Raw genomic sequence first — 57,671 nt, forward strand, 5'->3', positions numbered from 1 at the left:
AGAGAGGAATTGTATACATGGTTATTTTTTTATGGTGCGGACTCCGGAATTAGGGGGCCTAGCCGTTTTCTCCATTTACTTCAATGACTTTCCACCAATCGCTTGAATTTACCTACGTAAATTACAGTTAAATCGTCATTACCAATGAGCGTGCATTGGTTTTCTATTCTGCAATATCTATACTAAGCTTATATTTCAGCAGTCAAATCAAACCTTAATCGATTTTTGCTCTGCGATAGTGGAGTTATAAATTCTATGCTATCAAAAAAACAGCCGCTGCCGGACGATCTCCGACAGCAGCCGCTGTAATATACCCAAGCGATCTCGATCTGAACCTATAAGCTGCCTATACACAGCCTAGCAGAAATATCAAGTAATCCCGGTCATTACTTGGCATCATCACACGCCTACAGCCAGGATTCAATATCCTCCTCATCGATTTCGTCATCGATCGGCACTTCCGCGATTTCTCCGCTCGCAGCCGGATCGACATCAACCTGAGGCGGAACCGCCGATGCATCGGCCGGTTCGTAAGCGATCTCCTCCGGAGTCTGCTTGCCCTCTGACGATTCCCCTGGGAGCGATTCCCCTGAGGGCGATTCTCCGGAAGGCGCCCCGTCGTGCTCCGCTTCGACCGGCATCGCCTCCTCTACCGCCTGCCCGACAGGCGGATACACCGTCTCCGCCGCCGCGGCTGTCTCCATGCTGGCACCGGGATGGAGAGCCCCCATGGAAACGGCCATCGCAGAGGGCGCCGGAATAACGCCTAACGCCCTCTCGGCGGGAATATAATTTTGCAGATTGCGGACCCCGTTCTCTCTGATCTCGTTCTCTATCAAATAACGGATTGAATCCATCAGATTCGTCTGGCTGTTTATCCAGTCGATAATCGCGGGCGCCTCGTTCTTCTTCGTCTTCAAGCTGATATTGTCGCCGGGCTTCTTCAGCTTCTTCATAGATGATCACCCCTTTGGAGCGCCATACATCATGCAGTGCAGAGCCTCCGCATGGGATTAGACGGCTTTTTTCGCTTTACTCTTTAAGGCATCGTAGATTTTGCCGCGGACGAATGCATCCAGTCCCTGAGCATTCATGGTCACGGCATACTGTGCGGGAATATACAGAAGCTGAATTTCCCGCTCGTCACACAGCTCCTTCAGCATGGGATAGAGAATGGAGCGCATAAGAATGCTGCCTCCGCCATAGACACAGATGATATCTATTTCGTTCCTCGCCTTCGTAAGCTGCTTGCGGATATTCTGGATAATGTGGCGGGATTGCCCTTCCAGCGGTCTCTTCAGCGTCTTCATCGCGCGGGCATGATACTTGTGTCTCGGATTTTTGATCACATCGCTGAAGAATTGGCGGGGACTGTCCGGAAGATGGATTAGCCGGTTGAACTCGTCCAACGCCTCTTCGATGGCATAACCCGCTCCATGGTTGCTTCCATGAATAAATTGACGCAGAAATTTATTGCCTTCTGTTATCGGGTACTCGGTCGATCCGTCTCCGATATCGATATGGAGAATTCTCTTATCCTTGAAATAAGAGCCGTTGAACTTCTTGTCCAATCCGTAGGTTTCAACAAATTCTTTGAAAATGTCGCCTTCACGCCAGTTGCCTTCCGTATCCTTCTGAAGCGCGAACGTTACCGGAGTCGCTTCCGGAATAGCTTTCGCATAGACGAAGACAAGCTTGACCGCCACCCGCTGCTTGCCCAGATGAACCGTGACATGATGCGGACCGTTCGTAAACCTTTTCTCAAACTTGGAGGAGCTTTCGTCCGTATGCTGCGTAATCGGCAGCGCCGTCGCCATGTCTACCTGCACTTCCAGATTTTCGACGATCTTCTTCTCTTCCTCGTAAGCCCTCTGTACGGCTACGGCAGCAATCTGTCCCAGAGTATTCACCAGCGGAAGATCGACATCGCTCTTGCGGTCGAGTCCTACCTGCATATTCTCGATCAATTCGCCGCTCTCCAGAGCGAATTTGCCTATGTAATACATTCCCGGACGGGCGGATGGGGAATCGATCGTTACGATCAGTTGATCCTGAAGATTCTTGATAAAGCTTTCCGGAGCCTGCTCCTCACTCCACGGCAGCCGATCTACGGTGCAGTTTACGTTGGGCTGCTGAATCAGTTTCCCGTCGACGATAATATCATGCTCGCTGTTCCCGTTGTCATTTCCTACGAAAAAATGAAATTGCATGTTTGCTGCTCCTCCTCTTCTCTTCTTACCGATCCGCCTTTCGGGCGAATCGCAGTTTTATGAATGTATAGAGTGCTTCCACCAACACTGTCCCTCGGGGACCCGTTAACTGTTCATTTCGACATTACGACCATTAACATAATCATCTGAACTCTGGTGACTGGACAAAGCGGCGTACCATAAATATTCGATTTCCGTATCGAATTTCCTGCCGTCATCCTCATTTCAGTCAATTTGTACTATTTGGTAATACCGAAAGAGGCGTTTTTCAGTCACCATTATACAGCAGCGGTCAGAATGTTGCATCTTTCGCGTCCGTTCGCCTTGCGGCGCCCCTCGAACTTGCGAATTCTGTCTCCCAAACTGGACATTTTCGGGGCGGGAGCCTACAATTCTTGTAGTATACGATAACGAAGGGGGAGCTGCACGATGACCACCATACCGTCAAGACGAACGGAGATTCTCCGTCTTGCCGCGGAAACCGCCTTAACACTGCCCGTTCTGCCATCCGGATTCTGGTTTCATAAAGATATTCGCGACAACCTGTTCTACGCTCTGCATCTGCATCTGGCTGCCTGCAGGGAGGACATCCCTCTTGCCGCAGACCGCCAAACGGCCAAAGATACAGCGGAAAATATGCTGCTTCGGGTATTAAGGCTGCAGCAGCGCGATCCGGAAGCCGAGCGGTACGGACATTGGCCGCTGAATTTAGGGAACGATCCCCAGTCAGCCCCGGCGCATCCCTTGCCGGCGGAGCTTGTCGGAAACATATTAAGCCTGTATTATGTGAAGTTTCAGGCCTATCTAAGCGATGCCTTGAAGGATGAGCTGAAGACCAGCCTGACCCATCTTCACCGCAGCAAAATATACGACGTTCCTCAGCAGGCCTTCCATCACCATGAAGCCAAGCTGTTTAACATGAAAGTTACGCTGGGAGCCGGCCTCGGAGATTCCGAATTAGCAGAAGACGGACATCGGAATCTGCAGGCTATTCTCCATAGGCTGACCAGCCGGGGATTTCAGGAGTACGGCTGTCTGCCCTGGTTCTGGCATTGGGTCCAGGCTTTCACATGCACATGGGAAATCACCGAGGATCCGCAAATCCGGCAAACGGCCGCCCGCGTCCTGGAATGGCTGTGGACCTACCGGGCCAAATGCTACCTGCAAGGGGCATGGATCGGTCCCCGCTCCCGTTCCTTGGCTAACGATGCTCCGGCGGACCGAAATTATATTGCCGATTACATACAATTCGGCGATTTCTCCCTGCCATCCGCCATCTATCGTCTCGAAGGCTTCGCCTTGTTCGATTATGAGGTGCCCGCGGAGATTGCAGCGGCGGCCCGCAGCGGGGAGACGTCGGAATGGAACTTCACCGTTCCTCCGCATCCCCATACGGCCAACGATCAGCCTCTGCATCAGTCCATCTATCGGACAGAGCAGTTCGCTGTCGGCGGCGTCTACGAAAGAGTCGAGGAATTCGACAACGAACAGATCCGCTGGGCCGTTTCTTTGCCGATCCGCAAGGATGCCTCCGCCAATCAGCTCTACTTCTTCCATCCCGGCAAGCATTATAAGCCGGGCGATCTGCGGCATGCGAGCGATTTCGGCGAAATCCTGCTTCACCGCCAGACTGCAGCCGCACTATACCCGGTTCCGGCCGGAGAAGACGGAACGATCGTCGGCGCCCTGCCTTTAGGCGAGTGGACCACCCGCGGCAACGATTGGTTCGGATCGGTGGACGATGTTTACTTCGCCGTTTTCCTGGCCCGTCCCGCTACTGCCACGATCGGTTCGGACAAGCTTGCCCTGACGTGCTCCGGGTCCGACAACGGCGTTGTTGTGGAAGTCGCAAGCCGGGAAGAAGCCGCGGCCCAGGAGATCACTACCCTGGAGCAATGGGCGGAACGGCTCGCCGCCCGGCGCCCGCAGTTTGCCGGCCGCGGGGAGCAGGGCTGCTCGGTCTCTTACCGCACCTTCCAGGGAACAGAGCTTCTGCTGAATGTTCCGGCCGGTGGCGGTACCCCGGAGCGCAAAATCAACAGCAGCGATTTGTCCTTCGATCGGTTCGAGCCGATCGCACGAATGGCAGTCACTTGCTCTTCCTAGGAAATAACCCATTAAAGCTGGAGAAGGTCAGCATTTATGCTCCCCTCTCCAGCTTTTCGTTTAACGAGCGTTGTGGATAAATACAAGTGCGGCAATCTTCCCTTTACTGTTCGTACAGATCGCTTAAATTGAACAGTCAGCACAGCGCATCGGTTTCACCGAACCTTCAAAAAATATTGACATGTATGGTACATGTCCTATAATAAAGGTGAAAGTTCTTCATAATTTTTACAAACGAAGGGGGCACCCACCCCCTTTTTCTCCCCTACATAGTGAAGCGCTTTCAAATACAGAGAGAAAAGGAGGCGTTCTTTGTCCTAATCGGGCTGCAGACCCTTTTGGCAATACACATAAAAGGAGGTATGAACATGAAACTGTTTTTTCTTCGAAAGCCGGTAATCCTTATCTTGGCCGCCCTGATCATCGGGACTATACCAACACACGGATTCGCAGCGGAAGACAATCCTCCCGCCGGGGATACTTTGACCTATTCCTTCAAGCAGCTCGGGCTTCCCGGACAAACGACGCAGCCGGGATGGAATGTGGTCGGAGATGCCAACGCCGCCCCCAAGCTGGTCCCCCAAATCTATGGAGTACAGATGCAATCTTCACTGAATTATCCGACCCGTTCCTTCGAATTCGAAGTTCCGGAGGACGGAAACTACTGGATCCGCTTTAGCGGTTATTGGAGCCCCAATGGGGGAACCGCCGACCTTGCGGTGGACGGAGATTCAATCGGCCGATACAGCTTCTACAGTGTAACCGGCGGCTATGGACCGCTCGTCTCCATGGACACCATACCCCTCACTTCCGGCAAGCATGTGTTTACCCTGAAGGTAACGGACAAGGGCAATGGCCTGGGGAACGGAAACGGCTATTACCTATACCCCTGCGAGTTGATTCTGCTGAATACCGACCGGGTGACGAGCAGCAAGACCCGCAGCACCGTCTATACGCCCGAGAAAATGGCTGCCGCCCGTCAGAACGTTGAACGATTCGCTTGGGCGAAAAGTGCAAGAGACGCGGCCGTCAGCCGTGCCGAAGAATACTTGAAGCTCGGTTACGAGCGATTATGGGAGCTGGTCCCTCCCCAATCACTGCCCAGAAGCTACAATACGAATCAATTCGAGGGCAACTTGAGTCCGGTAACGGGAGGGGCTCTGAAAGAGCTGGGCAACTATCCCTGGGTCGGCGACCCGGTGAATGAACCGTGGAAAATTACCGATCCGACAAGCGGTTACAAGTTCCCCACGAACGATTTCGGGGCCTACTACAGAAGCGGGCTGGACGAGCATGGCATCTTTGATCCGAAGAAAGCCGACCGCAGTCTCCTGGTTAACACGCTATATCCCGAGAAAGGCCCGGATTGGGGAGTAGACGACGGATTCGGGTGGGTAGATCCGGAAACCGGAAAGCGCTATACGTTCATTGCTTATTATACCCATTGGTTTTTATGGATGGGCGGCAACGGCACGGCAGTTATTCCAAATGCCTTGAATTCATTCCGGGACGCTTATATTTATACCGGAGATATGAAGTATGCCCGGGCCGGCATCATTCTGCTGGACCGGATTGCGGACATCTATCCGAGTATGGATCTGTCCGCTCACGACAGTAACATCTATTTGAACTCGCATGGCGGGGTTGTGGCCGGCAAAGCTACCGGCTCCATCTGGGAAACCGCGGTGATCAAAGATTATGTTAACGCTTATGATGCTTTCTTCAGCGCGATCGATGATCCCGAGACGATCTCTTTCTTGAGAGCCAAAGGGGAACAATACCGGCTTCCGCTCAAGACGAGCGCCGTCGGCATAAGGAGAAATATCGAGGACGGCATTCTAAGACAGGTTTACCCGGCTGTCCAGAGATCGCAAATTCGCGGCAACAACGGTTACCATCAGAGCGCACTGGCGCTGGCGGCAGTCGTTCATGACACACTTCCGGAAACGAAAGAATGGCTGGATTTCACCTTCCAGGCCGGAGGCTTGGTCAATAGAATTCCGTACACAGTAACCGGCGGCAACATTCTGGTGAGCATGGTTAACGATGTCGACCGCGACGGCCACGGCAACGAAGCCGCACCCGGCTATAATGCATCATGGATCAATCCTTACATGCTCGTCGCGGATATTTTGCGCGGATATGACAAATATCCGGCTGCGGATTTATATCAGAACGTCAAATTTCAGAAAATGTTCTCTTCCATGATCCCTCTCACCATGATCGAAAGATACACGCCACAAATCGGGGATTCGGGAACGACGGGCAATCCGGGCTTGAATCTGAGCCGGATTCTGGCGCTTAAAGCCTTCGAAGTATACGGCGATCCCATCTTCGCACAAGTGGTCTATTTTCTTAATAATAATCGGACGGAAGGAATCCATGGCGATATTTTCTCGGCCGACCCCGAGAAGATTGCCGCAGATATTGAAGCGGTCATCGCTCAGCACGGACCTCTGAATTTGGACAGCGTCAACTTGACCGGGTACGGATTTACGGCTCTCCGGGACGGCATCAAGGCCAAATTCGACTTCGGCGTGCCGTATTCGTTCCCGCTCATGCCGGTTTCGGAAACCAACAAAGATTACAAGCTGTTTGAAGCTACCAACGTGCTGCAGTTTGAAGCTACCGCTCCGGGGGACTATATCACCTTTGACTTTGAAGTAACCGAAGACGATGAATATGAACTTAGCCTTAAGCCGCTTCATGGAGCCACCTATGGAAAATATGCCGTTAAAATCGATGGAAGCCGGGTTGCAGAATTCGACTTCTTCGGTTCCGGAAGCGAGCATGAAGCGATAGCCAAAATTCCTCTGACGGCCGGAACGCACACGATCACTTTTGAATGCATCGGCAAGAACGAAGCGGCTACGGGGTACAAGGCCGGGCTGATCGAAATGTCATTGCTGAACGCCGAAGAACAAGCCCGCCGGGACGATACCTACAAGGATACTTCCCGGGACATATGGATGTACTACGGCCGGAATGGCGGACACGGCCATAGGGATACGCTCAACCTGGGACTTCATGCGTTCGGACTGGACCTGCTGCCGGAACTGGGTTACCCGGAGCAAGCGAACGCTACCGACAAGCACCGTCATGAATGGATGAATAATACGATCAGCCACAACACGGTCATGGTCGACAGATCCAAGCAGAACGTCCAATGGGTATCTCAACCCAAGCATTATGACGATGCGGATAGGGTCCAGTTAATAGATGTGGAAGCTCCCAAAGTTTATCCGCAAACCGAGCTGTACAGACGGACAACCGCGATGATTCGCGTGGATGATGAGAACTCTTATGCGATCGATTTCTTCCGCGTCAAGGGCGGCAGCGAGCATCACTTCAGCTTCCACGCGGCAGAAGGTCCGGTATCGACCGAGGGGTTGAACTTGACCGCTCAACCGTCCGGCACTTATGCGGGACCCGATGTACCGTTCGGCGAAAGACCCGCCGACGACAGCGTTCCCGGGACACAGTATATGGGACCTGGCTTTCACTGGCTTAAAAATGTGGAGCGGGACAACAACCCTTCCGCTCAATTCAGTCTCGATTGGGATGTCACAGATACATGGAAGGTACTCCAAACGGAGGAAGACATCCATCTCCGCCTGACGATGCTCGGCGAGATCGACGATGTCGCACTTGCGGACGGCGTGCCGCCCCGGAATAAACCGGGCAACCCCAAATCGCTGAAATATATGATCGCCCACCGGAGCGGCGAACAGTTGAGCAGCCTATTCACATCGGTTATCGAGCCTTATAAGGACAACCGGTTTATCCGATCCATATCCCCGGTTTCCGTCCATGCCGACGGCGTCCCCGCAGATGATCCGAACGGTATCGAAGTTAAAGCCGTTAAAGTGGAACTGGCGAACGGCCGTACCGATTACATCGTCAGCGCTCTGGATTCGGGCACAAGGTACACAATAGACGGCAAGCTGGAGTTCCAGGGCTTCTTCGGAGTATACTCCGAACAGGACGGCCGGCATATATACTCTTATGTGAACGACGGAACCGCCTTCCATCCCATCGGTAAGACCGATTTGACCACGGATGTCGGCGCTGTCTCCGGAACGGTCACCGACTTTACCAAAGAGATGTCGCTGCAGAACAGCATCACCGTACAGCTTGATAGAGCGGATGCCCGGGCGGAGGAATGGGTGGGACGGACTATTTTCATCGAAAATGACGGAACCCGCAATGCCGCTTATACCATTAAAGGAGTGATCCCGCTCGGCGGCCCGTCTTACCGGTTGGACATCGGAGATGCGACGACTATCCGCTCCTTCGTCGACAATAGCGATTTCAGCAAAGGGTACGTATATGATCTTGAAGCCGGAGCCTCCTTCCGGATTCCGCTGTCGGCTTCCTGGGAGCTTCCGTCGGCTACGGTCGATTCCATGATACGGCTGACGGATGAGTATATTGCCGAGGAAGCGGTAAGAGGGCCGCTTGCGAATCAACTGCGGAACAGCCTTCGGCAAGCGCAGCATCATCAGCTTAAGGGAGATACCGTGCAAGCGGCCAAGCATATGGAAAATTTCTTGAAACATATAAACAACGAGCCTATGCAGGAACACATAACTCCCCAAGCTAAGAGTGCGCTGGTACGAGACGCCCAAGAGGTAATCGCCTCGCTCCTGCCGTCTTGAACCACTACTCGACACAAAGAACCCGAGACTGTTCTCGGGTTCTTTACTAATTATGTGTGAATTAAGGATTGCACAGGAATTCTCTAGGCCTCTCCCTGTCGAATAGCTTCCTTGGCTTCAGAGCAGCGGAGACAGAAGACGTGCCGCCGATTCCATAAATCGGACGAGCCATTTTTTCGAGAACTTTTCTTTAACGATTCGGGTTGAATCTTGAAGATCGGCTTGAAAATCAGAGACGAGCGTACGCGTGCTTTCCGTTTGATAAATAAACGCATTGACTTCAAAGTTCAGATGGAAGCTCCGCATATCCATGTTGGCCGTGCCGATCGAAGCCATTTCCCCGTCGATGATCAAGATTTTGGAATGCATGAACCCTTTCTCGTACTCGTAAATTTGCACTCCGGCCTCCAACAGCTCCGGGAAGTAGGAATGTGAAGCAAGATAAGGAATCCACTTGTCCGGCTTCTTCGGGAACAGAATCTTGACGTCGATCTTGGACAAGGCCGCCACCTGCAAAGCCGTATAGATGTCGTCATCCGGTATAAAATAAGGGGTGGCAATCCAAATCGACCGCTTCGCAGATGTAATCATCGCGAAGAACAGGCTCTTCATCGTCTTCCACTCACTATCCGGCCCGCTGGCAATCATCTGAACTGCGCCGTCCCCCGGCCTCTCCGTCAGCGTAGGCGATAGATACTCGGGGTTCATATGCGCTTCTCCCGTCATGTAGAGCCAATCCTGGAGAAAGATGATCTGCAGCGTGCGCACCGCTTCCCCCCGGACGAGCATATGAGTATCCCGCCAAAATCCGTACGTCGCGCTGCGGCTTAAATATTCATCCCCGACGTTTAAACCGCCGGTAAACCCGACCTCTCCATCGATGACTACGATTTTACGATGATTTCGGAAGTTCACCTTGTTCGACAGCAGCGGGAAGTAAACCGGAGAGAAGGCGACAACCTGTACCCCGGCCCGTCTCATTTCGTCCAGAAAAGACTCCGGCAGCTTCAAGCTTCCCACTGCGTCATACAGAAAGCGCACCTCCACCCCGGCCTTCGCTTTCTCGATCAGAATCTGCTGGATTTGCGTTCCGATTTCATCGTCCCTATAAATATAGTATTCCATATGTATATGATGGACAGCCTTGTTCAGCTCTCTTAAAATGGCGGAAAAGGTCGCTTCTCCGTTAGTCAGAATCTCCGTCCGGGTAGAGAAAGAGATAGGGCTCTTCGCCATCGTCTGGGACAAGCGAAACAGCCTCTGCAGACTCTCCGGAAATTCGGACAGCTTATGATGATTGGCCAGTGCGCGGTTTTCTATGAACGCATAGGCTTGTGCGTCTCGCAGCGCCTTTTGGTTATAGTTCTTACGTTTCCTATAGTTCTGACCGAACAATAAATAGAAAAGAAACCCTACAATAGGGACCAGCGCCAGCACCAGTATCCATGCTACCGTACTGGACGGGTGTCTGTTCTCCATAAAAATAACGAGTCCGACGAATAGAACCGCGAGTGACATCGTCACGCTGAAAAAAGTGGCGAAAAATTGACTGAACCGCAGCAGGGCGCTGCCAAAATATAAATTCAAATAATAAAGCAGAACCAAAACAATAATCATCAGAATAATGATTTGAATAGAACGCTTCATTCGCTTCCCCCGTCTTCCGGTGCACCAGTAATATATGCTTCTTAATTATAACCCAACTTGTCGAGAAATAACGTAATTTGGCAAAAATACCGGGGCTTTCGGACAAGTCGGGAAGGCTGCGGTCTTATATGCCTTAACCGAAACAAAGCCTGTCTCCTTTCCATTTAAGAGGAGGAGCCTCCTTTCAATGCTTGGAGCACGATTCTCTCCAGCCAGCGCCACGGCAGCAGCATTCGCCCGGCACGAAGCAGCAGCGAGCCTCTGCCTATCGGGTAGCGAAGCCTCGGGCGGCGCTTGCGGGCTGCCTTGACGACCGCTCTGGCGACCTGCTCGGGACCCGGTGCCGTCTCGGCTGTCCGGCGGGAGAAGCGCAGCACGGCTTCCATCCATGGCCTGTATGGCGATTCGGGCCGAATGTTGATGGCCTCGAATCCTTTGTTCCAAATGGCCGTCCGGTAAGCACCCGGCTCGATCAGCACGACATGGACGCCATACGGGAGCATCTCCAGCCTTAACGCTTCGCTGAGCCCTTCCAAGGCGAACTTGGATGCGGCATACGGTGCGTATCCCGGCAATCCGAACCGTCCGCTTATGCTGCTCATGTTTATGATCTTTCCCCGGCCCCGTTCGCGCATTGAGGGAAGGACCGCTTTCGTTAACGAGAGGGCTCCGAAGAAATTCGTTTCGAACTGGCTGCGCCATTCCTCCAGCGGAACCTCCTCGGCGTATCCCCCACATGCGTATCCGGCATTATTGACCAGCAAATCTATACGCCCGTACTGGCGAACCGTCTCTCCAACGACCGCTTCGGCCTGGATGGCATCCGTTACGTCCAGAGTGCGGATATGAATGGCTGAGGATACCTCTTCCCCCTCTTCCTCCGCCTTCCGCAGCAGCTCGCTTCCCCTGGACGGGTCTCTCATCGTGGCGATCACCGTGTACCCTTCCTTAGCCAGCAGGATACAGGTATGCAATCCGAAGCCGCTGGAGCTTCCCGTCACTATCGCCACCGGACGCTCGTCCGCACCCTTCCTGTTCATCCCGACACCGCCTTTCTCCCATGCTTTCCTAAAATCCGGTCGTTAGCCGCCCCTACAATTTCCGCTTCTGCATCATGGGGATGCCTACTCGCCGGGTAATCTCCGCCAGCACCGTCCACCGCCGTCTGCGGTAAGCCGGCAAATGCTTGTCATATACGGCCGTGTACTCTATCTGCGGAAGCGCGCCCCGGCATCGCTTGAAGCCCGCCGCTCCCGAGCTCTCGTTGAGCAGCAGCCCCTGCCGCTCGGCCTCGCGGACTAGCACAACGGACAGCATCCGGTAGAGACCGGTATCTGCCGGCAGGCTTGTATCATAACCGAAAATGGGTGTGGTCATGATTCCATTCCGGCGATAATAGCCGAGCACGGCATCGATCCGGCCTTCGTTGCGCAGAACCATCAACCGCAGAGTGCCCTCGCGAAGCGCCGTTTCAAAAAAACGTTCGCTGAATTGGGGATTGCACAGCGAATATTTTTGCAAATACAAGGCATTGTACAATTCCAGCATGCGCGGCACATCATCCGATGTGAGCCCTTCCGGGCCGACCACTTCATATCCGCTCTGCGCAAGCAGCTTTCCGTCCCTCTTCATCAGCCAGCGGGCTTTGGAAGGAAGCGTCTCCGGCTGCACGGTATTGAGCAGGTAGACTTGGCGGCTGCCGACCATCTTGTAGCCCTCGCGAAGCAGCGCCTCATACCAATCCGGGTCGGTGGCCGGATTGACCGACCGGAAGACCAAGGCGTGCTCGGGGAAGGCTTCGCGCAAACAGGCGGTCAGTTCGCTTACTGCGCCCTCCTGCCATTTCGGATACAAATTGGTGGACAGCAGCCAATTGTTGATATGGACCGCCTGGTTGATCCGGCCCTGCCGCAGCCAGTATCCCATAGAGCGGATAACGCCCCGGAGCACCGTCTCCAATCCCGGATTCCGGAGCAATGCCAGCTCCTGCAAAGTATACGTTACATAATGGGTGTAGGGAGAGCAGACGTAGGAATTGTCGTACTCCGCCTCGTTAACCGTTACCGGCAGCAGCATTTTGTTCACCTTGGCCAGGAGACATCGGGTACTCACATTACCAATAAAATTCCCGCTCCCGAAGCGAAGCATCGGCAGCCAATAGCTGCGGGTGTATCGCGCATCCTCCGTATCCGGCCATTCCATCCGGTCTGCGTCGGCCATGTCATACAGCTTGACAGACATCAGAGAGCGAACCTCCTCTCCACCCGCCTCAGCTTTCGTTCGCGAGGTCCCTGAACGTACTCGCTGTAACGAATATTGGGAGCATGGCAATGCAGCCTGCTGCAGAGCTCCGTCAGCGCCCGGGTTACCTGCTCCCGGCAGACGGCTTCCAGCTCCGGCCGCACCTTCAGCGAACATTCTACGAGCCGTTCGGAATGCTGGATGATGAGGTATTCCTCGATCTCGGGCGAAGCGGACAGGACCGCCCTGCGGATGAAATCCGGAAATACCGGCTTCCTGCGGCCGTTGGCAACCGAGTGCAGATAGAACAGATCATCGCTCCGGCCCTCTATCTGCTCCAGGGCGAGCAGCTTGGAGCCGCACGGGCAGGGCTCCTTCCTTTCGGTCAGAATATCGTTGAGCCGGTAGCGGATAATCGGCTGCGTTCTTCTGCGGAAATCGGTCAGAATCGGCACGAATTTCCGCTCCGCCCCTTCCAGGTATTCCTTCTCGACAACCAGCAGATCCTCGTTCAGATGAAGAGTTCCGTGAGAGCAGGTAAAGCCGAGGAATCCTTCCGTACACTGGTAAATCTGATGCACCTGACGGCCAAAGCACTCTCCGATATACCGCTCGTCTAACGGGTCCAGCACTTCCGCTACGGAGACGATCTTGTCCGGGCGAATATGCAGAGCCCCCGTCTTCACCGCTTCGGCCAGCAGCCTCAGAACCGAGGCGGGAGCGACAAGCAGGGTCGGACGGTAAGTGTTCAATTGGGACACGTGCTTCTCAATCGGCTCCAACAGATCGAAGTATTGAAACTCAATCCTTCCCTTGCGGACCGAGGCGTACAAGTTGCTGTTCGCCCGAAGGAAGAACGCCACCCGATGCTTCTGCAGCAGGCCTCCGGGCAGCACCTTGGCCATAATGGTTCCGGCCCAGGCCATCTGCTCCTGCCGGCTGACCAGAAACACTCCACGATGCCCTGACGTTCCCGAGGACAGACCGACCGTGATTCCGCGAACCGTCGGGGAGAAATCGCGGCATTTTTCCGCCTCCCAGGCAGCCTCCAGCGCTTCCTCCAGGCCGATTCCTTCCGTGTTCAAACGGTCAAAATGCGCCATCATTTCCCGCTTATCTATAACCGGGAACTCCCGCCACTGCTCCAGAGGCAGTCCCCCCGCCGCTTCCCGGTAGTACGGCGACCTCGCCAGCACGTACCGGAGATGCCTCCTCACCTGCCATTCCTGCCACAGGAGCAGCTCTCTGCGGCTGCCCCAGCTCCGTCCGTATTTGGTCGACATATAGTTTCCGAGAAGCGTTAACGGCTCCTTAATCCGACTAAAGTTGTTCATCCGTTCGCTTCCTCCACCATTTCACAAATTCATGCAAACCTTCCTCCAAGGAAACTCTCGGACGATAGCCCAGCTTCTGCTGCGCAGCCCCTATATCCAGCGTCTGACTCGTTCCCAGCACTCCCGCCGAATACCGGGTAATCAGAGGCTCCCTGCCTCCGGCAAAAACCTTCGCAGACCATTCCAATATTCCGGCCAACCGGTAGATCGTACGTAAGGATATAGGCTTCGCCCGCAGCGGCTCATCCAGAAGCGAGAAAACCTTGTTCAGCAAATCCAGCAGCCGGACCGGCTCTCCATTGGTAATATTAAATTTCCGGCCGAGGGCCGAAGGGCCGGCTTCCGCACAGAGCAGCAGAGCATCCACCACATTCTCAACATAAGTGACATCCATCAGTGCCTGGCCGCCATTAATAAGCGGAACTTTGCCGCGTTCATTGGCTCTGAGAAGACGGGGAAGAATGGCCCGGTCCCCCGGTCCGAACACCGCGCGGGGACGGATCGTGACAACCTCCAGCCCGGCTTCGTAAGCCCGGTCCGCTTCCTGCTCCGCCAGCAGCTTGGTGGCCGCGTACGCGTTGACCGGCTTGGCCGGCAGAGCATCGTCCTCTTTAATTCCGAGCCGGTCCGTGTAATCGAAATAGATGCTTGGCGTAGATACATGTACCAGTCTCTTTACCTTATGCTCCAAGGAGCCTTGGGCTATATTTCGCGTTCCAATCACATTGCTGTTGTAAAAATGCTCGTACTTCCCCCAGGGAGAGGACAGAGCTCCGCAGTGAAATACGATATCCTGCCCGTCGCAAGCCTTCCTGATCGCTGCCTCATCCGCCAAATCTGCGGGGACAAAAAGAATTCCGCCAGCAGCAAGGCTCCTGCCCTCCTGTAAGTTACGTCCTACGGCCGTTACCTGCCAGCCCATGGCTTCCAGCCGTCTCGCCAGCTTGCCTCCGATGAAACCGGTCGCTCCGGTAACTAATGCTCTCATCGTTCCCCATTCCACTCCATATCTATGGTAGTCGCTTCCGCAATCGATATTCCGTGCTTCCTGCTTTTCCGCCAGAAATGCAGCAGCATTGGCCATTGGGCGGCCAAAGGCGCCGGATCGTCCCAGCGAAAGACCGCATCCCGTCCCCGAAATACTGCTCTCATCCAGTCCCGGGCACGGGGCAGGCTGCTTATCCCCTTCCATGCATACAGCAGCATCGCTCCTTTCAGCACCGTTGGCCGATTTCCCGACGGGGTGAGAATGGAGTCGGACGCAGTATCGAGGAAGGCCCGATCCAATCTGTCCTCCGCCCGGAACAGATGAATACCGCTGGTTGCCCGCGGGTTACATTCCAGCGGGTAGAGGGTCCCCTCCTCCGTCTCGATAAAATCGAAGGCGATCTGCCCCGTGAACCGGATCGCCGAAACCATACGGGCCACCCATTCCTGCAGCCCGGAATGCTCCTCCCGTTCGAAGCAGACGCAGGCCCCTTGCCCCGCTGTAAAATTGGACGCATAGGCGGCATGTGCGGTCAGCCTTCCATCATGGGCAATCCCGTAGGTGCAGTAAGGCTTACCCTCTATGAACTGCTGACCTACCCATGGATATCTGCGTGAGGCCGGAATATCCCCGGCGGCTTCGCCCCCTCTGACGATACGGACCTTGGAGGCAAACCGCGAATAGACGGGCTTCAATACATAACGCCGCAGTGGATCGCCTTCTTCCAGGAAGGCCTGAACCTCCCCCTCCGAGGTCAGAAGACGTGTTTCGGGTACCCGAAAGCCGAGCCGCTTCGCCGTGTCTATAAATTCCCATTTATTATGAAGAAGGCTCAGCTTGGAAGCTTCGTCGACCAGAACCTGACATAGAGGAAGCAGCCTCTCGCGGAACCGCGAGACCGCGAACACCTCCTCGCAGGTCGGAATGAGCATATGCACCCGTTCGCGTTGAATAACATCTGCCAAAGCTTCTATATATTGCTGCGGGCCATCATTGACTTCCGGAAGCACATAGTTTCCGGCCACCCGCCTCGACGCCCCGCACAGCGTTCGGGCGATGCTGTCCGCCGTGATGACCCTATGACCGGCAGCCGACCATAATCTGGCCAGCTCCAATGCGGCCGGAGCGCGGCCACCGGTAATCAGAACCGTCAGCGGGCCTTCCCCCTCTTCTTGTGCCGGTCTAGTAGACAAGAACCATTCCTCCCAAAGACAGCCCGGCGGACGTCCCCAGCAGCAGCACGCGATCCCCGCGCTTCATTCTTCCTTGCACGGCGGCTTCATGCAGCCCCATTGGAATCGAGGCCGCAATTGTGTTGCCGTGGTTCGGCGTTATATAAACGAGCTGCTCCTGTGAAATCCCCAATCGGCTCGTTATAAGCCTCATCGCCATGGCACTCCCCTGATGCGGAATGACATGCTGAATGTCGGCCATGCTCAGGCCTGCCGGGCGGAGCAGCTTGTCAACGAAAGACGGCAGCAGCTTCGCGGCCATCTTGAAGATGGCTTTGCCATCCATATGAAAGAGGAAATCTTCCTCCCTGCCCGGCCCATGCTCCCGCGGATGAATCCGGGTGCCGCCTCCGCGGATTTCCGAATACCGGGCTCCCTTGCTGTATGTCTCCATCCTTGAACATATAATTCTCGATTCCTCTTCTTCCGCCGACCGTCCAATGACAACGGCGGCGGCTCCATCCCCGAACAAAGCTCCGCTCTCCTTATGGTTCCAGTTCAAGCCTACAGAAGCTATCTCGGTAGACACCAGCAGCACCCGCTCATATCTTCCCGCTTCCACCAGATACGAAAGAAGATCGAACCCGGTCAGGAAGCTCAGACAGGTAGAATTGACATCGAAGCTGGGAATCCCGCTGTACTCCCCGCCCATAGCCTTCTGAATCAAAGAGCCAGTGGACGGAATAGGCTGCTCCGCAGTTCCGCTGGTACAGACCAGACAATCTATATCGGATAGCTTTAGGCCGGCATCCTTCAGAGCTTCCTCAGCGGCTGCGGCCCCCATCGCAGAGGCGGTCTCCCCGTCTGCAAAATGACGGACACGCACATCCGTCTTACGCAGCGTCCATCCATCCGGAGTCCCCAATCGCCGGTCCATTTCGTCGGAATAAATCCGCCTTGCGGGCAAATATTTCCCCGTGCCCAAAATTTTTACATTTCTGATTTGCATAGTTAAGACTCCCTCATCCCATTAGCGCCTGAATATCCATTCAGGAGAACTTTTTAGCTGTCTAAAAATATGAAATTTTTGTTAACGACATTTTTCCCTAATTCGACATTTCTTGTAACCAATATAAGTTCGATTATACCGATGTCACAAGTATTATATCATTTTATGTAAAGATGCCGGAAAAACTAAGCCTTTTGAACCAAAAAAGTAATACCTAATAATACTAAGGATTACTTAGAAACACCAAGAAAATAGCCGTTTTTCTTTAGTGATAAGTTTTATTTATGGACCAAAAAAAAGCATTTAATTTCCTTTTATCAGACATTTCCTCTATAATAAACAATTATCAAGTTTGCTGGTCGTCATTTTGTTCAAATTTCATTCTAAGAAAGGTTGTTGATACCCATGCATGCACAAGTTGTCGGACAGATAGAGAGCCTTAATCCTTTTGAAATTGTACAGAGACAAATCGACTCTGCGGCAGCCGTCCTGGATCTGCCCAGCCACGTAGTCGAAATTCTCAAGAAGCCCAAACGCGTATTGGCGGTCTCCTTCTCGGTAAGAATGGACGACGGATCGGTAAGAGTGTTCGAAGGGTACCGCTCTCAGCATAATGACGCGATCGGACCGACCAAAGGCGGCATTCGCTTCCACCCGGACGTGACGATGGACGAAGTGAAGGCCCTCTCCATGTGGATGTCTTTCAAATGTGGAGTGGTCGGGCTTCCATACGGCGGCGGCAAAGGCGGAGTTATCTGCGATCCCCATGAATTAAGCAAAGGCGAGCTGGAGAGAGTTAGCCGAGGCTTTATGGAAGCTATTGCGGATATTGTTGGACCGGAGAAAGATATTCCTGCACCGGACGTGTATACTACCCCACAAATTATGGGCTGGATGATGGATACTTACAGCCGGATCAAGGGCTACAACTCTCCCGGAGTGATTACCGGCAAGCCTCTCATCATTGGAGGGTCCAAAGGACGGAATGAAGCTACCGCCAGAGGCTGTGTCTACACAATTATCGAAGCTCTTAAAGAGCTGGGCCGGACTCCGGAACAGACAACGGTCGCCATTCAAGGCTTCGGAAACGCCGGACGGATTGCCGCCGACCTGCTGACCGAGATGGGCTGCAAAATTGTTGCCGTAAGTGACTCCAAGGGCGGAATTTACAATCCTGAAGGACTGGATCTGAAAGAGGCTGAACGGCTGAAGGATACGGCTTCTCTTCTCGACTATGGTGCCGAGTACCATATCTCTAATGAAGATTTGCTTGCTCTGGATGTAGATATTCTTATTCCTGCGGCTTTGGAAAATGTAATTACAACGGCCAATGCCGACCGAATCCGTGCGAAAATTATCGCAGAAGCCGCTAACGGTCCGACGACCCCGGGCGCGGACAGAATTCTGAACGAAAAAGGAATCATCGTCATACCGGACATTCTGGCCAACGCCGGAGGAGTTACAGTTTCCTACTTCGAATGGGTTCAGAACCTGATGAATCATTACTGGACGGAAGAAGAAGTCAACAGCAAGCTTCAGGAGAAAATGGTTCACTCCTATCACGCAGTGCGTAATTTGGCCAAGGAGTATAATACCGACTTACGTACGGGAGCCTTCATGATTTCCTTGCTCCGCATCAAAGAAGCTATGGAAGCCAGAGGCTGGGTATAATCCCGAAATATTCGCCAACTATATATAAACGGGGCTGTCCCAAAAGCGTTCGCATAAAACGGGAACATCCAAAAATGAAGCAAAAAGGACCTCAAATCCCACTCTGAGTGGGGACGGGGTCCTTTTTTTGCAGCCAAACTCTAGGTGGGGCTTGAAAAATTATAGATCGACTTATGGTGACAACCCCGTTTCCTGTTTATCGGATGTGGATGATGGTACTCCATAGTTGCGGTTATGGGTTCTAACTGGATTTTGTACAGTTAGATTCAAGGCGGCGGCGCAAAGTGACTGAACTAGCTGGAAAAACTACATTTAAAATCAAGTTTTTTGCAGATATCGCCCATTTTGCCCAAACTACCTGTAGGATTTCCAGTTAGTTGCCGTTTGCAGCGGAAAAGGAAGCAAATTAGCTGTATAAAATCCATTTAGCCCCCCATGCCGCTGACCGCGGCACCATCAGATTGTGAAAATGGGTGGATTTTCAAGGTAGTTAGACGCCTATGCACCTGGAACTAATTTCCATGCAAAACTTATACTATCTTACATTTTGAAACCAGCGGATTCAAAGGCAGCCCCCCAAGCCCCTAACGGATCGCCTGGCGCATCTTCCCCTGCTCCTCCTTCATTTGTTGGTAAATATCTTGTCTTAAGCGGATAAAATCAGGGTCCGTTAGCAGGGACTCCTGCCGTGGGCGGGAGAAAGGAACGTCTATTTTCCTAAGCACCTTGGCGGGCCTGCTGGAAAAGAGGTAGACGGTGTCCGACAGCAGCAGCGCTTCTTCTATATTATGTGTTATGAACAGCACCGACCGTTGATGGACCTCCCAAATATCCAACAGCCAGCTCTGCATTTCCGTTCTCGTTAATGCATCCAACGCGCTGAACGGTTCATCCAGACAGATCAGCTCCTGCGGACTGAGCAGGGCCCGGAGGAAAGCCACACGCTGCTGCATCCCCCCGGACAATACATGGGGATAAGCTTTCTCGTAGCCGCCTAATCCGACTCTGGAGAGCCAGACTCTCGCTTCTTCCAGAGCCTCCCGTTTGGGCAAGCCGGCAACCTCTCTGGCGAGAATGACATTGTCCTCGATCGTCCGCCAAGGGAACAGCGCAGGCTGCTGAGGCATATAGCTTATATGTCCTTGCTGCCCGGTTACATCTTTCCCTTCCATGTTCACCCGTCCCCCCGTAGGCCGGATCAGGCCGCCGATGATGTGAAACAGGGTGCTTTTTCCACAGCCGGAGGGCCCTATAATGGAGACGAACTCCCCCTTGCGCACGGTTAAAGAGACCTCGTCCAGCACCGGAGCGGGTTTTCCTTTCGTGTTGAAAATTTGAGTAATATGGTGCAGCTCCAGTTGATTTTCCAATGCCTTGTCCTCCATTCCGTTCAAAATATGCAGAACCTCTCAAGAATCCCTTCAGCCAACCCCTCAAGGATAAACGGCAGTCGCCGTCCTTGTAGAACTGAATAAGAATTCAAAACTTATACCTGTAATTTAAAAAAAGCCCCCTTCACCGGGAGCGCGCATGCCAAAACAAAAAGCGAATCTGCTGCTTTCCTACGCTGGCATTACCCAGATCAGGTTCTGAAAGGGTCAGTATCTTTAAGGGATACAATCTCAGCCGGCCGGATTCCAGCACCCCTGGCATCTAATATCATGTTATTTATAATTTTTCCGATAGTGTCTGACGAGCTTAAGCCGCTGCCTTTGTTGGCGCAGCCCCGAAACTCAAGCGGTACTTAACCGGATGGATTCCTTGAGATTCTGCTTCGCCCAAGCTCATTCACTCTGATGACATTATAGACCCTGGTGCCGGAATTGTCCATTAGCGCCCCTTTTCTCCATGATGCTGAACAAGTAGCTCTTTTTTTCTCGGAATAGGTTTATCGATTGGCGAAATCATAGTAATATATTGGGGTAGTCCATTTTGTTTTGTAAGCCGCCTTGCGGCACGATTATACCCTGTTACAAAAAGGAGGAAGCAAGGAGACGTGACTTCCCGGGAGAAGAGATTCGGATCATTCCCTCTCTAATACTCGTATCACGTGTATCTTTGCGAAGATTATGAAAAAAGCACTAACCATTGCAGGTTCCGACAGCAGCGGAGGCGCCGGAATACAAGCCGACCTCAAGACTTTCCAGGAGCTCGGAGTCTATGGCATGACCGCTCTAACTACCATAGTCGCACAAGATCCGCATAATAATTGGTTTCATAACGTCTTCCCGATTTCCGCCGATGTTCTGGAAGCCCAATTGGAAACGATCATTTGCGGAATCGGAGTAGACGCTGCCAAAACCGGTATGCTCGGCTCCATCGAGATTATCGAGATGGCGGCCAGCAAAATCGAGAAATATCAGTTGACCAACGTCGTCGTGGACCCGGTTATGGTCTGCAAGGGGGCGGATGAGGCTCTTCATCCGGAGACGAACAACAGCCTGCGTGACGTGCTCGTTCCGAAAGCGCTGGTCGTGACGCCGAACCTGTTCGAGGCTTCCCAACTAAGCGGCTACGGCCCGATCAAATCGGTGGAGCAGATGAAAGAAGCAGCGGTGAAGATTCATTCGCTCGGAGCCAAATACGTCCTGATCAAAGGCGGCGGCAAGCTCGTCAGCGAAACCCGTGCGATCGATCTGCTGTACGATGGGGAGACCTTCGAGATTCTGGAATCGGAGAAGATCAGCACCACCTATACCCATGGCGCAGGCTGTACCTACTCATCCGCCATTACTGCTGAATTGGCCAAGGGCAAGAGCGTCCGGGAAGCCATTCACACGGCCAAGAAGTTCATTACGGCGGCCATTCGCCATTCCTTCGCCCTGAACAGCTATGTCGGCCCCACGAACCATGGCGCTTACCGCAATTACGAGGGCGGCAGCATTTAATACAGTCATATGAAGCCCGCGGCCTGTTAAAGGAAGCGGGCTCTGCTTTAGCTTCAAAAACGGAAAATTAGTATCACCTCATCCTTCTTGATGGTTTCTGATTTCCAAATAATGTGATAAAGTTTAGATGAAAACACTTAACTTCGTTCCATATCAAAGGAGGAAGAAAAAGATGGCTGAATTGGATACTACTTTACAGATGCTCAAAGATTTAACCGATGCGAATGGAGTGCCCGGCAACGAGGACGAGCCCCGTGCGGTTATGAAGAAGTACATAGAGCCCTACTCCGATGAAGTGACTGTAGATCGGCTGGGCAGCTTGATCGCCGTTAAGAAAGGGAAAACCGAAGGGCCGAAAATTATGATCGCCGGTCATCTCGATGAAATCGGATTTATGGTAACGCATATCGATGACAAGGGCTTCCTCCAGTTTCAGACGCTGGGCGGCTGGTGGGAGCAGGTTATGCTCGCCCAAAGAGTTACCGTGGTCACCCGTTCCGGAGAGAAAATTCCGGGAGTCATCGGCTCGAAGCCTCCGCACATTCTCTCGCCCGACGCCCGCAAGAAGCCGGTAGAGAAGCGAGATATGTTCATCGATATCGGCGCGTCCAGCAAGGAAGAAGCAATGGAGTTCGGGGTCCGGCCGGGGGATTCCATCTTCCCGGTATGTGAATTTACGGTGATGAAGAACGACAAGCTGCTGATGGCCAAGGCATGGGATAACCGGATCGGATGTGCCATAGCGATCGATGTGCTTCGCCAGCTGAAAGATGTCGATCACCCGAATACCGTATACGGCGTCGGTACCGTACAGGAAGAAGTCGGCCTGCGGGGAGCGAAGACGGCTACGAATCTGATTCAGCCGGATATCGGATTCTCTGTAGATGTCGGTATTGCCGGCGATACTCCGGGAATCAACGACAAGGAGGCACTGGCCAAGATGGGCAAGGGCCCGCAGGTGCTGGTTTATGACGGCTCCATGATCTCCCACCGCAGGCTGCGCCATCTGGTCACGGATACGGCCGACGAAGCGGGAATCCCTTACCAGTTTGACTTCGTCGCCGGAGGTGGAACGGATGCGGGAGCCATCCATCTGACCGCCGGAGGCGTTCCTGCTCTTGCCATCTGCATTGCGACACGCTATATTCACACGCATGCAGCCATTCTGCACCGTGACGATTATGAAAATGCGGTCAAGCTTCTTGTAGAAGTCATCAAGAAGCTGGATCAGAAGACAGTGAAAGAAATCATCTACGGATGACGTACAAAAAGCTCCTAACGGAGCCTCTTCGAAGACGAATAACCCGGTTTTAAAGGTAGCTTTTTATGCCAATTAGAAAGTTGTTCCATTTTAATGCTTTAATGAACTTAAACTTTCTAATGTGGTTAAAAAACCGCCCAGGAACTCCGATCAGGAGATTCCGGGGCGGTTCTGTTTTTAGCTTCTCCCTTTCAAACCGCCCTTTAATTTCGGACTAACCGTTCAGGAAGAGCAGCAAGACTAGCAGAAGTAAATGGATCATTATAAATCCGGCCAGAATTGGCTTGGATATGCCCGGGCTTCGCGGCCCTTCGGCAGCGGTTGCCTTGGACTTTTTCGTACTATGCGGACTTTCAGGCGAACGAAGTGGAAGCACATGGCGACCGGCGACCACATAATCGGCCTTCCTGCTTCGGGCCGCGCTCTCCGCAGGCTCCTCCTCCAGCAATCTCCGCATAGCAAGCTTGGCTTTAAACGAATAGGAAGAAGACAAGTCCATAGCGGCAGCCAAATAATGCTTCAGCGCCTTGGAGTAACTCCCTTCTTCCTCACACTTCGCCCCAACCCGATAATGAGCTTCCGCACAGGAAGGGTTCACATACCGAAGCACCTTCTCATAATAAGAAGGGTCCCCCCGGTTCAAGTACAGATTATGCTTCACGTGAACGAGCTGTTTCTTAAGATAAGAGGGAAATCTCCCCGCCCCCCGATAGCTGGAGTCCGCCGTCCCCGGCTTGCCGCTCCTCATACATGCCGTCTCCTTCCTGCTTACACGCTATAGTTTGTCCAATACGAATCTTTCTTCTTAACCTATAGCTATGTGAGCAGGAGACGATCTATGACTTTATAAGTTTGTGCAGGTATGACGAATGCTATTCAATTAGTGCTCTTGAGCAGGCTCAGGCTCAGCGACTCTTCTGGGAAGAAGGAAGGAAGCCAGGAAGCCAGCGATAGCAATCACGAACAACGCGACAAATACATGGTGAACCCCAAAAACAAGCACCTCGCGCAAGCTCTGCCGAACCGCTTCCGAAATATCCCCTGCCTGCTGGGGATTGATCAAGTTATTCAGACTATCCAGGTCCACCGCTTCCCCTTGCACACGTTTCTCATTAATGGCCGTCATCAGCCTGGCGTTGAAATAAGTCCCCAGCAGTGCAGCGCCGACCGTCTGGCCGAGGCTGCGGAAGAATACGTTGGAGGATGTCGCTACTCCGCGCATCGACCAATCCACCGCGGACTGTACACTGACCGTGCTCATTGTCAAAATCAGACCGAACCCCATTCCTTGTATGGCGGTTATGAGGTACAGCTGAAATTGCGGACTATCCATCTGCAGTAAGGAGAGCCATAGCGTAATGATGAGAATCAGACTGTATCCGGCCAGGGAAGTGAAACGAACCCCTCTCTTAACCAACAGCTTTCCGCACAGGAAGGAACCGAACGTCCAAACCAGGGACATCGGGGTCAGCACAAACCCAGAACGGGTGGCGCTATATCCCAATACTCCCTGCACCCACATCGGGAGATATACCGTCACCCCAATCAGAATGGCACTGACCAGGAAAGCTACGATATTGGCTAACGTTATTACACGGACACGGAACAGCTTGAGCGGAATCATCGGGTCCTTCACTCTTGACTCTATGTATATGAATAAGAGCATTAATACAATAAAAGCCGCAAAAAGAACAAGAACCGTCGGCGAAGTCCATTGATGATCTTCCCCGCCTCTCTGCAAGGCGTAGAGGAGAGCGAACATGGATGCCGCGAAGACCGCCGCTCCCCAATAGTCGATATTCTTTGTAGTCTTCTCGAATTTTTCCTTGAAAGACAGCGCCAGGATCAGCATCGCGGCTAATCCGAACGGAAGGTTGAAGAAGAATATCCAGTGCCACGAAATCTGATCGACGAAAAATCCGCCCACTAACGGTCCGAGCAGCCCGGACACTCCCCACATCATGCCCAACAATCCGATCATCTTGGACCTCTGCTCGACCGGAAAAATATCTCCAATGATAATGGAGGCGATCGGTATGACGGCGCCGGCTCCTATTCCCTGCACAGCGCGAAATACAATAAGCTGTCCCATCGTCTGCGAAATGCCGCACAAGGCGGAGCCTAACAGGAAGATAAGAGTACCGGCAAAGAAGATCCGCTTGCGGCCAAACAAGTCAGACAGCTTGCCAAAGACAGGAACGGTTATAGCCGATAACAACAGATAAATGGAGAAAACCCAATTCATTAATTGTATTCCCTGCAGATCGCTTACAATCTTGGGCATGGCCGTACTGACGACCGTTCCTTCAATGGCGGTCAGGAAAGTTAAAATCATAAGCGAAGCCATGACTAATCGTGTATTTGTTTGCATCCTTTTCCCCCGATCCTATTACCAATGTCTCTTAGTATATCAAATCCTTCCTTATTTGTATGAAGTGTCTATTAATTTTTCTTCTATATGGAACTATATTCCTAGGCGTCCCTTACTGTTTTCCGCTATAATTTATAAGGATAAAATAAGGTTCATTCATATAGTTAGAACCAATGAAGGATGGAGATTATGAAACCGCAGCGTGCCAGACTAACTTTTAGCACCACCGATGTCCTGAAATTTGCCATTCCCTCTGTCATCGGTATTTTATTATTTATGACCCCGCTCATGTGGAAAGGCCAAGTCACCATTCCCATCGCCATACTGGCCAAAGAACTGCAGGCCCTTCTGACGAATTGGCTCCCGCAGTTAACATTCTTCTTGATCGCGGTCAGCTTTATAGGAAGTGTCATCGTCAAACTCCACAAGCCGGCTTGGCTTGCGCGCAGTTCCTTTTGGACCAGCTTGTTTGACGTGCCTCCCTTCTGGTTAATCATAAGAGGACTAGGGGTATTGTTCGCCCTGGCCACTTTATTTCATATCGGTCCGGAATGGATTCAATCCGAAGATACCGGTCAAGTCCTGCTGTTTGATCTGCTGCCGTTATTGTTCGTCGTATTTTTGTTAGCCGGGATGCTGCTGCCGCTGCTGGTCAATTTCGGCCTGCTGGAGTTCATCGGGGCATTGATGATTAAGGTGATGAGACCCCTCTTTACTCTGCCCGGGCGTTCTTCCATAGACTGCCTGACCTCCTGGCTGGGAGACGGAACGATCGGCGTCCTGCTTACGAGCAAACAGTACGAGACCGGTTACTATACTAAACGCGAGGCTGCTGTCATCGGAACGACCTTCTCGGCCGTTTCCATCACCTTCTGCTTCGTTGTGCTTGCCCAGGTGAAACTGGAGCACCTGTTTATCCCATTTTATATTACCGTCAGTCTTGCCGGATTAGTGGCCGCCATTATCATGCCGCGGATTCCCCCGCTTTCCAGGAAACGGGATACTTACTACGATTCCGACCGGCCGGCGGAGAAGGAAGCCATCCCCGAGAATTACACGCCATGGCGGTGGGGGTTATCGCAGGCTGTCCGTAAAGCCAAGGAGAATACGGGCATGAGAGGCTTTGCAAGCGAAGGTCTCAAAAATATTATGGACCTATGGATCGGGGTCGTTCCCGTAGTTATGGCTATTGGAACGCTGGCCTTGATTTTGGCGGAATATACCCCTATTTTCAAATGGCTCGGACTTCCGTTCCTGCCTCTGCTTGAGCTTATGCAAGTTCCTGAAGCCCAGGCCGCCTCCCAGACCATGATCGTCGGATTTGCCGATATGTTCCTGCCGACGGTGCTGGCCGGCCCGATCGAGAGCGAGCTAACCCGCTTCGTTATCGCAGCGATTTCGGTTACGCAGCTCATCTATATGTCCGAGGTGGGAGGATTGCTGCTCGGTTCGAAAATCCCGATTTCACTGAAGGATTTATTTATTATTTTCATAAAGCGGACCCTGATTACGCTTCCGGTTGTCGTTCTGGCGGCCCATCTCATTTTTTAAAATGTGCATGCTGTTCCAATGACGGCCTATGTTTCTGAAGCCCTTGGAAGCGGAAGAATTTTTTTCAAATACTAGCCATATGTTTTTCCGATCTGCTAAAATAATTCCGTCCTGCTTTCCTTTATACAAATGGTTTACGAATTTTTGAAGAAAGCTGCGAACGGCGTTAATCATTGACCGGTATTCTAAGGGTAGTCGGTTAACACCATGAACGAAAGGAGCACGGCTCGAATGAATGACGATCCTAACATTCTGATCCTGACCGCCGGTTATGGTGACGGCCATATTCAGGTAGCCAACGCTTTGCGGAATGAATTCCACACCCAAGGTGTCCGCAGCGTTCATGTGCTCGATTTGCTGGATGAGGCCCACCCCCGGTTAAACTCGTTGATCCGATATATTTATTTGAAGAGCGGACCCTCACAACGGGCAGGCTTCGACTATTACGGCTGGAGCTACTATTCTACCCGAAATCTAAATTATGATAAGTGGCTGGCCAAACCGCTGCTTGCTCTCGGAAGGCAGAAATTCAAGCAGGTCATACGCAGCCTGCTTCCGGATGCGGTGATCAGCACTTTTCCCTACGTTCCGGTCTCGCCTCTGTGCAGAAAATCGGGGATAGCGATCCCGACCTTTACCGTCCTGACCGATTTCGCCCTGCACAACCGTTGGATGATCTCGAAATCGGACCGCTTCTATGTTGCCACCAAGGACCTGAAGGAAGCTATGATTCAGAGGAAGATCCAGCCCCGGCAAATTATGGTCAGCGGAATTCCGATCCGGGAATCGTTCTATGCCTCGGTCGATACCTGCAAGCTATATGAACAGTATGGTTTAGACCCGGGCAAGCCGGTTGTACTTGTTATGGCCGGCGCCTACGGGGTCCTGCAGAACATGAAATCGATCTTGGAGCACCTGACTGCATTGGACAACGTCCAGTTTGCGGTCGTTTGCGGCAAGAACGGCAAGCTCAAGGAGGAACTGCAAGCCCGGTTCGCGCACCAGCCGCAGGTTAAGCTTCTCGGTTACGTGGAAACGATCCACGAGTTAATGAGGCTGGCCTCCTGCATCATTACCAAAGCCGGAGGAATTACTCTATCGGAAGCTATCAAAATGAATGTCCCTATCTGTATCTTTAAGCCGTTTCCGGGCCAGGAGAAGGAAAATGCCCGTTACTTGAACGACAGAGGGGCCGCCCTCGTGGCCAGATCGGCTGAAGAGCTGCAGGAGCAGATCCGGAAGCTATTGTCCGATCCGGTCGCCTATAGAAGAGTGAAATCCGCCATCTCCAGAATCAATTCGCAGCAGCAGCCTAATGCGGCGCGGTCGATTGCCCTGGATGTACTGGAAACCGTAAATCGGTTGGGAACGCACCATCGAAATCACATGCCGACGCATGAACGTATCCCGGTTCCGATGGACCGCTTGTCTTTTTGATCTTTTTGGACATTTTTCGACCATTCCTACCACAGTCCTATCAAAAGCTATTTCATCATTTGATATACTAGTCCATGAGTCTATCATACTGAAGCAGGTGAACCTGAATGTGGGAAGAGTTTAAGAAGTTTGCTTTAAAAGGAAATGTTATGGATCTGGCGGTGGGGGTTATTATCGGGGCGGCCTTCGGCAAAATTGTGACTTCCCTGGTAAATGATATCATTATGCCGATCATCGGTTTGCTCATGGGCGGAGTAGATCTGTCCAGCCTGCAATACCCGCTCGGGGACGCTTCCCTGAATTACGGCGTTTTCCTGCAGACGATCATTGATTTCTTCATCGTGGCTTTCTCCATCTTTCTTTTCATTAAAGCTTTCAACAAATTAAAGCGCAAGGAAGCCAAGGAAGAGAAACCGGAGCCGCCTGCTCCGTCCAAAGAGGAGCTTCTGCTGACCGAAATCCGCGATCTGCTTAAGCAGCAGAAGAACGGATAAGCATCGGTCGTTCGTTGACCGAGGGAAACGGCCATATTGAACGTTACCCGTATATGGCCGTTCCCTGCAATTCCCCTTTGTCCATCCCTTCAGGCTTCTTTACATTGCACCGATTTCCATGCTAAAATGTAACTCGTTGGGTTACAAAAGGAGGAGGGGGCATGTTCTCTAACAGCCAGTTTGCCGTCGCTGTTCATATGCTGGTCTTTATTGCCCGGGGTCAATTTGACCAAGTCACCTCGGAGGAAATGGCGGAAAGCGTCAATACGAATCCGGTTGTTATACGCCGCATCCTGTGCAGGCTGGCCAGGGGTAATCTGGTGATCTCCCAGCCGGGTGCTCTCGGCGGAACCAAGCTGTCCCGTCCGGCGGATCAAATAACCCTTCTGGATGTTTATTATGTGATCGAAGGGTGCGAAGCCTACTGTCTGCACAAGAGCCAGCCCAGCGAAACCTGCGTTGTAGGCCGTAATATGCTTCCGGTGCTTGAAGGGATTATGCAGGAAGCGGAGGCCGCTGTTAAGGAAAAGCTGTCCCGATACACGATTGAAGATGTGCTGAGGCAGGTCCTTAAGCTTTAGCCCTGCTCTTGCCCGATTCGTAACCAATTCGGTGACGGATAGTTGAGTGTTAGCGGAACACCTGCAACCCTAATTGTAACCAATACAGTTTCTTATTCTATTTCTTATACTTACAAGGAGGCTTTCACCAAGATGTCTACCGTATTATTCGTTAAAGCCAATAACCGGCCGGCTGAGCAAGCAGTCAGCGTTAAGCTTTATGATTCCTTCCTGCAATCCTATCGTCAATCTCATCCTGAAGATGAAATCATCGAACTGGATTTGTTCGCGGAGAACCTGCCTTATTACGATGCCACAATGATCAATGCGATGTTTAAATCGAGAAGCGGCATGGAATTGAGCCCGGAAGAGAAGAAGGCAGCCGATTTGGTGCAGAAGTATTTGGACCAGTTCCTGCGGGCCGACAAGGTCGTCTTCGCTTTCCCGTTGTGGAACAAGACGGTTCCCGCCCCTCTGCATACCTATATCGATTACTTAAACCAGGCGGGACAGACGTTCCGTTACACGCCGGAAGGGCCTGTAGGCCTGGTCACTGGCCGGAAAGCCGCAATTCTGAACGCCAGAGGCGGAATCTATTCTGAAGGACCTGCCGCCGCACACGAAATGGCTGTCAATTTCGTAACAATGAACCTGCAGCAGTTCGGGTTTACTGACTTCACTACAGTTATCGTCGAAGGGCATAACCAGTTCCCGGACAAAGCGGCCGACCTTATTCAGAAGGGGATTGAACAGTCCGCTCAAGCGGCTCAATCGTTCTAGACCAACAACAGGAGCAAAAACCCGGAGGACCGTTCAGCGGTGCACTCCGGGTTTTTCTATGTACGATGATGATGATTCTGACCGACAACCCTAGTGTTACTTACGGTGCCAAGGGGTGCCCAGATACTGCAGCGCCCAACGGTCCACTCCGTACCAGCCGGCCACTTTCCATGCCAGCACCAGCCAGGTCGCCAGTATAAAAAACAACGGATTGGTGCTGACCGTACCGGCAAACAAGAAGGCGGCGTTCATCAGCCCGCCGAAAAAGGCGGCAATTCCGGTCAGCAATCCGACAATAAGTCCCAAGCCTACAAGCACCTCTCCATAAGCTACCATAAAGGAGAATACTTTCGCATTCGGCAGCACAAAATCCTGCAGGAAGGAAGCATACCATCCGGTTACGTCTTTTCCTTCCTCCGCCTTGGCCAACGCCCCTCGGACAAAGCCCTCGATTGCCGTACCGGCTTTCTGCCCCGTCCAGACCTCGCTGGTCACCTTGCCCCATCCGGCTTTAATCCATTGATATCCGAGATACAAGCGAATGACCAGCCAAATTATCGCTGATCTTGTACTGCTGAACAAAAAGTGAGAGACGGGGTTATCCGGGATAACAATTTCATTCCCCACTCTGATTGGACTTAATTCTTTACCGGGTTGACTCATTCTCCTTCTCCTCCTGACTAAATTCTGAACTCATGCGCTTCTGGCGCGCCATCTGCATACCAGCACGCATGCAGAATATCCCCCTCTTCCCCGCCTGTGAATTGCCTTCCGGGCGCCCTGTCATGCGGCGCTGCAAGACAGACGGTTCAACGGAGGATTATAAACGAAACAGTTTCTCACTTCATCCGAATACTTGCCCCCTTCTATCCAAGGCTTTAGGACATCAGACCTACTTCAACCTTTTTTATATTACTAAAGGATTATCGGCAGAATGATCCTGAAATTTGAGAAATTTATGAGCATCTTTCACAAATTATCGGGCTTCCATGAAAATTGCTTCGTTATAAGCAGTGTAAACCTACTCCAGATGCCTCTTAACCATGTGCATCTGCTCGGCTTCGCCGCTGGCCAGGAGCCTGTCCCCGACTTGAATCTGCGTATTGCCATGAGGAATAATGAACGATTCGCCCCGGTAAATTCTTAAGACCAGCACCCGCTTGAGGAAAGACAAGTCCCGCAGGAAGGAATTATGGTAAGCCGGATTATTCATGCGGATTTCCTGCAAGGAATCATCCTGCTGGGTGATCAGCTTCACCGCGCTCGGATGCTCAATCAGCGCCTTCAGCAAAATTCGCGAGGCATACAGAGTGGAGAAGACCGCCATTCCCTGGCGCTGCGCCATCTCCTGCTTCTCCGGATCCTCTACCCTGACAATAATCCGTTCCAGCCCCAGACTGCCGGCATGCTCCGCCAAGCGGATATTCGCGTCATCATCCATGCTTCCGAATACGATGATATCGGTGTCATACACTCCCCGTTCCTCCAGCTCCCGGCTATCCAGGGTCACTTCCTCCACCTTCAAGCTCTGTCCGGCCGTTTCCGGGTTCCAATTACTCCGTTCTTCCTCCGAGCCGGTCTGCGAGGTATATAGACGGATATCATAGCCTTCCTTGATCAAATCCCGGGTTACCGGCATCGTTACGTGATTAATTCCGACAATGGAGACCCGTGTCCGCTTATCTGCTTCGTTGGGATACACTTTATTGAACAGGACGGGGAATAGCAGACAGGTCAGGATGGCTACGAGAATAAGGGCCCCATGGAGATGCTCGTCAATGATTCCCATCTCGAGCGCGATCGTCGAAGCGGCGATGACCAGGCTGAGAGTGGATGACATCAGCAGCCCCGAACCGAGTACTTTGCGCCACGGATACCAAATGTTCAGCAGCAGGGACGGGATCATTTTGGAAATAAAGATGGCGAAGATCAGAAGCGGAATGAGCAGGAGAATACTCGGATCCGCGAATAAGGACCACAGGTCCAGATTAACTCCGACCATTACGAAGAAGATCGGAATCAGAAAGCCGTACCCGAATGTGTCCAACTGGTGGGCAAACTCCCGGTTGGGCATCAGCAGCGAAACGATGACTCCTGCCAGGAAGGCGCCCAGAATATTTTCTACACCCAGCGTTTCGGACATGACCACGAACAGCAAAATCAGCGCAAACACAGCGCGTGTGCCCAACTGAACCGTTCCTTTGCCCAATATGGCAAACCAGCCTTTGTTCGTGAACCGCCGGAAGAAGAAATAAAATACGAAGACAAGCAGGAAGAACAGAAGCAGAAGCAGCATTTTCGTCACATCGTGAGCCAGTGCGCTCAAATAAACGGCAAGCAGGATCATCGTCACGAAGTCGGAAATGACCGTCACGAGCAGAACCGTTTGGCCCAGGCCCGTATCCATCATTTTCTTCTCCTTCAGCACCGGCATGACAACACCAAGAGAAATTGTAGCGATAATGAGCGTCATCAAATAAGGCTCCGTAACAAAGCCCAGCAGCATAAGTCCGTAAGACAAGCCGTAAGACAGCAGTAGAATAAGAACAAAGATCAGAATGGAGATGACCAGCGGATTGGGCTCCTTGCCGCGGCCTCCCGTCTTGCGAAAAGAAGAGAAATCGATTTCGACTCCGCTAAGAAACATTAAATAGATAAAACCTAAGAGCGACAACAAACTGAGCCATTGATCCTCGGTTACGAGATCGAATCCGCTTTTGCCGATGACAAGGCCCGCCACAATCTCCGCAACCACAACGGGCAGCGCCCGCAGCTTCAACTGATGCAGCAGGATGGGAACGAGAAAAGCGATGGCCACAACGATCATTAAAGATGTGAGCGAGGTTGAATTCTCCATAGACTACGACTCCCGTAATAAAATAAAATTGAAGCTTTATCCTAATTTACCCAAAAGCTTACTATATCATTTTGCGGCGTGACCATTAAGGTTTCGATTCAATACCCGCAATACCGCCATTAAACTACCGACCAACAGGAAAATGCAAATACAAAGAATATAGGAATAGCCGTTAAAAAACAAGTTGTAGGTATATTCATTAAACCATCCTTTGTTAAAGATAACGGATGCGGGATTGGAAGGTAATCCGCCCAGATGATCATTTACGTAATGAATTCCACGGGCGCGAAGCCTCAACCATAAGAAGGTTATCGAAACCAGCAATAAGATGATAAAGCCGCAGGTCATTGGCAGCCTATGTCGAGTTTGAAGAAAGCGATAGCTATGATAAGCAACGACAACAGCCAGTGTCAGTAAGGGAACGAAAAGAAGCATGAGAAAAAGAAGGGCCGGATTCCCGTTCGATAATCGGCTCGATGCGGACAAGGTCATACGGGACATAATGGAAAACCCGGCATACCCTATCGCCAGCAATATAAGAAACCCGGTCCAGCGCAAAATGGCATTTTTCGATATCCAGATTAATAGCACAGGCAAGCCGGTAACCAGGCAGGAGATCAAAAAGAGGCTTATGATTAATAATAGTAGAATAACCCACACCTTCTCCCTGTTAATATAAGGTATAAATCTTAGTTTTCATTTTCAGCCCGTATAAGAGACAGTTCCGGATCATCGTAAGCCTTGTTACGCTAAAGAATGGATTCGGGCTCCTCTTATGAAACATAACATTCTACAGCCTCTTCTGCTACCCCTGGACATCCATTTTTTTCTTAACATCCGGGCGGAGTATCTTAAAATTAGTTTCAAACCGATTGAGAGGCTTAGCCAACAAACCACGAAAGAAAAAAAGCGAGGCTAGTGGGTAAATTCCCACTAACACTCGCTGTATTCTCCCTGGCCGTTTGCGTGGGGAAGCCCCCAAGGCTTACATTTGACAAGCACGACGCAGAAAGGATTAGCCGGATTCAGGCTCGCTAACGAACTTATGGAGACTGTCGATTAATGCTGTTCAACCAAAGATCATGCGAAAATCCTGCACGGTTTGGTTTTAACGGACCCCAGAGACCTTATTCGCTCCAAAAGGGCCTTTCGGTCATTTTAACGGAATCGGATGACCTTATTCCAAAGAATGCAGGCGAAAGTATGAGGATTTCAATGAAATAAGGGCGTCTAGGTCCGTTAGTCTAAAATAACGGCTTATTTTGACGAAATAGGGTCTTTCAGATCCGTTACGTTTTCACTGTTGGATTTTTCACTAGTGCAACATCCTGTTAAACGCCTTTCCAACAATGAATCGACAGCCTCTTATGGACCGCTATTCCGTCAAAAACGGTACTTTTCAAAATTTAACGAAACTCAAAAACGTTATTAGGGTGAAATACTGCTCCATAACCTTCTATTTTGGCGAATAGCGATCGGTAGTTTCGTTAGAAAACGGGGAAAGCTCTTTTGGGGCAAATAGCGTTTCTATGTTTCGTTAGAAATGGAACGGCCATGGGGCTGAACAGCGATTTCGATGTTCCGTTGGTAAGGGGAGCTTCATCTCCCCCCAATAACGTTGCTATGTTTCGCAAGAAAGGCGGCTTCCGTCCTGTACCATCCTGCCACCTTGGGCTTTTCAAGGCTTTTCAAGGCTTTTCAAGGCTTTTCAAGGCTTTTCAAGGCTTTTCAAGGCTTTTCAAGGCTTTTCAGGGCTTTTCAAGGCCTATCCAGACTCTCCATCTCCGTACAAGCCAGAATAAACGCGCCGACCCCGTGCAGGTCATTGTCCTGTACCGGACGGGTCACATAGTTGGCATAGTCGCCTGCGGAGGTTCCTATGCAAATATCGGGAATGATCACATGACCCTGATCGTTAAACCGCAGCCTGTTCAGCAGCCCTTCATAGCCGGTCCATGCCGACTGCAGCTGCTCCCTGCCTGCGCAGCCGTGCTTGATCGCTTTGGCGATCGTATAGACGAACAGACTGGTGCCTGACGTCTCCAGCCAATTATCGGGAAGCTGCCCTTTGTCCACCACCTGGAACCAGAGCCCGCTTTCCCGGTCCTGATATCGGGTTATGGCGCTTACGAAGGAGCTTAAAGCCGCTTCAAGCTCTGCACGCCCCGGATGGGACGCGGGAACGAGATCCAGGAAGTCGGCCAGCGCCATCCCGTACCAGCCCAGAGACCGGCTCCAGAACTCCGGAGAACATCCGGTTACGGGGTCGGCCCAGGGAAAGCTTCTCTTCTCGTCCCAGGCATGGTACAGCAGCCCGCTCCTTTCATCTTTCATATACTTACGCATCAGCTTCTCCTGATGAAGCGTCAAATCGATTAGCGTATCATCCCCGTATTGCGCGGCATATTTTAACGCAAACACGCCGCCCATATAGAGCCCGTCCAGCCACATCTGGTAAGGATACTTATCCTTGTGCCAGATCCCTCCTTCGGAGGTCCGGTTGAGCGTCGTGAACAATTGCCTGAGCTTGTCGGCGGCTATCCGGTATCTGGCTTCGCCGTACCGCTCATCCAGCGTGAAGAGCAGCAAGCCCGGCATGATGGCGTCCAATTCATCTCTCGCGAAGTAGAAATTGCCTTCCTCATCGATCAGTCGATCCACATATTCCTTAGGATAGGTCAAATAGATTTCCTCTCCGGTTTGCCGCCACACCTGGAGCATTCCGTACAGGAACACACCCTGGTGGTAATGCCAGCGATTCTCCGGAGGAAGCCGTTCCGGGCGATAAGCCGCCATCAAGGCGTCACAGGCCGCCCCGGCCCACTGAATGGGAGAATAATCCGTACGCGTTACGTTTGGATCAAGCTTGTTCATAGTAAAACTACACTCCTCTATTGTCTGCTTAGATGCACGTTCTAGCCTTTAATCGATCCCAACAGCGCCCCCTTGGCAAAATGCTTCTGCAGAAACGGATAAACGAGAAGCACCGGCAGGGTGGCGACGACGATTACGGCCATCTTGACCGTTTGCTCCGGAGGGGCGATGAAGCCGTCATCGAAGCCGGATGTATCCGCGGATATTCCGCTGGCGAGAATGACGATTTGCCGCAGAATGATTTGTACAGGCCATTTCGCGGCATCATTCAGGTAGAGAATCGCCGTCATGTAGGTGTTCCAATAAGTGACCGCGTAGAACAGCGAAATGGTCGCGATAGCCGGCATGGATAAGGGAATCACGATGCGGAACAGAATCCCCCAGTCGCTGCAGCCGTCTATCCTCGCGGATTCCTCCAGACCATCCGGCAGGTTCTGGAAGAAATTCCGCATGATGATCAGGTTAAACGCGTTGATGGCACTCGGTATGATCAGGGCCAAATAAGAATCGATCAGCCCCATTCCTTTGACAATCAGGAAAGTGGGAATCATCCCGCCGTTAAACAGCATCGTGAAGACGACCAGGAACATGATCAGATTGCGCCCGTCCAGATTCCGTCTGGCCAGTCCGTAGGCCATCAGGGATGTCAGGAACATGCTTAACAGCGTCCCGAACAAGGTGACGCCGACAGATACTCCCAAAGCCTTGACTAGCACGTTCGTCGAGAAGATGTAGCGGTAAGCATCAAGCGAGAATACGGTCGGAAACAGCACGAAGCGTTTCTGCGCCAGCTCCTGCACCGTAGTGAATGAACCGGCGATGACATGCAAGAAAGGGATAACCGTAATCATCGCAATGATAAACAGAAGCGTGTAGTTGACGGCATCGAACAGCCGGCTGGCCCACGATTTGTCTTGAAGCATGACGTCCAATCCTCCATATGCTTTAGAATCAAGGAAATGCGGCTTCGTCTCGACTTAAACGACAGCCCCATCCTTTCGAATCTTCAGAAAATTCCTTCCTCACCTACTTTTTTGGCCAGCCAATTCGCCAGGACGACCAAGATCAATCCGACGAACGATTTGAAGAAGCCTACCGCCGTGCTGAAGCTGTACTGCCCCTGCTTTAAACCGGCCGTATATACGAACGTATCGAAAATTTCCGCAACCTCCCGGTTCATCGAATTCAGGAGCAGATAGACATGCTCGAATCCGAGCTCCAGCACATCCCCGATCTTGAGAATCAGCAGGACGACGATGACGCTGCGGATCGAAGGCAGGGTAATATGCCAAATTTGCCGAAAACGGTTGGCTCCGTCCATTCGGGCCGCCTCATATAATTGGGGATCGATAGCAGCCATGGCTGCCAAATAGATGATGGTCCCCCAGCCGGCCTCACGCCATATGACCTGCAAAATATAAAGAGGCCTGAACCAGCCGCTGCTCATAAGAAAATTGATTTTCTCATAGCCGAGCATGGCGAAGATTTCGTTAATAATTCCCCGGTCCACCGACAGCATAACGAAGGTAATAGCTACAATGATGACCCACGACATGAAATGGGGAATATAAATCAATGTCTGGACGAACCGCTTATAGGCATTGAGCCGGACTTCATTGAGCATCAGTGCCAGCAGAATCGGTACCGGAAAATAAATCAGCAGGTTCAACAAAAACAAGACCAGCGTATTTTTCAAAATGGTAAAAAACATCGGCTCGGCAAACAGCCGTTCAAAATGCTTGAAACCGACCCACGGACTGCCGGTCATCCCAAGGTAGGGCTTGTAGTCCTGGAAAGCAATGACCAATCCGCCCATGGGAATATATTTAAAAATAACGAAATAGATTAAACCCGGCAAAATCATCAGGTAGATCGCACGGTTTTTGACTATTCTCCTCATGAGGCCCGACTTGGCCGCCGGCTTCGATGTCTTGACGTTCTGCACCGCTGCTTCGCTCATGACCGATTCTTCCTTTCCCGTAACCAGAAGATGGACAGGCTGTCGAATTCTCCAACAGCCTGTTTAGAACTCATTCAATTAAAATTCCATTCATATGTTTGTTTTTGGCCTATCGGGCCGATCCTCCCCTCTTGGAGAAATCACCCGTTGCTTTTGGCCATCTGATAAGATGCATTAAACTCTTCTATAATCTGATTGCCGCCTTCCTTGAGCCATCGGTCCACCTCGCCCTGGAAACCGGCCTCATCCAATTTGCCCAGGATGAAGTTATAAGTGGCATCCTTGATGATTTCCTGCAGACGGACTCCTCTCTCGGTATAGGTCGGTGAATCGAGAGGAGCGGCCGGATCGTGAATCAGGAAGTTTTCGTTATCGACGGTCAGCTCTTCCGCTTTCGCCTTGACCGGCAGCTTGAAGTAGCCCTCCAGCATGTCAATCGTGCTCGGGCCGCCGATCATGATTGCCTGATACGGCTTCACTTCGCGGTCGGTCAGCTTGGTGTCGTCCACGACGGACGCCTTCCCTTCCACTACGTTATAGTGCGTGCCCTCCACCCCGTAATAAATCAGGTTGGTCAGCTCCGGGGCCATCAGCTTGTCATAAAAGTCCAGGATATTCCTTAAATCCTCCTCTGTCTTCACGGAAGATTTCGGGAACAGGACAGCCGATCCGTAGCCGGGGATGGCCCAGACGCCTAACTTCCCGTCCGGTCCTTCCACCCGGTTATGCACCTCCAGCTCAATGTCGGGATTGATGTCTACCATTTTCTGATGCAGACTGACGACATCTCCCATAGCTCCGATGTACATTCCGGCCACACCGGTAATAAACAGATTCTGCTGATCCGTCTTGCTCGTAACAGGGAAATCCTGATTAATCAGCCCTTCCTGATGAAGCTTCTTGAAAAATTTCATCGTCTCCATATACCCGGGATGCATAAACTCCGGAATGAGCTTCCCGTCCTCTTCGCCCCAGTTATTCGGCGTTCCGAAGTAAGAGCTGACCGTCTTGAAGGCACCGTAGATCAAATCACTGCGGTCTGTCAGTCCGATCGTATCCTTCTTCCCGCTTCCGTTAGGATCGCCTTCGGTGAAGCTCTTCAGCATTTGGTACAGCTCGTCGGTGTTCTTAGGCTCGCTCAGACCCAGCTTATCCGCCCAATCCTTCCGATAGATGATCCCTTGCCGCGATAGAGGCCTCTCCTGGTAGAGCGCATAGATTTTGCCATCTACCGAAGTATTGTGCAGGACGGCCGGATTCAATTTGCTCAGATTCGGATAATCCTTGAGCAGCGGACCGATCTCCCAGAATTGTCCGTCCCGAATCGCGTCCTTGAACAGAATCAAAGTGCTCTGATTCTTCATATATACGGCTTGGGGCAGCGTACCGGTGGCGAAGGAAGCGTTCAGCTTCTCTTCATAGCTGCCGTCCGGCACCCACTGAATGTCCAGTTCTGTATTGGTCTTCTCCTCGACCATTTTTTCAATCAGGTCGGACGGGACCTCAGGGGTATGCAGATTCGCCATCATACTGATCTTAACGGGGCCTTTCGGGGCACTACCCTGCTGCTGCGCGGGTTCCTTATCCCCCGCTTGCTGCCCTCCGCCGGCACCGCAGCCCGCCAACAAAGATACGGCTGCAGCCGCAGCGATTAAACCGTTTCCATATTTCCAGACTGCTGCATTCTTTCCCAATTCATGTGACCTCCTTGTACATAAATTTTTACGATGGGTCCTTGCTGTCTTAACCATAACGAAAACCGGCAATTACGTACATAATCCCCGAATAAGATCCTATCTGTTAATGGTTGAGTGGAGGGGCCATAAGGGGGAGTATGAGAAGAGGCCGGATAGAAGGGGCAATCGGGGCTTCATACGATAAGATTGGCTTTTACACCGGAGCGAATGGACAGGTTCCGGGGAAATGATCTGCTGATTATTCAGGAACCGAGTCCGGATTATCGAAATCTAATCCAATGATTATTTTCCCAAAAATGATTATTGCCCAATGTTTGCGTTTTCACCTAGAATGAGGATACTACTTGAACGGCAGGAGAAGATTTCATTGAGCAAATACAGCTTATATACAAAAATGGTTATTTTCGGCTGCGCGTTATGTATTATTCCCGTTCTGTTCCTCGGCTTCTTCTCATACATCAAATCTGCCGACTCCATTCAACAGCAGGTTAACGAGAGCAACATTCAGCTTATGAAGCAAATGAACGGCAATATGGAGCAAATTCTTAAAACATTGGATCAATCGCTGAATCACGTCATCAACTCGACTCTGGTTCAGGAGGCGCTTTACCGCCCTATTACGTTCTACGACTTTCAACTATACAATAGCCTGAGGAAGGAGCTCAGCCATCTGCAGTCCTTCGATACGAAGGTCACCGATATCCTTCTGGTTAACACAGCCGATCAGTGGGTGATTAACAACCAGGGACTGTACAAGCTGCAGGAGTATCCGGAACAGAAGACGCTGCTTGACTTCATGTCCCTGCCATATAATTCGAATTGGGTCCTGCTCGATAACAAGGGACTGGGGTCTTCCGACACCGAATCCTATAACTGCCGGCAAATTATTACACTTATTAAGAAGCTGCCCAATCTCAGTTCGGATAAGCGGGGACTGGCTATAGCCAACATTCCGAGCTGCAGCTTGTCCCCTATTCTATCAGACAATTCCGGCTCCCGGGAAATGATGATCCTGGACAGTGACTACCGCATTCTGATCCATCCGGATCATTCCATGATCGGGCAATCGGTTCTCGCCACCCAACAGATTGAGCCCGAGGATCTGGACTTTTTTGATAACAAGGTGGGGCAATTCAAGACCGCTGCAGGCAGCGGAGAATTTACGGTAACCTACGTACAGTCGGATTTCAACGGCTGGATCTATGTTTCTTTCACCGAAATCCAGCAGATTACGAAGGAGGCCAAGGCGATCGGCTGGTTTACGTTCTACGTCTGTCTGGCTATCATCGCGACATCCGTCTGCTTCGTCTGGCTCGGCAGCCGCAAAATGTATACACCGATTCGTGGGATCATAAAAGCGATATCGGAACGGCTGCCGGAAATGGCCGTCAAGAAGAAGGATGAGCTGCAAATGATCAATGATCATATCGAGGATTTATTTCAGTCCAATTCCAATTTGAAGCATGAGCTGTCGCAAAGCTTGCTGCAGATGCGCTCCCTTTTCCTCAACAAATTATATCAAGGGCATCTGAGCCGGGCGGAGCTGGAGGATAAAATGAACCTGTACGGCTACTCCGCCTGCGCCAAGGAATGGGATTATATGATCGTTCTCACTCTGCAGATCGATCTGTGGGAGCAGACCCGTTATGAAGCGAAGGATCTGGATCTGCTGTTGTTCGCAGCCAATAACATAGTGGAGGAAATCGTTCCGCCCGAGAACAGACTGGCGCCGGTTATCGTAGATCAGACGCAAGTAACACTGATTGGCAGCGAGATAAACGATCTGGATCTGTTTAACAACTATATTTACGATATGACGGAATCGATTCAGCAGAAAATCAATACTTTCCTGGATCTGGAGGTAAGCATTGGAACGAGCCTTCCGTTCAAGCTGCTGTCCAAGGCGCCCAGGGCGTATAGAGAAGGCTTGGAAGCTCTGAAGCATCGCATGAAGCTGGGCAAAGGGGTCATTATTCCGTATTCCAACATTAACCAGGGGAAACATACGCTGATCTATTCGTATCCCCGGCAGATTGAGAACGAGCTGATCGATTCGATTAAACTGGCGGATGAGGAGAAAGCCTCGGAGCTGTTGAGGGAATGGTTGAACGAGGTGTTCCATCGGGACCGTTCGCCGCATGAATACCAGATTTCGCTGCTCCGGTTGTTGAACGATCTGCTGATCGTCGTGCAGGAGGCTGGAATCCGGCTGCCGCAATTCGTTCCCGAGGGCCGATCTTTGCACCATGAGCTGCTCCAGCTCTATGTCAGCGCGGAAATTGAGGCCTGGTTTCTGTCGAGCGTCATTCGCCCCCTGATCCAGGTGTTCGGGGACCGCAGGGATTCTCAATATCATAATCTGTCCGAGCAGATTATCGATATGATTCATAAGGATTATGACAAGGATCTCACCCTGGAGGAATGCGCGTCCCGCTTGCACTATAACGCCTTCTATTTAAGCAGCGTGTTCAAGAAGGAAACGAACATGTCCTTCAGCGATTATTTATCGATGCACCGGTTCCATATGGCCAAGGAATGGTTGACCGGAACCGACATGCCGATTAAAGACATCGCCCAGAAGCTCAGATATAACAATCCGCAAAATTTTATCCGGTTCTTCCGCAAGCAGACGGGCATGACTCCCGGACAGTACCGGAGCCAGTATGGACAGGCGGCCAAAGGGTAATAACGGCCGCCTCTCTGCTGCCGAAGCTTCTGGAGCCCGGCATCGTTTAGGCGGCTCGCTGCTACAGGAGCGGAATGCGGCGGGCCGCTCCTGGAGTTGTCCCACTAGCCAGCGATGTGGAACGGGCCGTGGATGGACCGCTCCTGTCAGAGGGCGCCGCCTGAAGCTCTAGCGGCGTCCCCTCTTGCCTGCGGTACGCGGACGGCCACCTGCGCCGCCCCTTGCCTCGGTGCGTGAAGAGCCCGGCTTCCGGCTGCGGCTTAAGCCGGTATCGGCCTTGGCCCGCTTCCCGGGATGCCCGTCAGACCGGGCTGCTTTCGCTCCGCCCGCGCCCGGGTCCTTCCGTTGACGCCCGCTTCGCAAGCGTCCCTTGCTTACCGGCCGCTCCCGGTCCTCTTGGCCGCCGGCCTGCGGTTTCCTATCGCTCCGGCCAGCATTCCGACCCTCCTGCCTTTCCGCAGCGTCCAGTGATGTCCTGCGGATCGGCATCCGTACTCCCCGTTCTATAGCCAACAAAGCCGCCCGATCCTTGGGAGTCACCAGCGTTACGGCCACTCCCTGCCCGCCGGCCCTGCCGGTCCGTCCTATCCGGTGAATGTAGCTTTCCGTATCGGGAGGTATGTCATAGTTGAATACGTGTGTGACTCCTTCAACATCGAGTCCCCTTGCAGCGACATCCGTAGCGATTAACAGTTGGAGCTTGGCCTCGCGGAACCGTTCCATGACTTGCTCCCTTTTGGCCTGGGACAGATCCCCGTGAAGCTCGTCCGTCGCATACCCGTATTGCTGCAGCTCCGCATTCAGCTTGCTGACCCTTCGCTTGGTCCGGCAGAATACGATGGCCAGGTAAGGCCGGTATTGATCGATCAGTTGACGAAGCGCAGCCAGCTTGCCCCGATCCGTCGTTTCGACCACGGACTGCCGAATTTCTTTCACCGTAATCTGCCGATCCTCTACCTGCACCGATACAGGCTCGCGCATATAGCGGCTGGCCAGCCTCCGGACGGATTCCGGCATCGTCGCGGAGAAGAGCATCGTCTGCCGGTGGGCGGGAAGCTGCCGGATAATATCCTCCACCTCGTTCAGAAACCCGATATGCAGCATCTGGTCCGCTTCGTCCAGAACGAACATGGACACAGAGGACAACTGAACGGTTCCTCTCCGCAAATGATCGAGAAGTCTGCCCGGAGTGGCAACGATGATCGAAATATTACCCTGCAGCTTCCTAAGCTGGCGCTCCACATCCTGCCCGCCGTATACGCAGAGGACGGATGAACGATCCTGATGGACCAGCAGCTTGTTAACCTCGCTCGTTATCTGCAGAGCCAGCTCCCGTGTCGGTGTCATGATTAACGCTTGAACGCCTTCCGCTTCCGGATTTAACCGCTGCAGAATGGGAAGCAGGAAGGCAAGCGTTTTGCCCGTACCCGTCTGGGCCCTGGCGATCACGTCTCTCCCGGACAGCAGGACGGGGATGGCCCGCTCCTGAATCGGGGTCGGCTGACCGATTCCATTAGCCCGTAATATTGCGCACCATTCGGCGCCTATTCCCAATTGCTCAAATTTGGACAAAAAACAGCCCTCTTTTCTGTAGTTACGAATTTGTTTGCCGGACGGCGGGATTCCCACTATTTTACATTCCGGCGGAGCCCTCCAGTACAATAATTACAATAGATAATATTAGCATGGCACAAGCATTCAATGCCATAATGGGCTTATGTTTGGCCCTGACCAGATGAGCGTGAATAGCCCCCAGCATAAGAATGATCAGGAGAGCAGCGGGAGCTTTCAGGAGGACCGGAACCCAGAAAGCTGCCAGGAGTCCAATGACACCGGCTAACTCCAACAAAGCAACGACATTCATGAACCACATGGGATAACGATATTCCTTCCAATGCTGAACCATGGATCGTGTGCGCAGCAGCTTCATCGTAACCGATATCCCGAACATAACGATTAGAATCACTTGAACTATAATAATAACCATATTTCTTCCCGTCCCCTCCATTTGATAGAATCTATAGAATAACCTCAATATATTTGGCTATCGATTAATGATAGAAAAGACGAACTATAGAGTGACTGTTCTAGCGATAAGGCCCCATGGTTTTGCACAGGATCGTTGAAAATGTAACGGACATGAGAGACCCTATTTCGTCTAAATAAGCTGTTTTTTTAAATTAACGGAAACAAATGCGCTTATTTCATAGAATCTTACTAATTTCGCGTGTATTTCTTCGGAATAAGGTCATCTGAGTCCGTTAAACGGTAGCGAAAGGCCTTTTTGGAGCAGTTAAGGTCTCTAGGTTCCGTTACGATCAAACCGTAGAGGTTTTTCGCATAATCTTGGTTGTACACCATTAATCGACAACTTGTATATAAGGGTACTATGTTTAGGCAAAACAATAAGTAGTGCAGACTACATTGATCCTGCTATTGAAGGGGTTTTTCCATGGACAAGATAAAATATTTATCGAGAATACAGCTTTTTCAAGAGCTGGAACTGGAAGAATTGAAACAAATAGAGCCGGTCACACCGATCCGCGTCGTTAAGAAGGGAACCATCATTGCCTCTCCGCATATGGATTCCAAGATTCTGTATCTAATTAAATCCGGCACCGTCCGCTTGTACAAATTATCGGGCAGCGGCAAGGAGCTTACTCTCGATTTATTGGGAAAAGGTCATGTGTTCGGCGAATTCGGATCTTTTACCACAGGTTCTGAAAATATGTACGCCCAAGCCTGGGAGGATTGCGTGATATGCAAGATGGAGCAGCCTCAGCTGGAACAAATTTTACGCGAACATCCGCAGCTATCCTTGAAGCTTATTGAAATCATCTCCAATCGACTTAAAGAAGTGGAGGAACTGCTTGAATATATGGCCTATGGCAGTGTTCGAAGAAGACTTCTTTATCTGCTGCGTAAAATGGCCGAGAAGTTTGGAACGAATTGGACGGGAACCGGCCGCCGGCCTGACGAAGACGGATGGATTCAATTGGATATCTCCATTACTCACCAAGAATTGGCCGCCATGATGGGCAGTGTCCGTGAAACCGTAACGGCGCTTCTCAACGAGTTGACGAAGGAGCATATTGTTCGCAGAGCGGGGAATCGGAAGCCGTTGCAAATCCATTGGCCCCGACTGGTGCATGCTCTGGAATCGGAGGAATAAACGGGAATGACTTACAGCGGCCAGCTTCTCCATCAAGGATAAACGGATATCGCCGTCCTTTGGGCAGGCGCGGTTACCGATGAAATATAAGAACAGGCATAGGTGAAACTTAAAATAAGGCGCTGCCGTAATCCGAACCGGATGGAATCGGAAACCGGTTAGCGCCTTATGTACTAGGGAAGAACATGCAGCAGGATAGCGAAGAAGTGGAAGATGGAGCCTGCGAGTACGAATAGATGCCAAATCGCATGGTGGTAAGGGAAGCTCCGCCAAACGTAGAAAACCGTCCCCGCGGTATAAAATATACCTCCGACAACGAGCAGAATCAATCCCGTTCCGCTTAAATTGGCAACGAGAGGCTGCCAGGCGAACACAATCAGCCATCCCATGGCGATATAGAGAATCGTGGAGGTAAACAAAAATTGCTTCGTAAAGAAGGACTTGAACAGCACTCCCAAAGCTGCGATGCCCCATATCACTCCGAACAAGACCCAACCCAGCGTCCCCTGCACGACATGAAGCAGTATCGGGGTATAGGTGCCGGCGATAAACAAGTAAATGGCCGAATGGTCGAAGATTTCGAACAGATCTTTAACCTTCCCCTCCGGGAAGCTGTGAACGAGCGTTGAGCTCAGGTAAAGCAGCAGCATGGTCACTCCGTAAACAACGAAGCTTACGACATGCAGCGCGGTTCCTTGTAAACTGGCGAATACAATCAGCAGAACGAGAGCAGCCACGCTGAGCACGGCCCCGAAGCCGTGAATTGCGGCGTTAGCGATCTCCTCCCGCCTCGTGTATACATGGGTATTTGCCATAATACCACCTGCCTTTGCTTGCGACTTTCTTTCTATTATAGCGCAATTAATGCACCATTTCTTCCTGACTCGCCTCCATGGGCAAAAATCCGATGTTCCTATTCTTCCCAGCACGATTTTTATCTATTACTTAAGAACGAAAAAGGTCAGATATTTTTGTCCCGCACCGTATGACATCCTGTGCCTCACATGGATAGGCTCGCATAGACTATACCAAATCTCAGGGGAAGGATTGTTGCTGGTCAATGGTGACGTTAGTTGATGCCACGACGGAAGACGAAGCATTTCTCTACGAAGTGTACCGCAGTACACGTCATGAAGAAGTAACTGCCTGGGGTTGGGGGGACGAGGAACGGGACGGGTTCTTGCGCATGCAGTTTGATCTGCAGCAGCGGTCCTATAGGCTTCAGTATCCTTGGGCCCAATACAGCATTCTCTACAAGCAAGGCGTAAGGATAGGGAGAATCATCTTGGACGAATCACCTCAAGAGATACGACTGATCGATATTTCCCTTCTGCCGGAGTATCGAAATGCCGGGATCGGTACCGCTTTCTTGAAAGAGCTGCAGAAGAGAGCCGAAACGCATGGGAAGCCTGTTCGGCTACAAGTCATCCGTTCCAATCCCGCCATCTCTTTGTACGAACGCTTAGGTTTTTATCCGGTAGAGAATCAGGAACCTTACGCCGTTATGGAATGGTGTGGAAATCAACATGAATAGGAGGAACTTAGATGGCCGATCCATTTTTAGGCGAAATTCGATTGTTTGCTTTTAACTATGCACCGGTAGGATGGGCATTCTGTGACGGTCAGTTGCTGCCGATCAACCAAAACCAGCCTTTGTTTTCCCTGCTGGGATTCATGTATGGCGGTAATGGGACCACCCATTTTGCACTGCCCGATTTGAGACGCAGAGTGGCCATCCATCGAAGAACAACGGATGAAATTGGCCAGGCCGGAGGAGAAGAGCTGCATACTCTTACTATTGCTGAAATGCCAAGCCATACCCACCAAGCGGTTGGAAGCTCGGAGGCCGCTAATACCGTTCTTCCTGCCAACAGCACATGGGCATTGGCCGATAGCCTCACTTATAACCAATCCGGGAACTCGCCGATGAGTCCGGGCGCGATAGCTGCGGTTGGCGGCAATCAGCCGCACAATAATATGCAGCCTTTTCTTGTGCTCAATTACTGTATTGCCTTGCAGGGAATATTCCCGCCCCGGCCCTGATCATAATTCGGTGTAAATAGGCTGCTTCATAGTCACGTGACCACTTCTTGTCTGCTTTCGGCGCATACACTGAGTCAAATAGCGGGAGGAGGTTATGGTCATATGTTGTGCTGCAAAAAGAACCTGGTTTGCCGAAGGAAAGCCGCGTCTCGAGGAAGATTTCCCGTTAAAGCAAGGACAAAGAAATTAAGATGCCAGCCTCTTAAGCTGAAAATGATCAGGCTTAGAAAACTCCGGGGGCTGCGGGGTTTACGAGGGCGCCGAGGTCTTCGGGGGCCTCAAGGCTTTCCTGGGCCACAGGGGCCAATAGGTGCACCCGGGCCACAGGGAGCCGACGGGGCGCTTGCCATTTACGGGGACGGCTCTGCCGGAGAGCTTCTTGTCGCCAGCGGACAAGTGCTGGACCTGAGCACCCCCGGCGGACTTGCTGCGCTGCCCGCAGGGTTGAACCTGCAATATTCCAGAATTGAAATTGCCGGGACTCTCATTCTTCCTAGCGGCATCACGCTGCAGTCGACGGGAGATATTATGGTTACCGGTGCGGTTCAAGTCCTTACGGGGGCCGCGGACTCAGGCAACGGAACCCCGAACTTCGGCATATCGGTTGCGGACGCAGGACCGTATAACGGCGGAATCGGGCTTGCTTCCCTGCAGGCTGCTCAGGTAATTCCCGAGGCCGCTGCCGGCGGTGCAGGAAGCCGGGTGCTTCAGGGGAGCGGCGGAGAAGGCGGAGGCGGCTTGATTCTGCTGGCCAAAGGCCCAGTTCTTATTGCCGGCGGAGCCGTTATTACAGCCAACGGCAGCGACGGAACGAATCCGCAAATTCCCGGAAGAGGCATTGTTGGAAGCGGCGGAGGAGCAGGCGGTGTAATTGTAATCCTGGCCAAAGGGGGTATCACCGTTGAAGGAACGCTAAGCGTGAGCGGTGGAAATGGAGCCGATGGCTGGAATGGCAACGGCGGAGATGGCGAAGGCGGCGGTGGAGGCGGAGGCGGAGGGATTGTCCACCTTATTTCCCCAAGTCCGCCCATTGTGACAGGAACGATCCAACTGAATGGCGGCATGGGAGGGACTAACTCGCCCGGGGTTACCGGCATAATCACCGTTGGCGGCGGCGGGGGCGCCAGTGGCGGCAACGGCGGCAACGGCGGCAACGGCGGAGGAACTCCCATTGCGGGACAGCCCGAGGTTGCATCACAACCGGGGCAGAATGGGCAGCTTTTGCAAACGGTCGCCCCCACTCCTGAGAACCTGTTTTTTGTCCTTTAGATCCTTGAGGAGAACGATAGTTAAGACCGGTCCGGCCAAGGAAGAGCGGCTCCAATGCCTGCTTCTTCCTCCGCGCAGACGCTGGAGCTCCGTACACAACGCCGCAACGCGCGCGGTTTTCCGCGCGCGTTGCTAACCGTTCAATATAGATCATGTCTTTTTCTATTGGAATATCAGGCCAAGCTTCGCTTCATTTTATAGCCTGCCCTTACCTTGCCTCTTACCCGCTCTGCTGGGTCGGCTTAATCCGGCTTGCTTCCACAGATGGGCTCGGCTCATTCGCTCCGGGCCAAACGGGCAATAGCTTCCAGCGCAATCCCGATTTCCCGTTCTACCGCTTGCGCCACGGCATCGGTATGGGGATCGTACACTTCCGACAAATCTTCATCAGCGAAGCCGTCCACCGCCAGAATGGCGCCGGCCCGTGCTCCGCGCAGAGAGGAAACCACATATAACGCCGCGATCTCCATCTCCACGGCGAGGATGCCCGCTTGCTTGTACTTCCGATGCGGCAGCTCCTCCACCCCGGTGAAGAAAGCGTCATAGCAAACCGTAATGCCCGTGCGCACTACGCCGCTTCCCGGGACCTCCGCCGCGGCTGCCTCCAGCGCCGCAATGATCCCGGGGTCCGCCACCGCCGGGAACCCGGAAGGTACAAGCTGCTTGGTCAATCCCTCTTCTCTCGCCGCAGCGAAGCTGATGACCAGACTTCCCGCAGGAATATCCGCATGATATGAGCCGCATGTTCCGACGCGGATCAAGGTCTTAACCCCTGCGCGGATAAGCTCTTCGAAGCAGACTGCGGCTCCGGGTGAACCGACTCCGTGGCTGACGACGGCCAGCCGGACGCCATTATATTCCCCGACTAAGGTGCGATATTCTCGGGCGAAAGCCAATTCCTTGGCATTCTGAAGCTTATCCGCTATCGCCTTGGCCCGGCGCGGATCACCGCATACGATGGCATAAGGAGGCATGTCCTCCGAATGAATTTGCAAAATAGGCAGATACATAGGTCGTTCCTCCTCAAACTGATATTGCCGTTCGGCGGTTGCCGTCCTTCCTCCGCTATCGGGAGCTTCCGCCTGACTTCCCGGCATCGCCGAGCCCCTTCTTCCCCTTGAAGAAGAAGAGAGCCGCGAAAGTAACTGCGTAAGGGATCATGGATGTAAACTGCGTCGGCAGCGAAAATCCTTGCAGGCGAATGCTTAAAGCATCCATCAATCCGAAGAAGAGACTGGCCAGCATGACCCCTAGCGGATGGGACTGGCCCAGCATCATCGCCACGAGTGCGATAAATCCGCGTCCTGCGGTCATTCCTTCGGCGAACATCGTCAATTGGCCGAGCGACAGCTGCGCTCCGGCGAGACCGCACAGCACTCCGCACATAATGACTGCGGAATACTGATAACGCGGTACGCTCATCCCCATGCTCCGGGCAGCGACCGGGTTCTCTCCCACCGCAAGCAGTCTGAAGCCGGACACCGTCTTCCGGAAGAACAGATGCAGCAGGATAACGAAGAGGAACGTCAGGAACACGAGCGGAGAATGGCCTCCAACAATGTTCCCGACTACAGGTATGTCGCTGATGATGGGAATGTCCCATTTGGGAAGCCCGATCATCTCGTTATCGCGATAAGCGCCTTTTACATGAAATATAGTTCGCAAGCAGAAGGTCGTTAGACCAAGAGCGAGAAAATTGAGCGAGATTCCGACCACAATTTCGTTGGCCTTCAAATGGATGCTGGTATAGGCAAACAACAAGGAATACATGACGACGCATACAACGGCGAATAATACGGCCAACCAGACGTTCCCCAGATAATGGTTGCCGACGATGGCCGAGAATGCCCCCACCAGCACAAAGCCTTCCAGACCGACATTGAACAGGCCGGCCCTTGCGCACAGCATGCCTCCCAGAGCGGCGAGCAAAATCGGGGTCACCATGCGGATCATCGAATTCAATAGAGAAAGGTCAAACAGCTGATCCATTGGCTTTCCGCTCCTTTCTCCGTTTGAATAAGGCAAGTCCGAATTTGGCCGACACGAACAGCACGATCGCCGCTTGGATGACGCTGGCAATTTCCAGAGGCACCTCTGTGTTTCTCTCCACACCCATGGCCCCCGTCTGCAGGGCTGCCAGCAGCAAGGAAGCCAGTGCCGCACCGATAGGGTTGGAGCCGGCGATCAGAGCAGCCATCAGTCCGGTCCAGGCATAGTTGGGCGTAATTAGGGCACCGTCCAGGTATCGGTACTGCATGCCCAGCACTTCCACGGAGCCCGCGAGCCCAGCCAGGCCGCCGCTGATAAACAGCCCGGCCAGCATCATCGGACCTCTGCGGACACCGCCGTAAGAGGCGAATAACGGATTACGCCCGATCATGTTGACCTCATATCCGAAGACAGAATATTTGACGAGCAGATGAATCAGGATGGCGGCCGCTACAGCCAGGAAGATTCCGGCGTGGAGACTCGACCCGGGAAACAGCTTGGGCAGCCAGGCCGAAGGCTCGATCATCGGTGTCTGCGGCAGCGCCGCCGAGCCGGTCGTATCCTTGAAAGGACTGCTGACCAGGTAAGAAGCGAAATAAGTCGCCATGTAATTCATCAGGAGTGTAGAGATGATCAGGTTGATTTTGAACCGGTCATCCAGCCACCCGGCGATGGCTCCCCAGACGCCTCCCGCCAGGATTCCCGCAACCAGAGCGGCAATAAGCCGCAGCCAGCCCGGGCCGGGCAAATAAAGAGCAGTGAGCGCTGCGGTGATTCCCCCCAGCACCATCTGGCCCTCGGCCCCCAGATTGAAAAATCCGGCACGAAACGCCAGAGAAAGCCCGACGCCGATCAGCAGAATCGGAATAGCACGGGCTAGCGTATTGGTCAAGTAATAGAAGCTGCCGAAGGCGCCCTTCCACATCTCTGCATAGGTGTTTATGACGGATTCCCCCACCAGCAGAATAGCTACCGCTCCCACGGCCAAGCCGGCAGCCAGCGCCATCAATGGATGAAGGAGAGATGATGCGTTCTTTAGCCAATTGCTCATGACGTTCTTTCTCCCCCCGCCATCAACAAACCGATCCGCTCCTCGCCGGCCTCTTCGCCGCTTACTTCGCCAACGATACGGCCCTCGAACATAACGAGAATCCGGTCTGCCAATGTCATAATTTCGGATAATTCCGAGGAAACAAGCAGGATGGCTCCTCTGTCTTCCCGTTTGCGAAGCAGTTGATCATGGATGAATTCCATGGCCCCGATATCTACACCCCGCGTAGGCTCCGCCGCTATAAGAAAAGGGGTGTTCTGCGCCAGCTCCCGCGCCACGATCAGTTTCTGCAAATTACCGCCGGACAGATTCTGTGCCTTCTCGTCCAACGAGGAAGTTTTGATGGAAAACCGCTCCACCCAATCGCGAACCATCGCGGAAATCTTCTGTCTATGCAGCCAGCCGGACTTGTGCAGCCGGTCCTGATGGCCCATCATCGCATTTTCAACAACAGAAGCCTCCCTGGCCGCCCCCCACATATACCGGTCCTCGGGGATATGCGCCAACCCGGCTTGCCGTACCTCGCCGGGCGATGCTTGACGGACATCCGCTTCGAGCAGCCGGATCTGACCCGAATCCGCGCGGCGCAGTCCGCTTAGCGCTTGAAGCAGCTCGGATTGTCCGTTGCCGGATACCCCGGCAATTCCGACGATCTCCCCGGCTCTTACCTGAAAGCTGACCTTATCAAGAAGTGGCTTGCCATCCCCGAGCACGGTCAAATCCTTGACGTCGAGAACGACCTCACCCGGCCGCGGCTTGCTCTTGACCCTCTCAGCCAGCTCGCGGCCGACCATCAGCCGGGACACTTCTTCAATGTTCGTATCTGCGGCATTCAGAACCCCCGTTACCTGTCCGTTGCGAAGCACCGTTATTCGATCGGCGACTTCCATCACCTCATGAAGCTTGTGAGTGATCAGAATGATGCTCTTGCCTTGAGACGCCAGCCGCTGAATGGCCTTCAGCAGTTCTTTCACTTCGAGCGGTGTAAGAACGGCAGTCGGTTCATCCAATATAATAATTTCCGCACCCTGGTACAGTACTTTTAAAATCTCGATGCGCTGCTGCATGCCAACCGAGCAATCTGCGGTGCGCTGCTCGGGATTCACGGGCATGCCATACTTCTCCCCTAGCTGCTTAACCTGAGAGACGGCCTGCTTGCGGTTGAACCAGGGACCTCTGCCCGGCTCTCCTCCGGCAACGATATTTTCCGCTACGGTAAAAGAAGGAAACAGCATAAAATGCTGATGCACCATCCCTATCCCGCCGCGAATCGCTTCCAAGGGATTGTGAAACACCACCTCTTGGCCGCGAAGCCGGATGGTCCCGGAGGCAGGCTTCTCCATCCCGTACAGAATGCGCATCAGTGTCGTCTTACCCGCCCCGTTCTCACCGACGACAGCATGCACCTCCCCCGGCTGCAGGGAGAAATCAATGTCTCTATTAGCTGTAAAGTTACCGTATTTCTTAGTAATTCGCTCCATTTGCAATAGCATCAGATGTGTTGCCTCCATTCGCCAGAGAATGAGGAGACCGACTGCGGGTACGCAGCCGGTCGGGCAATCGGAAAGACGATTAGTTCAACGGATTATCGATTTTCAGCTTGCCGGAAATAATCTCTTCATTAATTGCTTTCACTTTATCAATATTTTCCTGACCGATGAACGGGCTGAGCTCGGTCTTGGTCTCGTGAGTAACGAATGGGAGGCCCACTCCATTTTCCTTCAATCCGTAGTCTACCGTCGTTCCCAGCTTGAAGTCTCCGCTCACGAAATCTTTAATCGTCTCGTATGTCGCCGTATCGGTTCCTTTGATTTGCGACATGATGATATGCTCCGGATCCTTGCCGGTATGGTCCATATCCTGGCCGGAAGTATAGAAGCCCTTCTCCTTCGCCGCCTCGAATACCCCGAGATCGCCAACGGCGGCAGCTCCTACAATGAAGTCCGCTCCTTGAGAAAATTGCAGCAAAGCCAATTCTTTGGCCCTGGCAGGATCGTTGAAGTTTCCAACGTAGTTCACCAGGAATTTGGCATCCGGATTAGTAGATTTCAAGCCCTGCTCGAACGGCACGGTCCACTTCTTGATCATGGGGATGTCATCCGCCGCTACCATTCCTACCGTATTCTTCTCTGTAATTAAACCTACCAGAGCCCCCAGCAAGTAGGAAGATTCATATTCACGGAACACTACGCTGCGAACGTTCGGCAAATCTACGACAGTATCGACAACCGCAAACGCCTGATTCGGGTTCTCGGCAGCCAGCTTCTTCAAAGCATCCTCCGCCTGGAAAGTAGCGGTTATAATCAGATCGTATTTATCCGCGATGGCTGCACGCATGTTTTGCTCGAATGCATTCAGATCTGCAGATTCTATCGTTTTAACCTTCACATTGAACTCTTGTCCGGCTTTCTGCAGCCCCTCTTCCATCAATTGAAAAAACGGATTGACTCCTATTTTTTCCGGAAGGACCATGGCAACCTTCTTGTCTGCCGGCTTGTCCCCATCGCTGTTCGCTGAACCGCCCGACGGGTTATTATTGTCTTTCCCTCCTCCCGCACAGCCAGCCAGGAACAGAATCAATGTAATCAGTACTAAAAATGTTTTCTTCATCTAAGTTTCTCCCCCTCTATTTAATCCTCTATCATCGTATACAAAACACGAATAATAGTCAATTAATATATAAAAATGTTCGTTATTTCCCAAGAAACCGACCTCAGGCGAGACAATTTTAACCCATTAAATCTTAATTTCTTCGTACAAAACCATATGTATCCTGCTTGGCGTTGGATCGCCCTACTTGTGACATAAAAGAAACTGTATAATTCCTATCTATTTACTTAGTATTAATCATGCTAGTATCATATCTTCTTTATTCCTTGTTGTCAATCTGTTTGTGAGCTCCTTTTGGGAGCTTCTCATACCCCCAGGATGCCTAACGCTAGAAAGCGGAAAAAGCAACAAGATCTAAATTCTCAGCGATATTGTCGGCCGTAAGCATTGTTTAGACCAAACCGGCATCTTAAGCAAAAAAAGCCCTCCTGCTTCCCAAGGGAGGGGGAAAGCAGAAGGGAAACAATGCTGTATCCCATTACCTGAAATCACGAAGGAAATCATGGCTGGGATTATTGCAACTCGCTGCCTCTTCTTCTTATGAGCAGCAAGCCTGCAAACAGAATTAGAGCTCCGAATAATCCTAAGTCATACAAGCTAGTGGATGTATTCGGCACCACCACAGCTAGATTTATACATATGTTTAACTCCAGCTACGGTTAAACGCATGTTTTAAAATATTTCGACATCTTTTGATCTATTCCTCCAATGATTTAAAAAACGGGAAAAAGTAACTAATAATTTTTGACTTAATAGGTGATGGGGGGGGGACAAAATACCCAGTCCGCTGTATAAGGGAGGTCATTCCTTCTTTCCATACAAGCAGAAACGGCGATCGCCGTTAAAGAAAACCTCCTGCTTCCCCAGGACGGGGAAGCAGGAGGTTACTCAATACTGTATTCCCATTAGCCGATTTCACTATGGAAATTCATGGCTAAGATTATTGCATCTTGCCGCCTCTTCTTCTCATGAGCAGCAAGCCTGCAAGCAGAATCAGAGCTCCGAATACTCCTAAGTTATACAAGCTGGTGGATGTATTCGGCAATTGGTTGTGCTCTGAAGCCGGCGATTGGGCCGGCGAAGCGTTATCTGCAGGCACCTCCGGAGTCACTGCTTCCTCTGGTTCTGCAGGTAATGCTGTCTCTTCTTCCGGTTCTGCCGGAGGTGTTACTTCTTCTGGTTCTGAAGGAATCTCAACATCTCCGGATGTGGATCCTTCTCCAGGCTCAGATGGGGAGGTTTCGTCTTCCTCATCATTAGAGTCAGTCGGAGGTGTTCCTCCGCCGCTGGATGGAGGGGTAGTGTCCTCGTCCGGTTCCGCAGGAGTTGTCGGCTCCTTCACTTCGACAATGATCGTGACTTCTGTCCGGCCGCCTTTGCCGTCGTCAATGATCACCGTGAAGCTGTCCTCTCCGACAAAGCCCGGATCCGGTGTATAGGTCCAGTTACCATCTTTGTCTACTTCCACCTTGCCATGCTTTGGATCTTTTCCTTTTTCATACGTCAGTTCGTCGCCATCCGGATCTTCACCTTCGATTTTGCCGGATACCGGCGTATCCTTCGGTGTCGTTACTTCAACATCCGGTGAAGTCGGTGGACGATTGTCATCAGGGTCGGTTCCGTTTCCTGGGTCTGTTCCAGGATCCGTTGGCGGAGTATTCGGCTCCTTCACTTCGACGATGATCGTGACTTCTGTCCGGCCGCCTTTGCCGTCATCAACGATCACTGTGAAGCTATCCTCGCCGACAAAGCCTGGATCTGGCGTATACGTCCAGTTACCATCTTTGTCTACTTCCACCTTGCCATGCTTCGGATCCTTGCCTTTTTCATACGTAAGATCATCGCCGTCCGGATCTTCACCTTCGATTTTGCCGGATACCGGCGTATCCTTCGGTGTCGTTACTTTAACATCCGGTGCCGTCGGTGGCCGATTGTCGTCGGGATCCGTTCCATCACCAGGATCGGTTGGTGGTTTGTTCTCCACGTCGATTTCTACCGTCGGCCGACCCGGCTTATCCATGTCGTCTCCGGTCACTTCGGCGACATTCACAATCTTACGCCCGTCCTGACCGTCTTGGATCACCGCTCTGAACTCCAGCGTATGCCAATTTGTATCCGTTATATCCCCATACATTCCAACGATCCGGTCGTCGGCAACGTAGCCATTATCGTCATAGGCGAGGCCGTTGTTGTCGGCAGCGATTGCTCGGTTGGTGTACACAATGTCGGTAACGGTTGCTTGGTTGGCGTATACACTGCCGGTAACTGTCGCTCGGTTGGCGTACACGCTATCGGTAACCGATTCTCCATCGACCTTCAGACTGCCCGGCACGTAGGCCAAGCCTTCCGGTAGGACGTCGGAAATGACGAAATTGCGGATCAGACTGTCACTTACCGTATTGCGGGCCTTAATCGTGTAGATCACGGTATCGCCGACTTCAAACACGCTCTTGCCGGCTTCCTGATTGACCGCCGTCTTTACCGATTCCAGCGTCGAATCCCGCGGAAATACTTCGATTGTCGTCGACGGCTCATCCGGCTCTTCCGTATTGTCTCCACCGACTACGGCGATGTTTTGAATATCTGCACCAGCCTGGCCTTGGTCTACAGTGACCAGGAAGGTAACCGTATGTTCGGCGGTATCCGTCACATGACCGAAGGTTCCTGTGACCTTGCCGCCTACCACATGACCGGCATCATTGTCTTCGGCATCGGTTACTTTGCTGCCATCGACTTCGAGACTGCCCGGCACATAAGTTAAACCTTCCGGAATGATATCCGTGATGACCAGGTTTTCGACCAAGCTATCTGCGATCGTATTCCTTGTCGTGATGGTGTAACGAATGGTGTCGCCCACTTCTGGGTTGTTGGCATCCGTATTTCCATCTGCTTTTTCATGGATATTGGCGATCTTTTTAGATTCCAGCTTCGGATCTTTCGGGTCAACCTTGATCGGAACCTCTGGATGGGTTGGCGGCACATCTTCACCTTCCACCATCGCAATGTTTTTCAGTTCCTTCCCGGATTGCCCGGACAGAATCTTGGCATGGAAGGTCAGCGTACGCCACTCGGTATCTTTGACCTC

Annotated in this window: 43 protein-coding genes and 1 riboswitch (1 of these 44 running past the window's edge); of the genes, 16 read left to right on the top strand and 27 right to left on the bottom strand. The window is 52.2% G+C overall.

Going from position 1 to position 57,671, the window contains the following annotated elements; all coding sequences use genetic code 11:
• Positions 1-407: 407 nt before the first annotated feature.
• Complete coding sequence (locus ACFQ03_RS22555) at positions 408-956, bottom strand: hypothetical protein (RefSeq protein ID WP_379291133.1); 549 nt, start codon at positions 954-956, stop codon at positions 408-410.
• A gap of 57 nt (positions 957-1,013) precedes the next feature.
• Positions 1,014-2,210, bottom strand: coding sequence for a ParM/StbA family protein (locus ACFQ03_RS22560; protein WP_144934944.1), 1,197 nt, complete (start codon positions 2,208-2,210; stop codon positions 1,014-1,016).
• A gap of 429 nt (positions 2,211-2,639) precedes the next feature.
• On the opposite strand from ACFQ03_RS22560, the gene ACFQ03_RS22565 reads away from it, so the two are divergent.
• Positions 2,640-4,316, top strand: a complete 1,677-nt coding sequence (locus ACFQ03_RS22565) for a hypothetical protein (protein ID WP_379291135.1) — start codon at positions 2,640-2,642, stop codon at positions 4,314-4,316.
• Positions 4,317-4,684: 368 nt separating this feature from the next.
• Complete coding sequence (locus tag ACFQ03_RS22570; RefSeq protein ID WP_379291137.1) at positions 4,685-8,974, top strand: FIMAH domain-containing protein; 4,290 nt, start codon at positions 4,685-4,687, stop codon at positions 8,972-8,974.
• A 117-nt stretch (positions 8,975-9,091) separates the two neighbouring features.
• On the opposite strand, the gene cls is transcribed toward ACFQ03_RS22570, so the two are convergent.
• The 7 genes from cls to ACFQ03_RS22605 all read right to left on the bottom strand — a co-directional run bounded on the left by cls (position 9,092) and on the right by ACFQ03_RS22605 (position 17,365).
• Positions 9,092-10,621 carry a cardiolipin synthase gene (gene cls / locus ACFQ03_RS22575; RefSeq protein WP_144934935.1) on the bottom strand — a complete coding sequence of 510 codons (1,530 nt, stop codon included), beginning with the start codon at positions 10,619-10,621 and terminating at the stop codon, positions 9,092-9,094.
• Between the two features lie 164 nt (positions 10,622-10,785).
• Entirely contained in the window at positions 10,786-11,661 is an 876-nt protein-coding gene (locus tag ACFQ03_RS22580; RefSeq protein ID WP_379291139.1) for an SDR family oxidoreductase, read from the bottom strand.
• A gap of 52 nt (positions 11,662-11,713) precedes the next feature.
• On the bottom strand, positions 11,714-12,862 hold the full coding sequence (locus ACFQ03_RS22585) for a GNAT family N-acetyltransferase (RefSeq protein ID WP_379291141.1): 1,149 nt from the start codon (positions 12,860-12,862) through the stop codon (positions 11,714-11,716).
• Complete coding sequence (locus ACFQ03_RS22590) at positions 12,862-14,196, bottom strand: F390 synthetase-related protein (RefSeq protein ID WP_379291143.1); 1,335 nt, start codon at positions 14,194-14,196, stop codon at positions 12,862-12,864. Before ACFQ03_RS22590 ends, ACFQ03_RS22585 begins: the two co-directional genes overlap by 1 nt.
• Positions 14,183-15,184, bottom strand: coding sequence for an NAD-dependent epimerase/dehydratase family protein (locus tag ACFQ03_RS22595; protein ID WP_379291145.1), 1,002 nt, complete (start codon positions 15,182-15,184; stop codon positions 14,183-14,185). Before ACFQ03_RS22595 ends, ACFQ03_RS22590 begins: the two co-directional genes overlap by 14 nt.
• Positions 15,181-16,377 (bottom strand): ATP-grasp domain-containing protein, encoded by a 1,197-nt coding sequence (locus ACFQ03_RS22600; RefSeq protein WP_379291147.1) that lies wholly within the window; start codon positions 16,375-16,377, stop codon positions 15,181-15,183. Before ACFQ03_RS22600 ends, ACFQ03_RS22595 begins: the two co-directional genes overlap by 4 nt.
• On the bottom strand, positions 16,367-17,365 hold the full coding sequence (locus ACFQ03_RS22605) for a beta-ketoacyl-ACP synthase III (protein ID WP_379291149.1): 999 nt from the start codon (positions 17,363-17,365) through the stop codon (positions 16,367-16,369). The genes ACFQ03_RS22600 and ACFQ03_RS22605 overlap by 11 nt, the downstream gene beginning before the upstream one ends.
• A 405-nt stretch (positions 17,366-17,770) precedes the next feature.
• Here ACFQ03_RS22605 and ACFQ03_RS22610 point away from each other — a divergent pair, with 405 nt between their 5' ends.
• The gene (locus tag ACFQ03_RS22610; RefSeq protein ID WP_150960392.1) at positions 17,771-19,036 is read left to right on the top strand and encodes a Glu/Leu/Phe/Val family dehydrogenase; all 1,266 of its coding nucleotides are present in this window, start codon (positions 17,771-17,773) and stop codon (positions 19,034-19,036) included.
• A 584-nt stretch (positions 19,037-19,620) separates the two neighbouring features.
• Here the strand turns inward: ACFQ03_RS22610 and ACFQ03_RS22615 are convergent.
• Positions 19,621-20,421 carry an ABC transporter ATP-binding protein gene (locus ACFQ03_RS22615; RefSeq protein WP_379291219.1) on the bottom strand — a complete coding sequence of 267 codons (801 nt, stop codon included), beginning with the start codon at positions 20,419-20,421 and terminating at the stop codon, positions 19,621-19,623.
• 157 nt (positions 20,422-20,578) lie between these two features.
• A riboswitch (TPP riboswitch) is annotated at positions 20,579-20,694 on the bottom strand.
• A gap of 411 nt (positions 20,695-21,105) precedes the next feature.
• Between ACFQ03_RS22615 and pdxK the strand changes: the two genes are divergently transcribed.
• Both pdxK and ACFQ03_RS22625 read left to right on the top strand, forming a co-directional pair.
• The gene (gene pdxK, locus ACFQ03_RS22620) at positions 21,106-21,924 is read left to right on the top strand and encodes a pyridoxine/pyridoxal/pyridoxamine kinase (RefSeq protein ID WP_144934911.1); all 819 of its coding nucleotides are present in this window, start codon (positions 21,106-21,108) and stop codon (positions 21,922-21,924) included.
• 172 nt (positions 21,925-22,096) lie between these two features.
• A complete protein-coding gene (locus ACFQ03_RS22625; protein WP_144934908.1) occupies positions 22,097-23,185 on the top strand; it encodes a M42 family metallopeptidase in 1,089 nt (362 codons plus the stop codon).
• Positions 23,186-23,399: 214 nt separating this feature from the next.
• Here the strand turns inward: ACFQ03_RS22625 and ACFQ03_RS22630 are convergent, their stop codons facing one another.
• A complete protein-coding gene (locus ACFQ03_RS22630; protein WP_379291153.1) occupies positions 23,400-23,933 on the bottom strand; it encodes a hypothetical protein in 534 nt (177 codons plus the stop codon).
• Positions 23,934-24,065: 132 nt separating this feature from the next.
• On the bottom strand, positions 24,066-25,556 hold the full coding sequence (locus tag ACFQ03_RS22635) for an MDR family MFS transporter (protein ID WP_379291155.1): 1,491 nt from the start codon (positions 25,554-25,556) through the stop codon (positions 24,066-24,068).
• 180 nt (positions 25,557-25,736) lie between these two features.
• Here ACFQ03_RS22635 and ACFQ03_RS22640 point away from each other — a divergent pair, with 180 nt between their 5' ends.
• The 5 genes from ACFQ03_RS22640 (at position 25,737) to ACFQ03_RS22660 (ending at position 30,378) form a co-directional block, all read left to right on the top strand.
• Positions 25,737-27,107, top strand: a complete 1,371-nt coding sequence (locus ACFQ03_RS22640) for a YjiH family protein (RefSeq protein WP_379291157.1) — start codon at positions 25,737-25,739, stop codon at positions 27,105-27,107.
• Positions 27,108-27,338: 231 nt separating this feature from the next.
• Positions 27,339-28,544: an MGDG synthase family glycosyltransferase gene (locus tag ACFQ03_RS22645; RefSeq protein WP_379291160.1), complete on the top strand. Its 1,206-nt coding sequence runs from the start codon at positions 27,339-27,341 to the stop codon at positions 28,542-28,544.
• Positions 28,545-28,651: 107 nt separating this feature from the next.
• Positions 28,652-29,038: a large conductance mechanosensitive channel protein MscL gene (gene mscL / locus ACFQ03_RS22650; protein WP_379291162.1), complete on the top strand. Its 387-nt coding sequence runs from the start codon at positions 28,652-28,654 to the stop codon at positions 29,036-29,038.
• Positions 29,039-29,199: 161 nt separating this feature from the next.
• Entirely contained in the window at positions 29,200-29,619 is a 420-nt protein-coding gene (locus tag ACFQ03_RS22655; RefSeq protein WP_379291165.1) for an Rrf2 family transcriptional regulator, read from the top strand.
• A 132-nt stretch (positions 29,620-29,751) separates the two neighbouring features.
• A complete protein-coding gene (locus ACFQ03_RS22660) occupies positions 29,752-30,378 on the top strand; it encodes an FMN-dependent NADH-azoreductase (protein WP_144934889.1) in 627 nt (208 codons plus the stop codon).
• A 96-nt stretch (positions 30,379-30,474) separates the two neighbouring features.
• Here ACFQ03_RS22660 and ACFQ03_RS22665 read toward each other — a convergent pair whose 3' ends face one another.
• The gene (locus ACFQ03_RS22665; RefSeq protein ID WP_144934886.1) at positions 30,475-31,041 is read right to left on the bottom strand and encodes a DoxX family protein; all 567 of its coding nucleotides are present in this window, start codon (positions 31,039-31,041) and stop codon (positions 30,475-30,477) included.
• A 358-nt stretch (positions 31,042-31,399) separates the two neighbouring features.
• Positions 31,400-33,235: a cation:proton antiporter family protein gene (locus tag ACFQ03_RS22670; protein WP_379291168.1), complete on the bottom strand. Its 1,836-nt coding sequence runs from the start codon at positions 33,233-33,235 to the stop codon at positions 31,400-31,402.
• Between the two features lie 433 nt (positions 33,236-33,668).
• Here ACFQ03_RS22670 and ACFQ03_RS22675 point away from each other — a divergent pair, with 433 nt between their 5' ends.
• Positions 33,669-33,914 (top strand): hypothetical protein, encoded by a 246-nt coding sequence (locus tag ACFQ03_RS22675; protein WP_379291170.1) that lies wholly within the window; start codon positions 33,669-33,671, stop codon positions 33,912-33,914.
• Positions 33,915-34,993: 1,079 nt separating this feature from the next.
• On the opposite strand, the gene ACFQ03_RS22680 is transcribed toward ACFQ03_RS22675, so the two are convergent.
• From ACFQ03_RS22680 to ACFQ03_RS22695, 4 genes are all read right to left on the bottom strand, one after another.
• Positions 34,994-36,109: a glycoside hydrolase family 88/105 protein gene (locus tag ACFQ03_RS22680; RefSeq protein WP_379291172.1), complete on the bottom strand. Its 1,116-nt coding sequence runs from the start codon at positions 36,107-36,109 to the stop codon at positions 34,994-34,996.
• Positions 36,110-36,150: 41 nt separating this feature from the next.
• Complete coding sequence (locus ACFQ03_RS22685) at positions 36,151-37,032, bottom strand: carbohydrate ABC transporter permease (protein ID WP_379291174.1); 882 nt, start codon at positions 37,030-37,032, stop codon at positions 36,151-36,153.
• A gap of 83 nt (positions 37,033-37,115) precedes the next feature.
• Complete coding sequence (locus tag ACFQ03_RS22690) at positions 37,116-38,069, bottom strand: ABC transporter permease (protein WP_144934872.1); 954 nt, start codon at positions 38,067-38,069, stop codon at positions 37,116-37,118.
• A 140-nt stretch (positions 38,070-38,209) separates the two neighbouring features.
• Positions 38,210-39,763 (bottom strand): extracellular solute-binding protein, encoded by a 1,554-nt coding sequence (locus tag ACFQ03_RS22695; RefSeq protein ID WP_379291176.1) that lies wholly within the window; start codon positions 39,761-39,763, stop codon positions 38,210-38,212.
• A gap of 370 nt (positions 39,764-40,133) precedes the next feature.
• Here ACFQ03_RS22695 and ACFQ03_RS22700 point away from each other — a divergent pair, with 370 nt between their 5' ends.
• The gene (locus ACFQ03_RS22700; protein ID WP_379291178.1) at positions 40,134-42,452 is read left to right on the top strand and encodes an AraC family transcriptional regulator; all 2,319 of its coding nucleotides are present in this window, start codon (positions 40,134-40,136) and stop codon (positions 42,450-42,452) included.
• Between the two features lie 168 nt (positions 42,453-42,620).
• Here the strand turns inward: ACFQ03_RS22700 and ACFQ03_RS22705 are convergent, their stop codons facing one another.
• Together ACFQ03_RS22705 and ACFQ03_RS22710 are read right to left on the bottom strand one after the other, a co-directional pair.
• On the bottom strand, positions 42,621-44,024 hold the full coding sequence (locus ACFQ03_RS22705; RefSeq protein WP_379291180.1) for a DEAD/DEAH box helicase: 1,404 nt from the start codon (positions 44,022-44,024) through the stop codon (positions 42,621-42,623).
• Positions 44,025-44,085: 61 nt separating this feature from the next.
• The gene (locus ACFQ03_RS22710; protein WP_379291182.1) at positions 44,086-44,439 is read right to left on the bottom strand and encodes a DoxX family protein; all 354 of its coding nucleotides are present in this window, start codon (positions 44,437-44,439) and stop codon (positions 44,086-44,088) included.
• Positions 44,440-44,904: 465 nt separating this feature from the next.
• Here ACFQ03_RS22710 and ACFQ03_RS22715 point away from each other — a divergent pair, with 465 nt between their 5' ends.
• Positions 44,905-45,624, top strand: coding sequence for a Crp/Fnr family transcriptional regulator (locus tag ACFQ03_RS22715; protein ID WP_379291184.1), 720 nt, complete (start codon positions 44,905-44,907; stop codon positions 45,622-45,624).
• A 173-nt stretch (positions 45,625-45,797) separates the two neighbouring features.
• Here ACFQ03_RS22715 and trhA read toward each other — a convergent pair whose 3' ends face one another.
• Positions 45,798-46,439 carry a PAQR family membrane homeostasis protein TrhA gene (gene trhA, locus ACFQ03_RS22720; protein WP_379291186.1) on the bottom strand — a complete coding sequence of 214 codons (642 nt, stop codon included), beginning with the start codon at positions 46,437-46,439 and terminating at the stop codon, positions 45,798-45,800.
• Positions 46,440-46,684: 245 nt separating this feature from the next.
• Here trhA and ACFQ03_RS22725 point away from each other — a divergent pair, with 245 nt between their 5' ends.
• The 3 genes from ACFQ03_RS22725 (at position 46,685) to ACFQ03_RS22735 (ending at position 48,936) form a co-directional block, all read left to right on the top strand.
• Complete coding sequence (locus tag ACFQ03_RS22725) at positions 46,685-47,158, top strand: GNAT family N-acetyltransferase (protein ID WP_379291188.1); 474 nt, start codon at positions 46,685-46,687, stop codon at positions 47,156-47,158.
• A gap of 11 nt (positions 47,159-47,169) precedes the next feature.
• On the top strand, positions 47,170-47,667 hold the full coding sequence (locus tag ACFQ03_RS22730) for a phage tail protein (RefSeq protein ID WP_379291190.1): 498 nt from the start codon (positions 47,170-47,172) through the stop codon (positions 47,665-47,667).
• Between the two features lie 102 nt (positions 47,668-47,769).
• The gene (locus tag ACFQ03_RS22735) at positions 47,770-48,936 is read left to right on the top strand and encodes a hypothetical protein (protein ID WP_379291192.1); all 1,167 of its coding nucleotides are present in this window, start codon (positions 47,770-47,772) and stop codon (positions 48,934-48,936) included.
• Between the two features lie 275 nt (positions 48,937-49,211).
• On the opposite strand, the gene ACFQ03_RS22740 is transcribed toward ACFQ03_RS22735, so the two are convergent.
• The 6 genes from ACFQ03_RS22740 to ACFQ03_RS22765 form a co-directional block, all read right to left on the bottom strand.
• Positions 49,212-49,946 carry a nucleoside phosphorylase gene (locus ACFQ03_RS22740; protein ID WP_379291221.1) on the bottom strand — a complete coding sequence of 245 codons (735 nt, stop codon included), beginning with the start codon at positions 49,944-49,946 and terminating at the stop codon, positions 49,212-49,214.
• A 55-nt stretch (positions 49,947-50,001) separates the two neighbouring features.
• Positions 50,002-50,925 carry an ABC transporter permease gene (locus ACFQ03_RS22745; RefSeq protein WP_379291194.1) on the bottom strand — a complete coding sequence of 308 codons (924 nt, stop codon included), beginning with the start codon at positions 50,923-50,925 and terminating at the stop codon, positions 50,002-50,004.
• Positions 50,909-51,976, bottom strand: a complete 1,068-nt coding sequence (locus ACFQ03_RS22750) for an ABC transporter permease (RefSeq protein ID WP_144934847.1) — start codon at positions 51,974-51,976, stop codon at positions 50,909-50,911. Before ACFQ03_RS22750 ends, ACFQ03_RS22745 begins: the two co-directional genes overlap by 17 nt.
• The gene (locus tag ACFQ03_RS22755) at positions 51,973-53,469 is read right to left on the bottom strand and encodes an ABC transporter ATP-binding protein (RefSeq protein WP_379291197.1); all 1,497 of its coding nucleotides are present in this window, start codon (positions 53,467-53,469) and stop codon (positions 51,973-51,975) included. Before ACFQ03_RS22755 ends, ACFQ03_RS22750 begins: the two co-directional genes overlap by 4 nt.
• A gap of 79 nt (positions 53,470-53,548) precedes the next feature.
• Complete coding sequence (locus ACFQ03_RS22760) at positions 53,549-54,586, bottom strand: BMP family lipoprotein (protein ID WP_144934841.1); 1,038 nt, start codon at positions 54,584-54,586, stop codon at positions 53,549-53,551.
• A 940-nt stretch (positions 54,587-55,526) separates the two neighbouring features.
• A protein-coding gene (locus ACFQ03_RS22765; RefSeq protein ID WP_379291199.1) for an isopeptide-forming domain-containing fimbrial protein crosses the window boundary here: on the bottom strand, positions 55,527-57,671 show its end. The gene runs 3,666 nt beyond the window's last position; 2,145 of the gene's 5,811 nt are visible here — the last part of the coding sequence; its start codon lies off the right edge, out of view; the stop codon is at positions 55,527-55,529.

Origin of the sequence: Paenibacillus residui (genome assembly GCF_042677205.1) — a bacterium.
Lineage (GTDB): Bacteria > Bacillota > Bacilli > Paenibacillales > NBRC-103111 > Paenibacillus_L > Paenibacillus_L residui.

Coding starts and splice junctions, on each gene's coding strand:
- ACFQ03_RS22655 (WP_379291165.1), top strand. CDS start 29,200: ATGTTCTCTAACAGCCAGTTTGCCGTCGCTGTTCATATGCTGGTCTTT.
- ACFQ03_RS22745 (WP_379291194.1), bottom strand. CDS start 50,925: ATGGATCAGCTGTTTGACCTTTCTCTATTGAATTCGATGATCCGCATG.
- pdxK (WP_144934911.1), top strand. CDS start 21,106: ATGAAAAAAGCACTAACCATTGCAGGTTCCGACAGCAGCGGAGGCGCC.
- ACFQ03_RS22625 (WP_144934908.1), top strand. CDS start 22,097: ATGGCTGAATTGGATACTACTTTACAGATGCTCAAAGATTTAACCGAT.
- ACFQ03_RS22635 (WP_379291155.1), bottom strand. CDS start 25,556: ATGCAAACAAATACACGATTAGTCATGGCTTCGCTTATGATTTTAACT.
- trhA (WP_379291186.1), bottom strand. CDS start 46,439: ATGGCAAATACCCATGTATACACGAGGCGGGAGGAGATCGCTAACGCC.
- ACFQ03_RS22670 (WP_379291168.1), bottom strand. CDS start 33,235: ATGGAGAATTCAACCTCGCTCACATCTTTAATGATCGTTGTGGCCATC.
- ACFQ03_RS22555 (WP_379291133.1), bottom strand. CDS start 956: ATGAAGAAGCTGAAGAAGCCCGGCGACAATATCAGCTTGAAGACGAAG.
- ACFQ03_RS22605 (WP_379291149.1), bottom strand. CDS start 17,365: ATGCAAATCAGAAATGTAAAAATTTTGGGCACGGGGAAATATTTGCCC.
- ACFQ03_RS22685 (WP_379291174.1), bottom strand. CDS start 37,032: ATGCTTCAAGACAAATCGTGGGCCAGCCGGCTGTTCGATGCCGTCAAC.
- ACFQ03_RS22710 (WP_379291182.1), bottom strand. CDS start 44,439: ATGGTTATTATTATAGTTCAAGTGATTCTAATCGTTATGTTCGGGATA.
- ACFQ03_RS22570 (WP_379291137.1), top strand. CDS start 4,685: ATGAAACTGTTTTTTCTTCGAAAGCCGGTAATCCTTATCTTGGCCGCC.
- ACFQ03_RS22580 (WP_379291139.1), bottom strand. CDS start 11,661: ATGAACAGGAAGGGTGCGGACGAGCGTCCGGTGGCGATAGTGACGGGA.
- ACFQ03_RS22755 (WP_379291197.1), bottom strand. CDS start 53,469: ATGCTATTGCAAATGGAGCGAATTACTAAGAAATACGGTAACTTTACA.
- ACFQ03_RS22680 (WP_379291172.1), bottom strand. CDS start 36,109: ATGAACAAGCTTGATCCAAACGTAACGCGTACGGATTATTCTCCCATT.
- ACFQ03_RS22750 (WP_144934847.1), bottom strand. CDS start 51,976: ATGAGCAATTGGCTAAAGAACGCATCATCTCTCCTTCATCCATTGATG.
- ACFQ03_RS22560 (WP_144934944.1), bottom strand. CDS start 2,210: ATGCAATTTCATTTTTTCGTAGGAAATGACAACGGGAACAGCGAGCAT.
- cls (WP_144934935.1), bottom strand. CDS start 10,621: ATGAAGCGTTCTATTCAAATCATTATTCTGATGATTATTGTTTTGGTT.
- ACFQ03_RS22660 (WP_144934889.1), top strand. CDS start 29,752: ATGTCTACCGTATTATTCGTTAAAGCCAATAACCGGCCGGCTGAGCAA.
- ACFQ03_RS22630 (WP_379291153.1), bottom strand. CDS start 23,933: ATGAGGAGCGGCAAGCCGGGGACGGCGGACTCCAGCTATCGGGGGGCG.
- ACFQ03_RS22715 (WP_379291184.1), top strand. CDS start 44,905: ATGGACAAGATAAAATATTTATCGAGAATACAGCTTTTTCAAGAGCTG.
- ACFQ03_RS22730 (WP_379291190.1), top strand. CDS start 47,170: ATGGCCGATCCATTTTTAGGCGAAATTCGATTGTTTGCTTTTAACTAT.
- ACFQ03_RS22585 (WP_379291141.1), bottom strand. CDS start 12,862: ATGTCTGTCAAGCTGTATGACATGGCCGACGCAGACCGGATGGAATGG.
- ACFQ03_RS22590 (WP_379291143.1), bottom strand. CDS start 14,196: ATGAACAACTTTAGTCGGATTAAGGAGCCGTTAACGCTTCTCGGAAAC.
- ACFQ03_RS22615 (WP_379291219.1), bottom strand. CDS start 20,421: ATGGAGGACAAGGCATTGGAAAATCAACTGGAGCTGCACCATATTACT.
- mscL (WP_379291162.1), top strand. CDS start 28,652: ATGTGGGAAGAGTTTAAGAAGTTTGCTTTAAAAGGAAATGTTATGGAT.
- ACFQ03_RS22740 (WP_379291221.1), bottom strand. CDS start 49,946: ATGTATCTGCCTATTTTGCAAATTCATTCGGAGGACATGCCTCCTTAT.
- ACFQ03_RS22640 (WP_379291157.1), top strand. CDS start 25,737: ATGGAGATTATGAAACCGCAGCGTGCCAGACTAACTTTTAGCACCACC.
- ACFQ03_RS22725 (WP_379291188.1), top strand. CDS start 46,685: ATGGTGACGTTAGTTGATGCCACGACGGAAGACGAAGCATTTCTCTAC.
- ACFQ03_RS22565 (WP_379291135.1), top strand. CDS start 2,640: ATGACCACCATACCGTCAAGACGAACGGAGATTCTCCGTCTTGCCGCG.
- ACFQ03_RS22675 (WP_379291170.1), top strand. CDS start 33,669: ATGAGAAAAAGAAGGGCCGGATTCCCGTTCGATAATCGGCTCGATGCG.
- ACFQ03_RS22610 (WP_150960392.1), top strand. CDS start 17,771: ATGCATGCACAAGTTGTCGGACAGATAGAGAGCCTTAATCCTTTTGAA.
- ACFQ03_RS22735 (WP_379291192.1), top strand. CDS start 47,770: ATGTTGTGCTGCAAAAAGAACCTGGTTTGCCGAAGGAAAGCCGCGTCT.
- ACFQ03_RS22665 (WP_144934886.1), bottom strand. CDS start 31,041: ATGAGTCAACCCGGTAAAGAATTAAGTCCAATCAGAGTGGGGAATGAA.
- ACFQ03_RS22645 (WP_379291160.1), top strand. CDS start 27,339: ATGAATGACGATCCTAACATTCTGATCCTGACCGCCGGTTATGGTGAC.
- ACFQ03_RS22760 (WP_144934841.1), bottom strand. CDS start 54,586: ATGAAGAAAACATTTTTAGTACTGATTACATTGATTCTGTTCCTGGCT.
- ACFQ03_RS22690 (WP_144934872.1), bottom strand. CDS start 38,069: ATGAGCGAAGCAGCGGTGCAGAACGTCAAGACATCGAAGCCGGCGGCC.
- ACFQ03_RS22595 (WP_379291145.1), bottom strand. CDS start 15,184: ATGAGAGCATTAGTTACCGGAGCGACCGGTTTCATCGGAGGCAAGCTG.